This is a genomic window from Thioclava sp. NS-SX20 (genome assembly GCF_057380695.1).
This window is the reverse complement of sequence record NZ_CM170816.1, coordinates 1831297-1888144: the sequence shown is the minus strand read 5'-3', so window position 1 is coordinate 1888144 and position 56848 is coordinate 1831297. Positions and strand designations below refer to the sequence as shown.

At 61.7% G+C, this 56848-nt stretch carries 52 protein-coding genes (2 of these 52 running past the window's edge); 26 read left to right on the top strand and 26 right to left on the bottom strand.

What is annotated here, in order from left to right:
• The 3 genes from AC2ISB_RS09110 to AC2ISB_RS09100 form a co-directional block, all read left to right on the top strand.
• Positions 1-2120 carry the 3' portion of a TonB-dependent receptor domain-containing protein gene (locus AC2ISB_RS09110; RefSeq protein WP_486574768.1) on the top strand. The gene continues 70 nt to the left of window position 1, outside the view, so 2120 of the gene's 2190 nt are visible here — the last part of the coding sequence; its start codon lies off the left edge, out of view; the stop codon is at positions 2118-2120.
• 228 nt (positions 2121-2348) lie between these two features.
• On the top strand, positions 2349-2870 hold the full coding sequence (locus AC2ISB_RS09105; protein WP_406721135.1) for an RNA polymerase sigma factor: 522 nt from the start codon (positions 2349-2351) through the stop codon (positions 2868-2870).
• 9 nt (positions 2871-2879) lie between these two features.
• Positions 2880-3815 carry a FecR family protein gene (locus tag AC2ISB_RS09100; protein ID WP_406721134.1) on the top strand — a complete coding sequence of 312 codons (936 nt, stop codon included), beginning with the start codon at positions 2880-2882 and terminating at the stop codon, positions 3813-3815.
• Positions 3816-3854: 39 nt separating this feature from the next.
• Here the strand turns inward: AC2ISB_RS09100 and AC2ISB_RS09095 are convergent, their stop codons facing one another.
• The 3 genes from AC2ISB_RS09095 to AC2ISB_RS09085 all read right to left on the bottom strand — a co-directional run bounded on the left by AC2ISB_RS09095 (position 3855) and on the right by AC2ISB_RS09085 (position 8400).
• Positions 3855-6359, bottom strand: coding sequence for a cation:proton antiporter (locus AC2ISB_RS09095; protein WP_406721133.1), 2505 nt, complete (start codon positions 6357-6359; stop codon positions 3855-3857).
• A 160-nt stretch (positions 6360-6519) separates the two neighbouring features.
• Entirely contained in the window at positions 6520-7293 is a 774-nt protein-coding gene (locus AC2ISB_RS09090; RefSeq protein ID WP_339107899.1) for a Bax inhibitor-1/YccA family protein, read from the bottom strand.
• Between the two features lie 132 nt (positions 7294-7425).
• Positions 7426-8400, bottom strand: coding sequence for an NADPH:quinone oxidoreductase family protein (locus AC2ISB_RS09085; protein WP_486574767.1), 975 nt, complete (start codon positions 8398-8400; stop codon positions 7426-7428).
• Positions 8401-8730: 330 nt separating this feature from the next.
• Between AC2ISB_RS09085 and AC2ISB_RS09080 the strand changes: the two genes are divergently transcribed.
• Entirely contained in the window at positions 8731-9096 is a 366-nt protein-coding gene (locus AC2ISB_RS09080; protein WP_339107897.1) for a helix-turn-helix domain-containing protein, read from the top strand.
• Between the two features lie 146 nt (positions 9097-9242).
• On the top strand, positions 9243-10076 hold the full coding sequence (locus AC2ISB_RS09075) for an inositol monophosphatase family protein (protein WP_486574766.1): 834 nt from the start codon (positions 9243-9245) through the stop codon (positions 10074-10076).
• A 62-nt stretch (positions 10077-10138) separates the two neighbouring features.
• Here AC2ISB_RS09075 and AC2ISB_RS09070 read toward each other — a convergent pair whose 3' ends face one another.
• On the bottom strand, positions 10139-12082 hold the full coding sequence (locus AC2ISB_RS09070) for a trypsin-like peptidase domain-containing protein (protein ID WP_486574765.1): 1944 nt from the start codon (positions 12080-12082) through the stop codon (positions 10139-10141).
• A gap of 183 nt (positions 12083-12265) precedes the next feature.
• Here AC2ISB_RS09070 and AC2ISB_RS09065 point away from each other — a divergent pair, with 183 nt between their 5' ends.
• From AC2ISB_RS09065 to glmM, 8 genes are all read left to right on the top strand, one after another.
• A complete protein-coding gene (locus tag AC2ISB_RS09065) occupies positions 12266-13201 on the top strand; it encodes a glycine--tRNA ligase subunit alpha (protein ID WP_339107894.1) in 936 nt (311 codons plus the stop codon).
• Between the two features lie 2 nt (positions 13202-13203).
• Positions 13204-13641 (top strand): DUF6446 family protein, encoded by a 438-nt coding sequence (locus AC2ISB_RS09060; RefSeq protein WP_339107893.1) that lies wholly within the window; start codon positions 13204-13206, stop codon positions 13639-13641.
• 1 nt (position 13642) lies between these two features.
• Positions 13643-15703, top strand: a complete 2061-nt coding sequence (gene glyS / locus AC2ISB_RS09055) for a glycine--tRNA ligase subunit beta (RefSeq protein ID WP_486574764.1) — start codon at positions 13643-13645, stop codon at positions 15701-15703.
• Between the two features lie 131 nt (positions 15704-15834).
• Complete coding sequence (locus AC2ISB_RS09050; RefSeq protein ID WP_339107891.1) at positions 15835-18372, top strand: putative PEP-binding protein; 2538 nt, start codon at positions 15835-15837, stop codon at positions 18370-18372.
• A gap of 232 nt (positions 18373-18604) precedes the next feature.
• On the top strand, positions 18605-19276 hold the full coding sequence (locus AC2ISB_RS09045) for a cell wall hydrolase (protein ID WP_339107890.1): 672 nt from the start codon (positions 18605-18607) through the stop codon (positions 19274-19276).
• Positions 19277-19386: 110 nt separating this feature from the next.
• Positions 19387-20289: a dihydroneopterin aldolase gene (locus AC2ISB_RS09040; RefSeq protein ID WP_486574763.1), complete on the top strand. Its 903-nt coding sequence runs from the start codon at positions 19387-19389 to the stop codon at positions 20287-20289.
• A 53-nt stretch (positions 20290-20342) separates the two neighbouring features.
• Positions 20343-21365 (top strand): dihydropteroate synthase, encoded by a 1023-nt coding sequence (gene folP, locus AC2ISB_RS09035; RefSeq protein ID WP_486574762.1) that lies wholly within the window; start codon positions 20343-20345, stop codon positions 21363-21365.
• Positions 21362-22708 (top strand): phosphoglucosamine mutase, encoded by a 1347-nt coding sequence (gene glmM, locus AC2ISB_RS09030; RefSeq protein ID WP_339107887.1) that lies wholly within the window; start codon positions 21362-21364, stop codon positions 22706-22708. The genes folP and glmM overlap by 4 nt, the downstream gene beginning before the upstream one ends.
• Before the next feature lie 55 nt (positions 22709-22763).
• Here the strand turns inward: glmM and AC2ISB_RS09025 are convergent, their stop codons facing one another.
• Positions 22764-23231, bottom strand: a complete 468-nt coding sequence (locus tag AC2ISB_RS09025) for an NUDIX hydrolase (RefSeq protein ID WP_486574761.1) — start codon at positions 23229-23231, stop codon at positions 22764-22766.
• 123 nt (positions 23232-23354) lie between these two features.
• On the bottom strand, positions 23355-24230 hold the full coding sequence (locus AC2ISB_RS09020; RefSeq protein ID WP_486574760.1) for a DMT family transporter: 876 nt from the start codon (positions 24228-24230) through the stop codon (positions 23355-23357).
• A 118-nt stretch (positions 24231-24348) separates the two neighbouring features.
• On the opposite strand from AC2ISB_RS09020, the gene AC2ISB_RS09015 reads away from it, so the two are divergent.
• Positions 24349-25725 (top strand): aminotransferase-like domain-containing protein, encoded by a 1377-nt coding sequence (locus AC2ISB_RS09015; RefSeq protein WP_486574759.1) that lies wholly within the window; start codon positions 24349-24351, stop codon positions 25723-25725.
• On the opposite strand, the gene AC2ISB_RS09010 is transcribed toward AC2ISB_RS09015, so the two are convergent.
• Positions 25703-26227 carry a MarR family winged helix-turn-helix transcriptional regulator gene (locus AC2ISB_RS09010; RefSeq protein WP_339107883.1) on the bottom strand — a complete coding sequence of 175 codons (525 nt, stop codon included), beginning with the start codon at positions 26225-26227 and terminating at the stop codon, positions 25703-25705. The two genes, AC2ISB_RS09015 and AC2ISB_RS09010, sit on opposite strands and share 23 nt — an antisense overlap.
• 79 nt (positions 26228-26306) lie before the next feature.
• On the opposite strand from AC2ISB_RS09010, the gene AC2ISB_RS09005 reads away from it, so the two are divergent.
• Entirely contained in the window at positions 26307-27185 is an 879-nt protein-coding gene (locus AC2ISB_RS09005; protein WP_486574758.1) for an EamA family transporter, read from the top strand.
• 109 nt (positions 27186-27294) lie between these two features.
• On the opposite strand, the gene AC2ISB_RS09000 is transcribed toward AC2ISB_RS09005, so the two are convergent.
• The 6 genes from AC2ISB_RS09000 to mgtE all read right to left on the bottom strand — a co-directional run bounded on the left by AC2ISB_RS09000 (position 27295) and on the right by mgtE (position 33259).
• Positions 27295-28035: a YebC/PmpR family DNA-binding transcriptional regulator gene (locus AC2ISB_RS09000; RefSeq protein ID WP_486574757.1), complete on the bottom strand. Its 741-nt coding sequence runs from the start codon at positions 28033-28035 to the stop codon at positions 27295-27297.
• A gap of 88 nt (positions 28036-28123) precedes the next feature.
• The gene (locus AC2ISB_RS08995; protein ID WP_339107880.1) at positions 28124-28489 is read right to left on the bottom strand and encodes a hypothetical protein; all 366 of its coding nucleotides are present in this window, start codon (positions 28487-28489) and stop codon (positions 28124-28126) included.
• Positions 28490-28510: 21 nt separating this feature from the next.
• Entirely contained in the window at positions 28511-30289 is a 1779-nt protein-coding gene (locus tag AC2ISB_RS08990) for an SLC13 family permease (protein ID WP_339109532.1), read from the bottom strand.
• A gap of 124 nt (positions 30290-30413) precedes the next feature.
• Positions 30414-31229, bottom strand: coding sequence for a TIGR00282 family metallophosphoesterase (locus AC2ISB_RS08985; protein ID WP_339107879.1), 816 nt, complete (start codon positions 31227-31229; stop codon positions 30414-30416).
• 69 nt (positions 31230-31298) lie between these two features.
• Positions 31299-31877, bottom strand: coding sequence for a 5-formyltetrahydrofolate cyclo-ligase (locus AC2ISB_RS08980; RefSeq protein ID WP_486574756.1), 579 nt, complete (start codon positions 31875-31877; stop codon positions 31299-31301).
• Positions 31874-33259, bottom strand: a complete 1386-nt coding sequence (mgtE, locus tag AC2ISB_RS08975) for a magnesium transporter (RefSeq protein ID WP_339107877.1) — start codon at positions 33257-33259, stop codon at positions 31874-31876. The genes AC2ISB_RS08980 and mgtE overlap by 4 nt, the downstream gene beginning before the upstream one ends.
• Positions 33260-33395: 136 nt before the next feature.
• On the opposite strand from mgtE, the gene guaD reads away from it, so the two are divergent.
• Entirely contained in the window at positions 33396-34676 is a 1281-nt protein-coding gene (guaD, locus tag AC2ISB_RS08970) for a guanine deaminase (protein ID WP_486574755.1), read from the top strand.
• Between the two features lie 472 nt (positions 34677-35148).
• Here the strand turns inward: guaD and AC2ISB_RS08965 are convergent, their stop codons facing one another.
• The 8 genes from AC2ISB_RS08965 to AC2ISB_RS08930 form a co-directional block, all read right to left on the bottom strand.
• Complete coding sequence (locus AC2ISB_RS08965; protein WP_486574754.1) at positions 35149-35760, bottom strand: LysE family translocator; 612 nt, start codon at positions 35758-35760, stop codon at positions 35149-35151.
• Positions 35761-35763: 3 nt separating this feature from the next.
• Complete coding sequence (locus AC2ISB_RS08960; RefSeq protein WP_486574753.1) at positions 35764-36471, bottom strand: B3/B4 domain-containing protein; 708 nt, start codon at positions 36469-36471, stop codon at positions 35764-35766.
• Between the two features lie 77 nt (positions 36472-36548).
• On the bottom strand, positions 36549-37349 hold the full coding sequence (locus AC2ISB_RS08955; protein ID WP_486574752.1) for a helix-turn-helix domain-containing protein: 801 nt from the start codon (positions 37347-37349) through the stop codon (positions 36549-36551).
• A 219-nt stretch (positions 37350-37568) separates the two neighbouring features.
• The gene (locus AC2ISB_RS08950) at positions 37569-38345 is read right to left on the bottom strand and encodes an alpha/beta hydrolase family protein (protein WP_486574751.1); all 777 of its coding nucleotides are present in this window, start codon (positions 38343-38345) and stop codon (positions 37569-37571) included.
• Positions 38346-38861: 516 nt separating this feature from the next.
• The gene (locus AC2ISB_RS08945; RefSeq protein WP_330646859.1) at positions 38862-39359 is read right to left on the bottom strand and encodes a helix-turn-helix transcriptional regulator; all 498 of its coding nucleotides are present in this window, start codon (positions 39357-39359) and stop codon (positions 38862-38864) included.
• Positions 39356-40033 (bottom strand): cytochrome b/b6 domain-containing protein, encoded by a 678-nt coding sequence (locus tag AC2ISB_RS08940; protein ID WP_486574750.1) that lies wholly within the window; start codon positions 40031-40033, stop codon positions 39356-39358. Before AC2ISB_RS08940 ends, AC2ISB_RS08945 begins: the two co-directional genes overlap by 4 nt.
• Positions 40033-40293 carry a PepSY domain-containing protein gene (locus tag AC2ISB_RS08935; protein WP_486574749.1) on the bottom strand — a complete coding sequence of 87 codons (261 nt, stop codon included), beginning with the start codon at positions 40291-40293 and terminating at the stop codon, positions 40033-40035. The genes AC2ISB_RS08940 and AC2ISB_RS08935 overlap by 1 nt, the downstream gene beginning before the upstream one ends.
• 190 nt (positions 40294-40483) lie before the next feature.
• Complete coding sequence (locus AC2ISB_RS08930) at positions 40484-40867, bottom strand: PepSY domain-containing protein (RefSeq protein WP_486574748.1); 384 nt, start codon at positions 40865-40867, stop codon at positions 40484-40486.
• 201 nt (positions 40868-41068) lie between these two features.
• Between AC2ISB_RS08930 and AC2ISB_RS08925 the strand changes: the two genes are divergently transcribed.
• Positions 41069-41689 carry a hypothetical protein gene (locus AC2ISB_RS08925; protein WP_486574747.1) on the top strand — a complete coding sequence of 207 codons (621 nt, stop codon included), beginning with the start codon at positions 41069-41071 and terminating at the stop codon, positions 41687-41689.
• On the top strand, positions 41686-42459 hold the full coding sequence (locus AC2ISB_RS08920; protein WP_486574746.1) for a COG4705 family protein: 774 nt from the start codon (positions 41686-41688) through the stop codon (positions 42457-42459). The genes AC2ISB_RS08925 and AC2ISB_RS08920 overlap by 4 nt, the downstream gene beginning before the upstream one ends.
• Before the next feature lie 35 nt (positions 42460-42494).
• Here AC2ISB_RS08920 and AC2ISB_RS08915 read toward each other — a convergent pair whose 3' ends face one another.
• The 5 genes from AC2ISB_RS08915 to AC2ISB_RS08895 form a co-directional block, all read right to left on the bottom strand.
• Positions 42495-42968 carry a DUF2127 domain-containing protein gene (locus AC2ISB_RS08915; protein ID WP_486574745.1) on the bottom strand — a complete coding sequence of 158 codons (474 nt, stop codon included), beginning with the start codon at positions 42966-42968 and terminating at the stop codon, positions 42495-42497.
• Between the two features lie 21 nt (positions 42969-42989).
• Positions 42990-44336 (bottom strand): sensor histidine kinase, encoded by a 1347-nt coding sequence (locus AC2ISB_RS08910; protein WP_486574744.1) that lies wholly within the window; start codon positions 44334-44336, stop codon positions 42990-42992.
• The gene (locus AC2ISB_RS08905) at positions 44333-45007 is read right to left on the bottom strand and encodes a response regulator transcription factor (protein WP_330646851.1); all 675 of its coding nucleotides are present in this window, start codon (positions 45005-45007) and stop codon (positions 44333-44335) included. The genes AC2ISB_RS08910 and AC2ISB_RS08905 overlap by 4 nt, the downstream gene beginning before the upstream one ends.
• A gap of 79 nt (positions 45008-45086) precedes the next feature.
• A complete protein-coding gene (locus tag AC2ISB_RS08900; protein WP_486574743.1) occupies positions 45087-45875 on the bottom strand; it encodes a COG4705 family protein in 789 nt (262 codons plus the stop codon).
• Positions 45876-46051: 176 nt separating this feature from the next.
• Complete coding sequence (locus tag AC2ISB_RS08895) at positions 46052-46267, bottom strand: hypothetical protein (RefSeq protein WP_486574742.1); 216 nt, start codon at positions 46265-46267, stop codon at positions 46052-46054.
• Between the two features lie 209 nt (positions 46268-46476).
• On the opposite strand from AC2ISB_RS08895, the gene mprF reads away from it, so the two are divergent.
• From mprF to AC2ISB_RS08855, 8 genes are all read left to right on the top strand, one after another.
• Positions 46477-49032, top strand: coding sequence for a bifunctional lysylphosphatidylglycerol flippase/synthetase MprF (gene mprF / locus AC2ISB_RS08890; protein WP_486574741.1), 2556 nt, complete (start codon positions 46477-46479; stop codon positions 49030-49032).
• A 123-nt stretch (positions 49033-49155) separates the two neighbouring features.
• Complete coding sequence (locus AC2ISB_RS08885; protein WP_330646847.1) at positions 49156-51120, top strand: bifunctional DedA family/phosphatase PAP2 family protein; 1965 nt, start codon at positions 49156-49158, stop codon at positions 51118-51120.
• A 1129-nt stretch (positions 51121-52249) separates the two neighbouring features.
• Positions 52250-52981, top strand: coding sequence for a sulfite exporter TauE/SafE family protein (locus AC2ISB_RS08880; RefSeq protein WP_486574740.1), 732 nt, complete (start codon positions 52250-52252; stop codon positions 52979-52981).
• Between the two features lie 82 nt (positions 52982-53063).
• Entirely contained in the window at positions 53064-53945 is an 882-nt protein-coding gene (locus tag AC2ISB_RS08875; RefSeq protein WP_339107874.1) for a TIGR01459 family HAD-type hydrolase, read from the top strand.
• A gap of 224 nt (positions 53946-54169) precedes the next feature.
• Positions 54170-54616, top strand: coding sequence for a MaoC family dehydratase (locus tag AC2ISB_RS08870; protein ID WP_486576782.1), 447 nt, complete (start codon positions 54170-54172; stop codon positions 54614-54616).
• A 41-nt stretch (positions 54617-54657) separates the two neighbouring features.
• Positions 54658-55578 carry a bifunctional riboflavin kinase/FAD synthetase gene (locus AC2ISB_RS08865; protein WP_486574739.1) on the top strand — a complete coding sequence of 307 codons (921 nt, stop codon included), beginning with the start codon at positions 54658-54660 and terminating at the stop codon, positions 55576-55578.
• Positions 55579-55625: 47 nt separating this feature from the next.
• Positions 55626-56075 carry a YcgN family cysteine cluster protein gene (locus tag AC2ISB_RS08860; RefSeq protein WP_339107872.1) on the top strand — a complete coding sequence of 150 codons (450 nt, stop codon included), beginning with the start codon at positions 55626-55628 and terminating at the stop codon, positions 56073-56075.
• Positions 56072-56848, top strand: partial view of a threonine aldolase family protein gene (locus AC2ISB_RS08855; protein ID WP_486574738.1) — the 5' portion only. The gene runs 363 nt beyond the window's last position; 777 of the gene's 1140 nt are visible here — the first part of the coding sequence; the start codon lies at positions 56072-56074; its stop codon lies off the right edge, out of view. The genes AC2ISB_RS08860 and AC2ISB_RS08855 overlap by 4 nt, the downstream gene beginning before the upstream one ends.

Here is a 56848-nt window from a genome sequence, read left to right as displayed (position 1 = left end):
TGACGCAATTCGGTCAGGCATCGGGGCTACAGATTTTCTATCCGGCGGATCTCGTTCGCGGGAAACGGTCATCGGGGGTTTCGGGGGCGCTGTCGGTGGATGCCGCTCTGGCAACTGTCCTGTCAGGGACGGGCCTTGTGTTCCAGTATACCAGCGAGAGCACCGTGACGCTTGTCGGAAATACGGGGGCGGGCACTCTCGGGGACGATGGGGCGGTGGCGCTTGATCCGATTCTGGTCGAGGGGGGCGGTCTTGCGCCTGCAACGCCGAATTCCGCGCTGATGTCGGATGATCCGCGTCTTCAGGCGGGTACAAAAACCGTTGTGACGGCAGAAGATCTGGCAAATGGCGGCAATACGAATGTGGCCGAGGCGATGAAAAGCGTGCCGGGCGTATTTGTGACAAATAACCAGATCAGCATCGGGGGGGCGGGCACCGATTACACCAAGATCATGATTGATGGTGTGCCGGTCACCACAGAGGAACTCAAGCAGAAGGGCGCATCCTATAAAGGCGATCTGGAATGGGTGCCGATGGATGCGATCGCGCGGATCGAGGTCATTCAGGGGCCGGGGGCTGCGCTTTACGGGTCCGGCGGTATCGGGGGGGTGGTCAATATCATCACCAAGAAGGACGATCAGGAGCGGCTGAAAGGCGCGCTTACGGCAGAATATTACGCCGCAACCGGTGATGAGACGGGATCGACCAAACGTGTCAGCGGCTCTGTCTCGGCACCTCTGGTCAAAGGCGCTCTGAGCATGTCTTTATGGGGTGATTTTACCCGCCATGATGACGATGAAGATGGCGGGCAGCGCGAAAGCAAGGATCTCAAGGCACGGGTCCACTGGCGCCCTGATGATGCGCAGGATCTGACATTCGAAATCGGCCATTCCGACCAGAGCTATATGAAAGATACCGCAGAGGATGACGGTCTTAACGGGGTTGTCCGTGATACGCTGTCCCTGCGCCATAGCGGACAATGGAGCTTTGGCGAGGAGGCCCTGAGCCTGTTCTGGGAGAAATCGACAACGGATCTGGCGGTCAGCAATACCGATACCGTCACCACCTTGCAGCAGTCGGAAGACTATCGGACCTATGGTCTGGAAGGCACGCTGACCGATACCTACACGCTGGGCGGCATCGACCATGCGGTGGTCTATGGTCTTGAGGCGTCGCATGCGCGGCTGGCAGATGGCGGGCAGGGGAGCCTTTATTACAGCCCCGATGGCAGTGTTGCCGGCGGGGGAAGCACCTCGGATATGACCAAGCTCGGCCTTTATGCCAAAGACCAGATGTCGATCACCGACCGCTTCCGCATCGATACCGCATTGCGCTATGACTATAACAGCATCTACGGCGACCATCTCTCGCCGGTGGTGAATGCGGCCTATGACATCACTGATGCGCTGACCTTCAAAGCGGGGATTGGCAAGAGCTTCAAGGCACCCAATCTGCGCCAGTCGAATGAAGACTACCTCTATGCCGAATATAAGGCCAATCGCGGCATCATGACCTACTGGCTGGGAAATGACGATCTCAAGCCGGAACTGGCCACCAATTACATGGCCGGTTTCTATTATGATCAGGGGCCGATCACCGGCAGCGTCAGCGGTTTCCTCAATAACATTACCAACCGCATTCAGGGCAACGAGATCGGCACGTTCAATGGTGTGCGGGTCAAACAATATGTCAATGTCAACGAAGCCCGCACGAGCGGGATACAGGGCAATCTGAACTATGCGCTGAGCGACAGGCTGCAATGGAATACCACATTCTCGAAACTGCTTGAATCCAAAGACCTTGCAAGCGGGTCGGTGCTTTCGGAAGAGCCCGATATCAAGATCCATACGGAACTGTCATGGCAGGCGACGGACCGGCTGATGCTGACCGGCTCGATTGACCATTATGGCAAGCAGGTTGAAGTGACCGGCGAGGATAGCAGCGGTGAAGAACGTATTCCGGCCTATACCGTGGCCAATGTTCTGGCCAAATACACCCTGACGGACCATGCCTCGCTGAAAGCAGGGGTCAATAATATCTTTGATGAACAGCCCGACACCGATGCAGATTACACCGAGGATTCCCGCACCTACTTTATCTCGGCATCGCTTGATTTCTGACCGGAATACCGGGGCATGGCAGAGTGCCTGTCAGAGTGTTTTTGTCGGGAATTTCGGTCGAAAATCTTGCAAACAGGCTTATGATAAGATAGCACATAGAAACCGGAGGAGCCTGACGCCACTTCAAACATTCGGGTGTTCTGGTGTCCAGCTTCCTTGCATCTTCAGGCAGGTCCGTGTCGGGTGTCGTGTCCCTTTCTCAGGGGGGCGCGTCAGGGCGATTGTGCCATGCCGGATGATCTCTCCCGTCGAAAGATACTCGGGGTTTTTCTGTCCAACTATCGGGCGATAACGCGGCGGGTGGCGGCAAGGTTGGGCAGTCCTGCGGATGCGGAAGATGTCCTTCAGGAAAGCTGGTTCAAGCTCCAGCGGCTAGGGGACGCCTCGCATGTCGCGCATCCGGCTTCCTTCGTCCATAGCGTGGTCAATAACGTCGCGAATGACTTCCTGCGGGCGCATAGCACGCGGGTGCGATACGAAACCGCACCGGAGATGGAGACCCAAAGCCGCCACGTGCCCTCGACGGAACAGGTCTATGATTACGCGCAAAGGCTGCGCAGGCTGCAAAGGGTGATCGCGTCCCTGCCACCGCGGCAAAGGCAGGCGTTCACGCTCCATAAGTTCGACGGGTTGTCGCATTCGGAGGTGGCTGCGGAAATGGGGATCAGCCGCAGCGCCGTCGAGAAACTGGTGATGAAATCCTTGCAGCGATGCCGTGACGAATTGGCAGGCGATCTACAGGAAGATTAGGACACGGATGTGACGCATGTCATGAAGGAAGAGAACGCTGTGAAATCCGAGGCCCTTCATTGGTTCGTGACGCTCCATTCCAAAGAGGCGACAGAACAGGACCGGCAGGCTGCGGCGCATTGGTTGGCCCAAGATCCTGCGCATCGTGCCGAGTTCGAGGCCCTTGGGGATGTCTGGCGGGCTCTGGATGATGTGAAGGATCTTCCGGCTCCGGTGTTCCGAAGGCCGGTCAGCGCCAGTCGACGGGCCTTTCTTTCGTCAGGTCTGGCGGCAGGGTTTGCGGCGGCAGGGCTGGGCTATGTGCACCACCGAATGGCCGCGCCGGTCCTGCAGGAGACCGGAATCGGGGAAATCCGTTCGGCGCAGCTCAGCGGTGGCACCGCAGTGGATCTGGATGCCGGAACAGCGCTTGCCGCCGAAGATCACGGCGGCGGCTGGCTGCGTCTGCGTCAGGGCCGCGCGCGGTTCCGCGTGGCCGAGAACGCGTCGCCGCTGCATCTGAAAGCCGGGCATGTCAGTCTGCAGGCGGGGGCAGGGGCGTATCAGCTGCATCTTTGGAAACATGCGCTGGCCGTAAGTGTGCAGGAGGGCGAGGCCCGTCTGGCGCATCCCCATGCGGGCGATCTGAAGATTGGCAGGCACCAGCAGGTGCTGCTGGAGGGCCATCACTGGGGCGCATGCCAACAATGGAGCCCGCAGACCGGAAATGCCTGGATGTCGGGGCGGTTCATTTTCGAGGATCAGCCTTTGGGCAGGGTTCTGGACGACCTTGGCCGCTATCGGCATGGCAAGGTGATCGTGATGGAACAGGCGCTGTTGCAGCTGCCTGTCAGCGGCGTCTTTGCCACACATCGCCCCGAGGACGTGCTCGCCGCCATCGAGGCAACCCTCCCCGTCAGACGCTACGCGCTGACCGACTATCTTGTTGTCTTGCGCGCGGCCTGAGGGCGGCGGGCATGTGTCCGGCACATCCCCGCTGCGCCCTCAGCTTGTTTCCTCCAGCAGCGCGTCGATAGAGACCCCGCGTTTGGCGGCCGCAATCTTTGCCGCTTCGCGGATCGCGGGACTGCGGCGCATCAGTTTACGGAAGCGTTTCTCGTCGAGTTCCAGAATGGTCGAGGGCGTGATCGCGCGCACATCGGTGCGGCGCGGCTTGCCTGTCAGCAGGGCCAGTTCGCCGAACATGTCGCCACGGCCCAGACGCGAGATCTGCCCCGCGGTTTCAAGCTCGACCGCGCCGGAGGCGATAAAGAAGACGCTGCGGGCATGGCTTTCCTTGCGCATGATCTTGTCGCCCGGGTCGAAATAGCGCGTGCGCAGGCTGCGGCCCAGAGGTTTGCGCACCGCGTCGTCGAGATCCTCGAACAGTCGCATCCGGCGCAGGATATCGGCCCGCTGCACCTGTAGATCCAGCATCGGGCGCTCTTCGGCCTGAAGCCTGCGCGCCGAGATATCCTGTATCAGCGAAATGAAGACTTCCTCGCTGATCAGGCCGTCCTCATGCATGATGTTATATTCGCGCTCTTCCATCCGCAGCGCGGTGCGGCGGATCAGGCGGCGCTCCAGTTCCTCGGCATAGCCGGGATATTGCAGCCTCAGGCCGAAGAGGGCGGTTTCGATATTTTCCACCCGACGGCCCAGCAATTCGCGCAGAAGGTCGGCCACGCGACGCCCGTGGATCCGGCGGATGCGGGCGTCGATGAAGGTATCCAGATCACGCAGGATCATCCGTTCCGAGATCAGGCGTTCGAAACGGTCGGCGGTCAGCAGGGCCAGCGGGGCGGAGAAATGCGCGCGGTTATGCAGGAAGCTTGCGATGCGGAAGGCGCGCCCGTAAGACACCGCGCGTCGGGCGGCACGTTGATAGCCGGTCCGGCCATGCGTGCGGGCGCCCTCGATCAGATGGTCGGTCTGGCTCAGCGCGGCCTCGCCGATGCGCGCGGAAATCGAGCGGTCGCGCAGGCGGATCAGTACCTGTTCGCGCTCGAACCCCGCCAAGGCGATCAGACCCAGCGTGATGCGGTCACGGTCAAGGATATTGGCACCGGCCTCGGCCGAGCGCACGACCTCGTCCAGCCGCTCGCCGAAGCGCTTGGCCTCGGCCCGCACGATCTCGTGGTTCAGCTTGTAGTTGTCGCTGGATTTGGCGACATCTTCCCGCACGGTTTGCAGCGACACGGCGATCACCTGATTGGCCAGCGCCTGATCCAGCGGGGACAGCTTGTCCAGCCCCAGCCGCCCGATCACGCTGCGCAGGGTTGTCCCTTGCACGATCAGGGTGAAAAGGGTGAAGCCGGTGGCCAGAATGCCGACCACGCGCTTGATCTCGACAGGGACCAGCGCGTTTTCGGTGACCGCCAGCGCCAGCGCCAATGTGACCGCGCCGCGCAGCCCGCCCCACAGGATCGCCACCCGATAGGGGCGTTCCACGACCGGCGAAAGGCGCAGCAGGGTCAGCACCGGCAGCAGGCCGAACAGGATCACCGCACGCGCCAGAATGGCGGCAAGCACCACGACCCCGATCAGCAGGAAGTCGGTGACTGTCGTGCCTTCAAGCAGCCGCGGGATCAGCAGCGCGGCGAGAATGAAGATCAGCGCCCCTGCCCAATGCGCCACCAGATCCCATGTCTCGCGCATATTGGTCCATGTCGTCGGCTCGATCCGGCGCGGGCCCGCCAGATTGAGCGTCAGCCCGGCGGCGACAACCGCAATCACCCCCGAGGCCCCGACAAGCTGTTCGGCGATGATATAGGCCAGATAGGGCAGCGCGACCGAAATCGACATCTGGGCCTGTTCATAGCGCGGAAACAGGCCCATGATCCGCAGGCCGATCTGCGACAGGATCCAGCCCGTCATGACGCCTCCTGCGATCAGCATCGGAAAGCGGCCAAGCGCCTCGCCCAGTTTGGGGTCCGGTACTCCCAGCATGACATAGCTGACAAACAGCCCGAAAAGCGCGATGGCGGCGGCATCGTTCAGCAGGCTCTCGCCTTCGATGATCCGCGCCAAGCGTTGCGGGGCCGAAAGCGAGCGGAAGATGCTGACCACAGCCGAAGGGTCCGTGGTCGAGACAATGGCACCGACCAGAAGGCAGGCGGCCAGCGGCAGACTGGAGGTATAGGACAGCGCATAGCCCACCGAGAGTGTCGCCACCACCACCGCCACCACGGCCATGACCAGAATGGGCACCCAGTCATCTAGCATCCGGCGCAGGTTCATGCCCAGCGTGACCTGAAACAGCAAGAGCGGCAGGAAAATATAGAGGAAGACATTCGCTCTGATCGGCAAATTCAGGATCGCCTCGGCCAGCGGGTTCAGCGCGTCGGTCAGGGTGGTCTGCAAAAAGAAGATGGCAGCGCTGCCGATCAGGATACCCAGCAGCGCGATGATCACGGAATAGGGCAGGCGCAAACGCGCGGCCAGAGGTTCGGCAATGCCGATCACAAAGAAAAGCGATGCGATGACCGCGACGATGATAACGATTTCCATGACCCGAATGATAGCGGCTGACAATGGCCCTTTGAAGGCGGTTTCGCAGGGCCTTCTGGCAGGCAGGGGAAAGGGGGAGGGGTGGCTAGATATGAAAGCAGCCGCCGAAGATCGGCGGCTGCGCTATTGGCTTTCCGGCCGAGACAGGCAGGTAGGCGCCTTAGTCGCGGTTCCCCATGAGCTGCAAGAGCATCATGAACAGGTTGAGGAAGTCCAGATAGAGGCTCAGCGCCCCCATGATGGCCGCTTTGCCAAGGAAGTCCTCGCCCGAATGGGCCATTTCGATATAGGTCGCTTTGATCTTCTGGGTGTCATAGGCGGTGAGGCCCGCGAAGATCAGCACGCCCAGCACGGACACCGCAAAGGCAAGCGCCGAGCTGGCGATGAAGATGTTGACGATCGAGGCAACGATGAGGCCGATCAGACCCATCATCAGGAACGAACCCATAGCCGACAGGTTACGTTTGGTGGTGTAGCCATAAAGCGAGAGCGACGCGAAGGCGATGGCCGTCACGAGGAAGGTCTGCGCAATGGAAACGCCGGTGAAGACAAGGAAGATCGACGAGATCGAGGCACCGACAAGGGCGGCATAGACCCAGAACACCAGCTGCGCCGCACCAACCGACATGCGGTGGATCGTGGCCGAGAACAGGAAGACCACGGCCAGCGGGGCCAGCATCACCACCCATTTCAGCGGCGAGGTGTAAAGCAGCGCGCCGAACTGGGTCAGCATGGTGCCATTGCGCATGGTGCCGACGGCCATCGAGGGATCATTGGTCATTGCAAGACCGGCCAACGCCCATGCCACGACCCCGGTGATCAGCATCGCTGCCGACATCAGCCCGTAGACCTTGTTCATATGAGCGCGCAGACCTTCGTCGATCAGCGCCTGACGCGTACCGGCATTGGTGCGCATCGTGTTAAAACCAGCCATCAAATCCCTCCATGAAGCGGCGCGCGCCTCGTGTGGCACGCTTGTCGTCTGCCGATATTGGCAGGCTTGCTGATCATTTCAAGAGAGAGTCGCTGCGGTTTTGGCCGGAAAAGAGGTTAACCGGAGAGTTTTTCACGCGGATGTGGAAGGTGCCATCCGGATGACCAGCTTTCCGGTCGAGCGGCGGCTGCGCAGCATTTCAAAGGCCTCCTCGATCTGGGCAAGATCGAAGACATGCGAGATATGCGGGGTCAGCAGCCCCTTGGCGTGATCTTGCATCACGGCTTCGACAGAGCTGCGGAACATCTCCGGATCAATCTGCCGCATTCCGCCCCAATAAAGGCCGAGAATGGAGATGTTCTTGACCAGCGCGTGATTCAGCGGCAATTCGGGCGGAGTGCCGCCCGCAAAGCCGATCAGCAGAAAGCGTCCGCCCGGTTTGAGCGCGCGAAACGCGGCCTCGCCCAGCGCGCCGCCCACGGCATCATACACAACATCCACACCGCCCAGTTCTTTCAGGCGGGCTTTCAGGTCGGCGCTTTCGCTATCCAGCGTGATCGCCGCGCCTGCTGTGCGCGCCACCGCGCATTTTTCTGCCCCGCGGGCCACGGCAATGACCTTTGCGCCAAGCCTTGCGCCGATTTCCACGGCGGTCAGCCCGACCCCGCCAGCCGCTCCGATGACGGCCAGCGTCTCGCCGCTACGCAAGCCCGCCTTCCGGTCCAGCGCGAGATGCGAGGTGCCATGCGCGATCAGCAGGCCCGCGGCCTCCAGATAGGATGTGCCCTGCGCAAGCGGAATGCAGCTTTCTTCGGGGAAGCAGCCATAGTCCGCCAGCCCCCCTTGACCGGCATAGATCACAACGCGCGTGCCCAGCGGGGTCGATGTGCCTTCGCCGCAGCCTACGACCTCGCCCGCGCATTCCAGCCCCAAGGTGAAGGGCGGGGCGGGGGTGTCCTGATAACGCCCCTGCATCATCAGCAGATCGGCGAAATTCAGACCACAGGCATGGATGCGGATTTTCAACTCTCCTGCGGCGGGAACCGGATCAGGCAGGGAGCGGACCTGCGGCGCCGCAGAAAAGTCGTGAATTTGATAGGCTTTCATAGGGCTCTTCCGTCGCATTCGGGATCGGGCAAGCCTATAATCTGAGTCGCGCAGCGCAAGCGGTTTAGAATGATTCGTATTGGAATTACGTATAACCAAAATTTTGACACATTTGCATTTTGCGATGCAAATTGCGAAACACGCTGGGGGAGAGGGGGGTAAATTAGGCTCGCTTTAAGCTTCGCGACGATAAAATTTAAGAAAGCGACGCAAAGATTAACTTTGTTTAGGCTTTTTATACCAGTTTTGACGACCATTTGTGAGGAAATGCCGCCCTATGCGTGTGCGTACGTGCTAGGTTCCTTTTTGTAGTGTTGTAAGGACGATTGAATGAAACACCCAGTTGATGCCCATGTGGGCAAACGTATTCGCCATCGTCGCTGGATGATTGGCGTTACGCAGCAACAACTTGCTGACAAGGTTGGAATCAAATTTCAACAGATCCAGAAATACGAGACCGGCATGAACCGTGTTTCGGCATCGCGTCTTTGGGACATCTCGGAAGCGCTGGATGTGCCGATTTCCTTCTTCTTCGAAGGGCTGGAAGGCCGTGTCGAGAAGAAAGAGGTCGAAGGCGATATCTTGGCGGATAAGGAAGCACTGGCTCTGGTGCGCTCCTATTACGCGATTCCGGAAGAGCAGCGCCGCCGCCTGTTCGATCTGGCCAAGGTTCTCTCGGCGTCTTCTGCCGCGTGATCTTGCGATCCTGCGCGTTATGTCGTCCGGCCTGTCTGGGCCGGGCTAGGGCGTGGGGTGGCACGTCTTACGAGGCGCGGCATCATGCCTTGCCTTGACCTCCTGAAGGTGGCTCTGTACCGCTTGAACAAAAGCGGGAGTGCGCGATGAAAAAGCCTTTGGATATCACATCTCTTGAAGCCGATGCCTTGCTTGATCTTGCGCAGCGGCTTGCGGATGCGGCGCGTGTGGAAACATTGGCGCGGTTTCGTCCGCTTGGTGGCATTGCTGCGGCCAATAAGGATGCGGGCGGCTTCGATCCGGTGACAGAAGCGGATCGCGCGGCAGAAGCCGCGATGCGCGCCATTCTGGCAAAAGAACGTCCGAATGATGGTATTTACGGGGAAGAGCAGGGGCAATCGCTTGGCACAAGCGGTTATGTCTGGGTGCTTGACCCGATTGACGGCACGCGTGGTTTTATGTCGGGCACACCCACTTGGGGCGTGCTGATCGGTTTGGCGCAGGTGGTTGACGGTGCCTTGGGCGCGCCGTTCCTTGGGGTCGTGGACCAACCCTATATTGGCGAGCGGTTTATCGGCGGTCTGGGGCAGGCGCGGCTGATCGGGCCGCATGGAGAATTTCCGCTCAAGACGCGCGCAGCGGCTCCGCAGGTGCTGGCCGATGCGGTGCTGTTCACGACGTTCCCCGAAGTGGGCACGGCCGCAGAAGGCGCGGCTTTCCGGCAGGTATCACAAGCGGCCAAGCTGACCCGTTACGGGATGGACTGCTATGCCTATGCGCTTCTGGCGGCAGGGCAGATCGACCTGGTGATTGAGGCCCAGCTGCATCCATACGACATTCAGGGGCCGATGGCCGTGGTCGAGGCAGCAGGCGGTCTGGTGACCGACTGGCAGGGCGGTCCGGCGCATCTGGGCGGGCAGGTGATTGCTGCGGCAAACCCCGAGGTTCATGCCGCAGCGCTGGCGCTTCTGAACGCCTGATCTCTTCGCCCTGCACGCTTTCCCCTGCAAATGTGCAAACGGCACTTGCAGGGGGGGCTCCCTTATTTCCAGCAGCTTACATGAACAACCAGACCCTGCGCCGCCCGCGTGAGGTCTTCGGTGGCAATGGCCCCATGAGGCTCTGCGGCGTTCGGGGCTGTGCCCATGCGGGCCATCGCATCGGCCATTGGCTGGGCTTGTAGGGCCACCGACAGATCTTCGGGCAGGATCTTGTCGTCTACGGTGGTCTTGGGCAGCACCATGCCGATCACCGCGCCCGAGCTGTCCAGCACGGGGCCGCCGACATCGCCAGGCAGGCTGCGCAGGGCCAGACGTGCCTGCTGGGGTTCGTTCTCCAACCCCTTGAGCGCCGTGAGCGTTCCGAAGCTGAGCACCGGTGCCGAAAGCGCCTCGGGATAGGAGAACCCTGCCACGGCGATATCGGCCCCCGGCGCGGTTTGTGCCGTCTGGAATTTGGCAACCTGACGGGGCGATAGCGGTTTTTCCGGCGTCAGCAGGGCCAGCCCCAGATCCTTGTCCTGTGCCGTCAGCTTGGCCTTGCCATCCTCGATGGTCAGGCGCGTGCAACTGTCGATACCGGCGGCGGCGGTGGCGACCGTTCCGTGGCTGTCCACATAAAAGCCTGACCGCGCAAAGGCCGGTTTGCGGATGTCGAGCCCGCTGGTCAGGTCTTCGCGGCTAACGGTCATCGGCTTGCCCAAGGTCGGGTCCAGTGCCTGATTGCCGAAGGGCTGGAAGTTCTGCTGCATGGCGTTCAGCACGCGCGCGCGCTGTGCCATATCGCCATTTGCGGGCCAGACCAGCGTAAAGCCCTTGATCAGACCGCCTGATAGAGCCGCCTGTGTATAAGAGACAATCCTGTCGTTTCGTCCCTCGATATGGAACGCGGTCGCGGTCCGGGCGCGCGGCCCTTCCATCGGGACCATTTCCAGACGCTGCATCACATCATATAGCGCGCCGAGGTTCTTGGCGTCGCCCTGACGCGAGATCAGCAGCACCGACACCCCCGACCCGTCCTTCGGGCCATAGGTCACGAACGGCGCGTCATAGCCTTTGAACGCCACCAGACCGGTGGGCAGGGCAATACGGATGCCGGCATCGTTATTCTCGACGATCTCCAGCCCGAGTTCGGCGCGTTCCTTTTCGACTTGGGCCAGAAGGGCGGCCTGCTGGGCGGATGTCAGCACGCCTGTCGGCTCTTCGCCCCGTGCGCTCTGCCAAGCGGCAATCGAGCTGCGCGTGCCCGGACCGAAAGACGCATCCAGTCGACCAGTATAGACGCCCTGCCACGAGAGCGCATCCTGAATGGCCATCTTCTCGTCGCGCGTCAGAAGGGATTCGCGCTGACGGGACTGGGCCAGCGTTTCGACCGGCGGGGCCTCTTGTGCCACAGCAGGATCGGGCTGTGCGGGGGACGGCTGGACAAGAGCGGGCGTTTCAGACGGGCTTTGCGCGGGCGCGGGCTCTGTGCCCGTTTCGGTGGCCGGTGTGGTGGCCGGTGTGGTGGGTGTCGCAGGCTGCGATGCCGCGGCCTCGGGAAGGGCGGTCATCTCGCCCACGGGGGCAATCGGATCGCCCGCGCTAACGGGTGCATCCTGCGGGGTCTGTGGGGCCGTGGCCTGAGACGTTGGAACTTGCTGGAAGCGCGCGCCGACCGGCCAGAACTGCTGGCGGTAATTGGCCCCGTCGGTGACATAGGAATCAGAGGGGATCAGCCCCTCGCGTTGCAGTAGGCGGCGGCGGTCATTGGCGGCCTCGCGTGTGTCGAACGGACCGACGGAAATGGCATACCATCCGGTGGTCATCGCAAAGCCCGCCAGATCGGGCAGGCTGGACCAACCGCGTGCCGATTGTTCGGCCTGTGCCAGCGAGGGCTGGGCTTCGATCTGCAGCCACAGGGGGGCCGCCCATGCTGCGCCTGCCCAGACCATTCCCGTCAGGCTGGCCCCGACCATCATCGACACAGCTTTGCGCATAACCCTCATTATAATTCCTGCCCTGTTCAAAATTGCAAAGTCGGCGCAAATTAGCAGGGTTTTGGCCCGCGTCATCCCTTAAAGCCGGTGCGGTTGTCCAAGGCTGCGTGTTGTTGCACGTTGACCCCGCTTGCGGGCTTGCCTATCAGGCATAGGCAAGTTTCGATGACAGATCCGTCTGGGAGAGTTCGCATGTCAGATGCCACCGCCACCAAACCCGCCGCGCCGCGGTCGTTTCAGGAGATTATCCTGCGGCTGCAAGCCTATTGGGCGGGCAAGGGCTGCGCGATCATGCAGCCCTATGACATGGAAGTAGGGGCGGGCACCTTCCACCCTGCGACCACGCTGCGTTCGCTTGGCTCCAAGCCTTGGGCCGCCGCCTATGTGCAGCCCTCGCGCCGTCCGACCGATGGCCGTTACGGGGAAAACCCCAACCGCCTGCAGCATTACTACCAGTATCAGGTGCTGATCAAACCCAGCCCGCCGGATCTGCAAGAGCTCTATCTGGGCTCGCTGCGCGCGATCGGGATCGATATCGACCTGCATGACATCCGTTTTGTGGAAGACGACTGGGAATCCCCGACGCTGGGCGCTTGGGGGCTGGGCTGGGAAGTCTGGTGCGACGGCATGGAAGTGTCGCAGTTCACCTATTTCCAGCAGGTCGGCGGCCATGACTGCCACCCCGTTTCGGGCGAGCTGACCTATGGTCTGGAGCGTCTGGCGATGTATGTGCTGGGCATCGACCATGTGATGGATATGCCCTTCAACGACCCCGACGCGCCGATCGCGCTGAAATATGGCGATGTCTTCAAGCAGACCGAGCAGGAATATTCCCGCTGGAACTTCGATGTGGCCGATACCGATATGCTCTTGCAGCACTTCAAGGATGCCGAAGCCGAATGCGAGCGTATTCTGGCCCAAGCCGATGAAGACAGCGCCGAGCGCCGGATCATCATGGCCCATCCCGCCTATGATCAATGCATCAAGGCCAGCCACCTCTTCAACCTGCTGGATGCGCGCGGTGTGATCTCGGTCACCGAGCGTCAGGCCTATATCGGGCGGGTGCGGGCGCTTGCCAAGCAATGCGCCGATGCCTTTGTGCGCACGCCCGCAGGCGGCGCGGCCTGATCATGGCGGCTTGGCACAGGATACTGGCCCTTGTGGCTCTGGCGGGGGGAACCGCCTCTCTCGCGCTTGCGGCGACCCCGCAGGCGCAGGAGATCCGTCTTGTGTCGATTTCGTCAGGCCAGCCCGAGCCGATCCTGACGGACGGTCTCAAAACCACGCAGGATGCCTTGGCCGCGGATTATCGGGGCTGTTTCACCACGCCCCTCAGCCTTGGCATGCTGACCGAAACTTTCACCGTAGACCCTCTGGCCAAGCCCGAGCCGGACACCCGTGGGCTGTCCTGCTATGATCCGGCCCGCCTGACCGAGGATCTGCGCACAGGCGAGGCTGTGGCCTTCCTGTCCGAACCCGACATCACCCCCGGTATGGACCGGGTGGTGGCCATTTATTCCGATGGCCGGGCCTATGCCTGGCATCAGCGACACGCCGCGGAGAATTGACATGCCCGATCTTCTAATCGAACTCTTTTCCGAGGAAATTCCCGCGCGGATGCAGGGCCGCGCGCGCGAGGACCTCAAGAAGCTTGTGACCGACGGGCTGGTCGAGGCGGGCCTCACCTATGCCTCGGCGGGGGCGTTTTCCACCCCGCGTCGCCTTGTGCTGACGCTGGAGGGCCTGTCGAAAGAGAGCCCGACCCTGCGCGAGGAACGCAAAGGCCCCAAGGTCGGCGCGCCCGAGAAAGCGGTTGAGGGCTTCCTGCGCTCGACCGGTCTGACGCTGGACCAGCTGGAGATCCGCGACGAGAAAAAGGGGCAGGTCTATTTTGCCGTCGTCGAGAAAGAGGGCCGTCCGGCGCCTGCGATCATTGCCGAGGTGCTGGAAAAGACCATCCGCAATTTCCCTTGGCCGAAGTCGATGCGCTGGGGGGCTGGGTCCTTGCGTTGGGTGCGCCCGCTGCATTCGATCCTGTGCCTCTTGTCCGATGAAAGCGGCGCCGAAGTGGTTGATCTGGATATCGATGGCATCAAATCCGGCAATACGACCGAAGGCCACCGCTTTATGGCGCCGGGCCGTTTTGCTGTGACGGGCTTTGAGGATTACTGCGCCAAGCTGGCGGCGGCATCCGTCGTGCTGGACAGTGCCGAGCGTGAACAGACCATCTGGCATGACGCCGAGCAGATGGCCTTCGCCCGCGGGCTTGAACTTGTGGCCGACCGTGGCCTGCTGACCGAGGTGGCGGGGCTGGTCGAATGCCCCGTGGCGCTGATGGGCGAGATTGATGCGGAATTCCTCGAACTGCCGCCCGAGGTGCTGCAGACCTCGATGAAAGAGCACCAGAAGTTCTTCTCGGTGAAAAACCCGAAGACCGGTCGGATCGAGGGCTTTGTCACCGTGGCCAACCGCCAGACGGCGGATCATGGCGCGACCATCCTGAAGGGCAACCAGAAGGTGCTTTCGGCGCGTCTGTCGGATGCCAAATTCTTCTGGGAAAACGACAACCGTCTGGTGAAAACCGAAGGCCTGTCGGGCATGGGCGCGGGTCTGGCCGATGTGACCTTCCATAACGCGCTTGGCTCTCAGGCCGACCGCATCGCGCGGATCGCGGCACTGGCCGGTGAGATTGCGGATAAGGTCGGCGCGTCGCCCGATCTAGCCCGCGAGGCCGCCCAAGTCGCCAAGGTCGATCTGCGCTCGGAAATGGTCTATGAATTCCCCGAACTGCAGGGGATCATGGGGCGCTATTATGCGCAGCGTGCGGGTCTGCCCGAGGCCGTGGCCGATGCCTGCCGCGACCATTACTCGCCGCTGGGTCCGTCCGATGATGTGCCCACCGCGCCGGTGACGGTGGCCGTGGCTTTGGCCGATAAGATCGACACGCTGACGGGCTTCTGGGCGATTGACGAAAAGCCCACTGGTTCCAAAGACCCCTTTGCGCTGCGCCGTGCGGCTTTGGGGGTGATCCGCCTGATCCTGACCAATGAGCTGCGTCTGAACCTGCTGGAGGTCTTTGCCAAAGGCTATGAGGGCGCGGACGGGGGCGATCTTCTGTCCTTCTTCCATGACCGTCTGAAGGTCTATCTGAAGGATCAGGGCATCCGCCATGATGTGATCGATGCGGTTCTGGCGATGCCCGGAAATGATGACCTGACGCTGCTGGTCAACCGTGCCGAGGCGCTGTCGGGCTTCCTGAAAACCGATGATGGCGAGAACCTGATCCAGGGCTATAAGCGCGCCAATAACATTCTGGCGCAGGCCGAAGAGAAGGATGGCGTTGAATACAGCTTCGGCGCGGATGTGAAATTTGCCGAAGGCCCCGAGGAGAAGGCGCTGTTTGCCGCCCTTGATAAGGCCGAGGCCGAGATCACGCCCGCGATGAAAGCCGAAGAATTCGCAAGCGCGATGGGGGCGATGGCCCAGCTTCGCGCGCCGATCGATGCGTTCTTCACCGCCGTGCAGATCAATTCCGACAACCAGATCGTGCGCCGGAACCGTCTGAACCTGCTCTCGCGTATTCGTCAGATCTGTCTCTCGGTGGCCGATCTGAACCGAATCGAGGGCTAAGTGCTTTATCTGCCTGCTATTTTTCAAGCGGGTTGGTTTGGTAAAAAGTTGTTCATGCGAAACCGGCGGCACATGCTTTGCGTGCCTCCGGTTTTCATGTATGCTGCACCTGCAAAATAGGGCGTGCTGCGATGCAGAAATTCTATGATTTTCCCGAATTCGTCGAGTTGACCCCGACGGCCAGAGTTGAGAAATCGCGGCACGGCTGGCGGGCAAAATGCCTGCAGCGCCTGATCCGGCTTGATCTGCCGGTGCCGCCGACGGTTGCGCTGCCGGTTGAAACGGTGAAGGCGATTGCCACGGGGCAGATGCCCGATCTGGCGCCTTTGACCAATGTTTTCGGGCAGGATTTCCTGATTTCCGTGCGCTCCAGCCCCGAAAACCCCGAATGGGGCGGGCCGGGGACGGTGCTGAATGTGGGCATGAATGACGCCATGCATCAGCGTCTTTGCGCCAGCCACGGGCAGGAGGCGGCGGATGCGCTCTATCTGAATTTCGTGCAAGGCTATGCGATCCATGTCGCGCGGCTTGACCCCGACATGTTCTCGGCCGAGGCGGGCGACGGGGCGCTGGAACAGGCGCTTGCCGCATTTGCCGAAGAAATGGATGACGATTTCCCGCAAGATCCGTTGCTGCAACTGCGCGAGGTTCTGCGCTCTATGGCGCGGGCGTGGGAGGGCACAACGGCGCGGCTTCTGCGGCAGGCCAAAGGCGCGCCCGCCGAGGCGACGCTGGGGCTTGTACTGCAGGAGATGGCACTGGGCATCGGTCCCGGCCTGTCGGGGTCGGGGACAATCCAGTTTGTTGAAAGTGTCACCGGTCAACCGCAGATTACGGGGCGGTTCCGTGGCCAGTCGCAGGGGCGGACCAATGCGGTGGACACCCATTATCTGACCAGCGACCCGCGTGGCGCGGCACTGGAGGATGTGGCCCCCGATGTGTTTGCCCAGCTTTGCAGCTATAGCCCCGTCTGCCGGACCCGCCTGCGCGAGGAGATGCAGATCGAGTTCACCATCGAAAGCGGGCGGATCGCGGTGATTGATGCGGTGCGGGTGCAACGTTCGGCCCGCGCGGCGGTGCGGATCGCCGTGGCTTTGGCCGAAGACGGGGTGATCCCGCGCGACGAGGCGCTGTTGCGGGTGGAACCGCGTGCCCTGACCGAGCTCTTGCACTATCAGGTGGACCCGCGCGCGCCCCGCGATGTGATCGCTAGGGGAATCGCGGCCTCGCCGGGGGCGGCGACGGGCAAGATCGTGTTCTCGGCCTCGGCGGCGCAGGCGGCGGCGGCGCGGGACGAACCTTGCATTCTGGTGCGCCGCGAGACCCAGCCCGAGGATATCCGCGGCATGCATGCGGCCAATGCGGTGCTGACCGAACGGGGCGGCATGACCAGCCATGCGGCGGTGATTGCGCGCGGTCTGGGGCTGCCGTGCATCGTGGGCTGCAATTCCATCACGCTCAATTCGCGCGATCGTAGCTTCACCGGCCCCAAGGGGCGGGTGTTCCGCGAGGGCGATATCATCACGGTCGATGGCTCCAGCGGTGAAGTGCTGCTGGGCGAGGCCGAGATGCTGGAACCCGCGCTGGATGACGGGTTCCGCACACTTCTGCGTTGGGCGGATAATGTGCGCGACATCGGTATCCGCGCCAATGCCGACACGCCCGATGATGCCCGCACGGCGCGTAACTTCGAGGCGGACGGGATCGGGCTGTGCCGGACCGAACATATGTTCTTCGATGAAGACCGGCTGACCGTGATGCGCGAGATGATTTTCGTGGACAGCCCCGAGGATCGCGCGGCCGTGCTGGAACGTCTGCTGCCGATGCAGCGCAACGATTTCATCGCGCTGTTCGACATTATGGCGGGGGCGCCGGTCTGTATCCGGCTGTTCGACCCGCCTTTGCATGAATTCCTGCCGCATGACCGCGAAGGTCTGCGCGAACTGGCCGAGGCCGTGGGGCGTCCGCTTTCGGAGGTCACGCGGCGCTGCGAGGCGCTGAACGAGTTTAATCCGATGCTTGGCATGCGGGGGGTGCGCCTTGGGGTGACCCTGCCCGAAATCTACGACATGCAGGCCCGCGCCATTTTCGAGGCGGTGATCGAGGCGGGGCGGCGCGGGTCGGTTATCGTGCCCGAGATCATGATCCCGCTGGTTTCGGCCTCGCGCGAGGTCGAGCTGGTGAAGACGCGGATCGATGCGGTGGCAGCGGCTGTCCGCACCCAGCAGAAGGCGCAGTTTTCCTACCGTCTGGGCGTTATGATGGAGACCCCGCGTGCGGCGCTGCGCGCGGGCGAGATTGCCGAACATGCCGAGTTCATGTCCTTCGGGACGAACGACCTGACCCAGATGACCTATGGCTTGTCGCGCGATGATGCGGGGCGCTTCATGTCGACCTATGTCAATCAGCGCGTCTTTGCCGAGGACCCGTTCCATATTCTCGACATCGAAGGGGTGGGCGAGCTGCTGCTGATCGGGGCAGGGCGGGGGCGTGCGACGCGGCGCGATATCACGATTTCGGTCTGTGGCGAACATGGCGGAAACCCCGAATCGATTGCCTTCTGTCGGGCTGCGGGCTTCGATTATGTGTCCTGTTCACCATTTCGTGTGCCGGTGGCGCGGCTTGCTGCGGCGCATTTTGCGCTCTTGGCTCCGAAACAGCAACAATGATGGCTCTCCGTTTCGTGACCTTAAAACTTGATGTAAATCAGTCAGTTTTCAGGATTCTGCGAAACTTGATAACGTCAAGGTTACGTTAAGGTAGGCGGATTTTCGCCATTTGTTTGACGGAAATTCTGGGAAAATCATCTGGTTGTAGATTTTTAACGATTTAGGATGTACCTCCGCCGGGTCGTGATGGGCCCGGGTCCGTCAGGGCGTGTAACCACTGCGAGACGGACTCATGACGAAACTGGTCGGTAAGATTGTTGCGATTTTTGCCCTGACGCTTTGTGCTGGCTTGGGCTCTGCGCAGGCGGAAGTGACCGTCAGTGGTTCCAATGATCCGACAATCGATATCGACGCGCCGCTGGCCTCGATGCTCTCGGGCGAGCGCGACACTCTGGGCAGGTTCTCGGCCTCGCAGATTTCCAAGATGCTCACCCCGCCGGAAGGTGCGACCCCGCCCGAGCTGACCGCCGCATGGCTGGCGGCACAGCCGGTTGCCAAAGGGGGCGACCAGTTCGACTGTCTGGCGCAGGTGATCTATCATGAAGCGCGGGGCGAAAGTCTGGCGGGGCAGCAGGCCGTGGCCGAGGTCGTGCTCAACCGTGTCGATGACCCCGCCTTCCCGAATACCGTTTGTGGCGTGGTGCATCAGGGCGGCAAGCGCTCGTGCCAGTTCAGCTGGACCTGCGATGGCAAGACGGATGCCATTGCCAACCGCGCCAGCTATGCCCGCGTGGCAAAGGTGGCCCGTGCGATGATGGATGGTGCGCCGCGCAGCCTTACCCAAGGGGCGACCTATTTCCACACCCCCGCCGTGCGCCCGTCCTGGTCGAAGCGTTTTGTGAAAACCACGCGTGTCGGGGCGCATATTTTCTACCGCAAGCCGGTGCGCACCGCATCGAACTGAGGCATAAGCGCGTGATGGTGTCGTTTCTCGCCGGCATCTGACGTTTCGGGGTGGGCAAGGGCCCGCCCTTTTTCTATTTTCCGCGCCATCCGCAGCCTGAAAGAACCGACATGTCCAGCGATATCGCCCAAGCTTTTGCTCACCCCGAAGAGCGTTCTATCGCCTCGGCTCCGGCGGATCCCCGCGACCGGATCAGCCTGCGCGACCATATCGTGACAGCCGATATCGGGGCGTTCCAGCAGGAGCGCGGGCATGGTCAGCGGCTGCAGTTCAACATCGTGGTCGAGGTGCGGCCGGTGACGGCGCCGCTGGAGGATGATGTGGACCGCATCCTGTCTTACGACCGGATCACCGAGGCCGTGGCCGCCGAGCTTGCCGCCGAGCGTCTGAACCTGCTGGAAACGCTGGCCGAGCGCGTGGCCGAGCGTATTCTGACCGCCCCTCAGGCGATGCGGGTCTTCGTGCGGATCGAGAAGCTTGACCGTGGTCCGGGGGCTCTGGGCGTGGAAATCGTCCGCTCGCGGGCGTCGGTGCCGGTGCAGGCGGAAGGCGAGGCCGTGCATCCCGTGCTGGCCTATCTGTCCAATGACGTCATTCAGGCCCCCGATCTTGCCGCACGGCTTGATGCGCTGGAGGCGGGGGCAAGGGCTGTGGTTCTAGTGGTTGGTCTGCCCGAAGCCACGCCGCCCCAATCGGCGCAAAAGCCCACCCAGCGCCGGATTGACCTGCTGGCCATCGAGCAGAACGCCTGGGTTCTGGCGGGGCGCGATGCGCGCTGTGTGGTTGTGTCGTCGCGCACCGAGCTTGATTGGGCGATGAAACACGGCAAGACGGTCGTCTGGGCGCCCTCGAAGATTGTGCTGGATGCGGTGGACGGGCCCAAGGGGGCTGCGCATGATGCGGTGGCGCTTGCCGTCTGGCTGGCCGAACAGCTGGTGGCCGAGCGGTTGGAACTTCACGGAAATATTGCAGCGCCGGCAGGTTCCCGCGTGAAGGTTCTGACCCACGCCTGAGCGCCGCGCAAAGACGGCTTGCCAAATCGCGGCACATGCGGTGAATGGAGGCTATGGAAAAGCTCTATTATCGCCCGATCCCGCGCACGGATCTTGCCCGCCCCGACACCGCCCTCCGGCTTGCCGGTGGCTGGTGCTGGTTTGATGAAGTCGAGGTTCTGCGCCGTGGCCTGCCGCCCGAGGTGATCCCCGCGCAGCATTGCCCCGAAGAGGTGCTGGAACGGCTGACCGCCAAGCGCCGGATGATCGGGTCGATGAACCTCGAGGTGCCGCGGGTGATGGGCATCCTGAATGCCACGCCCGACAGTTTCTCGGATGGCGGCGATTATTTCGATATGCATGCGGCGATGGAACGTGCCGAAGCGATGGTCGAAGAGGGTGTCGATATCTTTGACATCGGCGGCGAAAGCACCCGTCCGGGCGCCGAGACCGTGCCCGAGGACGAAGAGATCGAGCGCACCGTGCCGCTGATTCAGGAGCTGCGCGATATGTTCGACCTGCCGATCTCGATCGATACCCGCAAGGCGCTGGTGGCGGATGCGGCGGTCGAGGCGGGCGCCGATATGATCAACGATGTCTCGGCGATGGAATATGATCCGGGCATGGCGGAACTGGCGATGGTGTCGGGCCTGCCGATCTGTCTGATGCATGCCCAAGGCGACCCCGAGACCATGCAGGACAAGCCCGAATATGATGACGTGCTGCTGGATGTCTATGACCACCTCGAAGAACGAATTGCGCTGGCCGAGGCCGAGGGGATCGACCGCGCGGCGATCATCTCGGATGTGGGGATCGGCTTTGGCAAGACGGTCGAACATAATCTGACACTTCTGCGCGGGCTGTCGCTGTTCCACAGCCTTGGCTGCCCGATCCTGCTGGGCGTCTCGCGCAAGCGCTTCATCGGCACCATCGCGGGGGTCGATGCCGCCAAAGACCGCATGCCCGGTACTCTGGCTGTGACCCTTGCGGGCATCGCGCAGGGCGTGCAGATCCACCGCGTGCATGATGTGGCGGAAATCAAACAGGGGGTAAACCTCTGGGCGGCCCTGACCCTGGGCTGGGAGGAAGAGAAATGAGTAGAAAACTTTTTGGCACCGATGGCGTGCGTGGCGAGGCCAATCAGGGCCATATGACCGCCGAGATGGCTTTGCGTCTGGGGGCGGCGGCGGGGCGCTATTTCCGCCGTGCAGGCACCAATGGCCATCGCGTGGTCATCGGCAAGGACACCCGCCTGTCGGGCTATATGTTTGAAAACGCGCTGACGGCCGGTCTGACCTCGACGGGGATGAATGTGCTTCTGCTGGGGCCGGTGCCGACGCCGGCTGTGGGCTATCTGACGCGGTCCATGCGCGCCGATCTGGGGATCATGATCTCGGCCAGCCATAACCCCGCCAAGGATAACGGGATCAAATTCTTCGGGCCGGACGGGTTCAAACTGTCCGATGAGGCCGAGATGGAGATCGAGGCCATGCTGGAGGGCGAGATCCGTCTGGCGGTGCCCGATAATATCGGTCGTGCCAAGCGCATCGACGACGGTCTTGGGCGCTATGTCGAATATGCCAAGACGACCTTTCCTGCGCGCGACCGTATGTCGGGGCTGAAGGTTGTGGTCGATTGCGCGAATGGCGCCGCCTATAAGGCCGCGCCGCAGGTGCTGTGGGAGCTGGGCTGCGAGGTGATCCCCGTGGGTGTCTCGCCCAATGGCTATAACATCAACGATAGGGTCGGCTCGACCCATACCGAGACCTGCGCCGAAGCGGTGGTGGCCCATGGCGCCGATCTGGGCATCTCGCTGGATGGGGACGCCGATCGCGTGATGATCATCGACGAGACGGGCCGCGTGGCCGATGGCGATCAGATCATGGCGCTTTTTGCCCATCGCTGGGCCGAAAAGGGCATTCTGCGCGGCGGGGCCTTGGTGGCCACGGTGATGTCGAACCTCGGTCTCGAGCGTTTCCTGCAAGGGCATGGCATCGGGCTTGAGCGGACCAAAGTGGGCGACCGCTATGTGGTCGAACGTATGCGCGCGGGTGGTTTCAACTTGGGGGGCGAGCAATCGGGCCATATCGTGATGACCGATTACGCCACCACCGGCGACGGGCTGATGGCGGGGCTGCAATTCCTGCTGGCGATGGCCGAGACGGGCAAGCGCGCTTCGGATCTGGTGCGCCAGTTCGACACGGTGCCGCAGCTTCTGAAGAATGTGCGCTATCAGGCAGGGCAGGAGCCCTTGAATGACGCTCGGGTGCAGAAGGTGATTGCCGAGGCCGAATCCCGTCTGGCGGGGCAGGGGCGGCTGCTGATCCGTAAATCGGGGACCGAACCTCTGATCCGCGTGATGGCGGAATGCGAGGATGACAAGGTGCTGGAGGCCTGCGTGGATGCGGTGGTCGAGGCCGTGACAGTGGCCGCAGGCTGAGGGCAGGAAAAGCTACGGGCGGCTTGCGGGCCGCCCTTCGGCATGAAGGCCGGTTTCAGACGGCCTGCGTCTGGGCGGATTGCAGGCGCGCTTTCAGCCCTGCCGGATAGAGCGAAGGCTGGTTCGGGCCATCCAGCCCGTCCAGCGCGAACCAATCGGCGTGACAGGCTGTGCCGCAGTCTTCGTAAAAGGTAAAGCCGCCCGTTGCGGGCAATCTCTCTACGGGCAGATCCACCGGAAACAGGATCAACAGCTCGTGGCCCTGCATCCCTTCGTGGTGATAGAGATTTTCCATGAAAAGCGGCGGCCCGATAATTGTTGCGGTCACACCCAGCTCTTCGCGAAACTCGCGCATCAACGCGCTCTCGGCGGTTTCGCCAAATTCGACGGTGCCCCCCAACGGGCGCACCCCCTTTAGCGTCCCATCATCGTTGAAGACACAGGCCGCCAGAAGCCGCCCCTCGCGCCAATGCAGGCCAAGGGCCTTTATGCGGATGGTCTGGGCAGGGCGCCAATATGTCATACGGGCAGAGTATCAACGATGTCCGGGCGGGGCAATGCGCGCAGAACGGGCGGGCGTCCTCACTGTCTGCTTATGGCAGTGGTGACCAAAGGCCCTGCCGCGCCTGAGGCGGTTTTCATGCGCTCAGGCAAAGCGGCGGGCACCGGCGACGCAGAGCACGGTCAGGCCCGTGCAGGCCAGCATCGGCCAGACAACCGGTTCCCGCAGGAAGAGCGCCGCCAGCAGGAGGCCGAAGAAAGGTTGCAGAAGCTGTAGCTGCCCGACGCGGGCAATCCCTCCGAGAGCCAATCCGCGATACCAGAAGACAAACCCCACCAGCATGCTGAATATGGCCACATAGCCCAACCCTGCCCATGCCGCAGGCGAGACCCCGCGCAATCCGGCGGCAGGCCATGTGGCGGTGGCCAGCAGGCCCGTCACGGGGGCGGCCAGCACCAGCGCCCATGAGATGACCTGCCAGCCGCCCAGACGGCGCGACAGGCTTGCCCCCTTGGCATAGCCCAGTCCGCAGATCAGGATTGCCGCGCACATCAGCAGATCGCCGCGCAGGGCACCGCTTGCGCTATGTGTCAGGGCAAAGCCGGACACGCTTGCCGCCCCTGCCAGCGAAAACAGCCAGAAACGGGCGCGCGGGCGCTCGCCTTCCAGCAGCACGGCAAAAAGCGCGGTGGCCAGTGGTAAAAGCCCGATGAATACCGCTGATCTGGCAGCGGTGATCGATTGCAACGCCAAGGCCGATAGCAGGGGAAACCCCACGACAACCCCGAGGGCCACCACGGCCAGCCCTACCAGATCGCGTGCCGCAGGGCGTTGCTGGCGCAGGACCGTCAGGCAGACAAGGGCCAGCGCCGCCGCGATCAACGCACGGATTGCCGTCAGGAAAAGCGGCGAGAAATCCGCCACGGCCAGTCGTGTGGCCGGTAGCGAGCCGCTAAAGATCAGCATGCCCAGACAGCCGCTGCCCCACCCTTTGTTCCAGCCCCGAAGTCTTTGATCCATAGCTTGGTCTCCTTTTGGGCTGGGTAATGCCTGTCCGGCGATATAGACAGGCACAGTCCAGTACAATTCTGTCAAACTGTACTGGATCAGCGGGGCATACAGTTTGAAGGAGCATCCTATGGCGGGCACCAAGACCGAGCGCCTTATCGAGGCCCTGCGCGACAGGATCGCGGCGCGTGCCTTGGGGCCGGGGGACCGTATGCCCTCGATCCGCCGGTTTGCCGAACAGATGAAGGTCTCGCCGTCAACCGTGGTCGAGGCCTATGACCGTCTCGCGGCAGAAGGGGTGATCCGTGCTCGGCGCGGGGCGGGGTTTTACGTGGCCGAAAGCCCGCCCGCACTGAGGACGCTGGGCACGGCCACAACGCCCAAGGCGCGCGCTGTCGATCCGTTCTGGGTGTCGCGCCAGTCGATGGATGCGCGGGCCGGCAGCTTGCAACCGGGCTGTGGCTGGTTGCCCGAGGACTGGATGCCGCATGAGGCGCTGCGGCGGGGCTTGCGCCAGCTTGCCAAGGCCGAGACGACGGTGCTGACCAATTACGCTACTGCGCGCGGCTCTCCGGCATTACGGCGCTGCCTGCTGGGCCGATTTGCGGCAGAGAACCTGCAGGCGACGCCGGATCAACTGATGCTGACGGGATCGGCGTCGCAGGCTATGGACCTGATCTGCCGGTTGCTGCTGCGTCCGGGGGATACGGTGCTGGTGGATGATCCGGGATATTTCAACTTCCGTGCCCTTTTGCGGGCCCATCAGGTGGAGGTGCTCGGCGTGCCCTATACGCGGGACGGGCCCGACCTTGTGGCTTTCGAGGCGGCGCTGGCCCATGCGCCGCGCCTGTATCTGACCAATTCCGCGCTGCATAATCCTACAGGGGCCACGCTTGCCCCGACGGTGGCCCATCGCGTGCTGGGGCTGGCTGCGGCGCATGATCTGACCATCGTCGAGGACGACACCTTTGTGGATCTTGATCCCGACCCGACACCGCGCCTTGCCGTTCTGGACGGGCTGGAGCGGGTGCTGAGGATTGGCGGCTTTTCCAAGACGCTTTCGGCCTCGATGCGCTGCGGCTATATCGCGGGGCGCGCGGACTGGATCGAGGCGTTGGTCGATTTGCAGGTGGCCACCAGCTTTGGCGGGCCAAGCCCTGTGACCACAGAGCTGCTGTCCAGCGTGCTGGCAGGGGGCGGGTATCGCAGATATATTGCCGATCTGCATCACCGCCTGAATGGGGCCCGTAAAACCGCTGTATCGCGGCTGGCCGGATTGGGGATCACCCCTTGGGTTCTGCCGCGCGGCGGGTTCTACCTGTGGTGCCGTTTTCCCGACGGCATCGATACGGGCGATTTTGCCCAAGGCGCGATGCAGAAAAACCTGATGCTGGCACCGGGCAATGTGTTCAGCCCATCACATTCGGCCAGCCGTTTCATGCGGTTCAATGTGACGCAGATGCAGGACCCGCAGATCTACGAGGTCATGCGGGAGGTGCTGGGGTGACGGGGGGCTCGCCTTTGGGGGGATCGATCCGGGCCAGCCATGCGCGCAGCGCCTCGTCCATCGCAGCCCGCAGGGGCGGCGGGAGATCGTTGATCAGGCGGTGCTGGTTGGCCACATGCTCGGTCACCACCTGATCGATCAGCCGGAAGCCCGTATCGGTCAGCGCCACAACCGAGCCGCGCCCGTCCTCGGGGTTGCTGCGCCGCTCGATCAGCCCGCCGGCTTCCAGCCGGTCCAGCCGGTTGGTCATCGTGCCCGAGGTCACCATCGTCCAGGAAATCAATGCCGAAGGGCTCAGCGCATAGGGCGGCCCCGCGCGGCGCAATGTTGCCAGAACATCAAAGCTCGCCGCCGTCAGGTCATGCTGTCTGAACAGCTGTGCCATCTCTTGGGACAGGTGATCGGTCAGCCGTTTGAGCCTGCCGAAGATCCCCATCGGCCCGACATCAAGATCGGGGCGCTCTTGGTGCCACTGGGCGAGAATAGTGTCGACTTGATCCATAAAACAGCGGATAGGCGGTTTTTATCTTGACGTCAAGTTTCTCTCATTTATCTCGACATCAAGATAGATGGAGAAACCAATGTCCGCCAAGACCGATATGCTGCTGACCGCCCTTGCACCGGTGATCTGGGGCAGCACCTATATTGTCACCACCGGGCTTTTGCCCGCAGGCTATCCGCTCACCGATGCCGCCTTGCGAGCGCTGCCTGCGGGGCTTTTGCTGATGGCGCTGACCCGGCAATGGCCCCCAAGGCGCTGGCTCGGGCGCCTGCTGATCTTGGGGGCGTTGAACTTTGCGCTGTTCTGGGGCGCGCTGTTTGTGGCGGCCTATCGCCTGCCGGGCGGGGTGGCCGCCACATTGGGGGCGGTGCAGCCGTTGATCGTGCTGGTTCTGGCCCGCTTTATCCTGCAGGTTCCGCTCTCGCAGCGCGGAATTCTTGCCGCGCTGACAGGATTGGGGGGCGTGGGCCTTCTGGTGCTGGGGCCGGGGGCGGATTTCGATCCGGTCGGAATGGGCGCGGCCTTGCTGGGAGCTGTCTCTATGGCCGCGGGGGTGGTGCTGACGCGCAAATGGCACCCCGACGTGTCGGCGCTGACCTTCACCGCGTGGCAACTGACGGCCGGGGGGATATTGCTGCTGCCCTTCGCCCTTCTGGCCGAGCCCGCGCTTCCCGCGCTCGGGGCGGGGGCGATTGCGGGCTTTCTCTGGTTGAGCCTTGCAGGGGCGGCGCTAAGCTACTTTTTCTGGTTTCGCGGGATCGAACGCCTGGGGCCTGCGGCGGTAACGGGGCTGGGCTTTCTCAGCCCGCTCACGGCGGTCTTGCTGGGTTGGCAGCTGCGGCAGGAAACGCTGTCAGCGGCACAATGGGCGGGGGCGTGTGTGGTGCTGCTCAGCGTCTGGTTGGGAACCCGCCCTGCGACAGGGGCACGGCGTGGCGCGGGTCTGTCCCGTTCCTGAACGGCACAGAGGCGTGGCAGGCGTCATGCCGCGTCTTCCCTGCTTCAAAAAACAAACGGCTACCGGAAGCAATCCGGTAGCCGTTGGAATTCAGGCGGAAGGGCCTCATTTACAGTTGGGCGGCCACGTCTTCCGGCACATCGAAATTGGCGGTGACGTTTTGCACGTCATCATCGTCTTCCAGCGTGTCGATCAGCTTCATCAGCTTCTGCGCGGTCTCGAGATTGACCTCGGTGCGGTTTTGCGGCTTCCAGATCAGCTTGGCTTCTTTTGCCTCGCCCAGTTCCTTTTCCAGCGCGTCGGTCACCATGGACAGATCTTCCATCGGGCAGTAGATCCAGTGGCCTTCCTCATCGGATTCCACATCTTCCGCACCCGCTTCGATGGCCGCCATCATGACGGTATCGGCATCGCCTACGGAGGCGTCATAGATGATCTCGCCGAGGCGGTCGAACATGAAGCTCACCGAGCCGCTGGTGCCGAGATTGCCGCCGCATTTGGTGAAGGTCGAACGCACGTTCGAGGCGGTGCGGTTGAGGTTGTCGGTCAACGCCTCGACGATCACCGCGATCCCCTCGGGGCCGTAGCCTTCATAGCGGATCTCGGTATATTCATCGCCGTCACCCACCTGCGATTTCTTGATCGCGCGGTCGATCACGTCCTTCGGCATCGATTGCGACTTGGCCGCTTTTACCGCCAGACGCAGACGCGGGTTTTTCTCGGGATCAGGGTCGCCCATCTTTGCGGCCACGGTGATCTCTTTCGAAAGCTTCGAAAACATTTTCGAGCGGATGGCATCCTGCTTGCCTTTACGGTGCTGGATGTTTGCCCATTTTGAATGGCCTGCCATGAGCCGTCTTCTCCGTCAGATGTTCATATAATTTGGCGCTGATATAGGACAGACAGCGCCCAATCTGCAAGATGCCGCGCGAAAACGCTTAGTGCAGCGCCATTGGCGGGTCGACATTGTCGCCTGTGGTGTCGCGCAGCGAGGGGGTGTGGAAGGTCCAGGTGCGGCCCGCGCCATTGGACAGGACCACCGTGGATTGCGTCTGCAAGATCGCCGAGGCTGCGGGCACAAGCGGGTGGCTCTCGATCCGGACCTCGTAGTGCAACGGGTTGGAACAGTTGGACAATGTTCCCGAATGCGCGCCACCCATAGTCACGCGGCACACCTCGCCGTTGAAAAAGCTTACCGCAAGCTGTTCGCCATGCAGCGTGACGCCTTGCGGGTTGGCCTTCCAGCCGGTTTGGGCACAGGCGGCGAGGCCGAGAGCCAGCCCCAGACCAATCAGATATTTCATGGGACGTTCTCCCGAAGTGAATCAAAGCGGCCAGATCAAAGGAATGATCAGGCAAGCGGTCAGGCCGGTGACAATATCCAGCGGAATCCCCAGACGCAGGAAGTCGTTGAAACGGTAGCCACCCGGCCCGTAGACCATCATATGGGTCTGATAGCCGATCGGCGTCGCAAAAGCCACCGATGCCGAAAACATTACCGCGATGGCGAAGGGGCGGGGGTCATAGCCCAAAGAATGGGCCAAGCTGATGGCGATCGGGGCATAGATCACGGCCACGGCGTTGTTGGACAGGAATTCCGTCATCACCAGCCCGATGAAATACACCGCCATCAGGGTGGCGAAGGGCGGCAGATGGGTCAGCCAGGGCGAGATATAATCGACCAGCAGTTTCACCGATCCCGAAGCCTCAAGCGCGTCACCCACGATCAGCATCGAGAAGATCATGGCCAGAAGGCGCCCGTCGACAAAGGTGAAGGCTTCATCGGCATCAATGCATTTGCTGACCAGAATGATGGCCACGGCCACGCCCGCCAGCACCAGAATCGGGGCGATGTCAAAGGCGGCCAGCCCGACAACGCCCAGCAGCGCCCCGATCGCCAGCGGCATATGGCTGCGGCGATAGGCTTTGGCGGTGGGCTTGGAGACATCCACCAGATCCATATCCGAGGCCAGACGCGCAATGTCTTCCGGCGCGCCTTCCAGAAGCAGCGTGTCGCCCACGACAACCACCAGATCATCCAGCTGGCGCCCGATATTCTGGTTGCGGCGGTGGGCGGCCAGAACATAGACCCCGTAGCGGCGGCGCAGGCGCAGCTCGCCCAAGGACCGCCCGATCATCCGGCAACCGGGCGAAATCAGCACCTCGACGGTTTCGGTCTGTACCGAACTCAGCTTGTCGATCATCCGCAGATCGGGGTTTTTCTGCATGCCCAGCAGCTCGGTCATCTCGGTGCGCAAGACCACGCGGTCGCCCTGTTCCAGAACGGCATTGGGCAGATCGCGGCGCAGCGAGGCATCGCCGCGCAGCACATCCACCACGCGCACGCCCTCGCGTTTGAAGGCATCCACCTCCAGAACCGGCGTGCCCAGAAGCGAGCTGTCCTCGGGGATGGCCACCTCGGTGAAATATTTCATCTTCGGGCGCTGGCCCAGCAGGAAGGCCATCGACTGGCGCTCGGGCAGCAGGAATCTGGTGGTCAGCGCCATGAAGAGCGAGCCTGCCACAAGCACCGCGATCCCGACCGGCAGGATCTCCAGCACGCCGAAAGGCTCCAGTCCGCTGCGCCGCGCGACCCCGTCAACGAGGATGTTTGTCGAGGTGCCCAGAAGCGTCAGCATGCCGCCCATGACGGTGAAGTAACTGAGCGGCAACAGGAATTTCGAGGGCGACTTGCCCAGTTTGCGCGCCACCTGAATGAAGACGGGGATCATCACCGCCACGACGGGGGTGTTGTTCATCACCCCGGATGCGACGGCGGTGATGGCAAACATCAGCCCGACCGTGAAGACGGGGCGCTTCGAGATATGGGTCTCGGCATAGCGAGTCATCGCATCCAGCGCGCCTGTGCGCACCAGCGCGCCCATGATCAGGAACATGAAGGCAATGGTCCAAGGTGCCGAGTTTGACAGGCTTTCGGTGGCCTGTTTCACGGGCTCGAAGCCAAAGATGACCATCAGCGCCGCACCCGCAATCGCGATCACCTCGGGCGGGCGCGTTTCGCGGATGAACATGACGAACATCCAGACCACGATCAGTAGCGGCAAAATGGCCCGCACCGTATCGGAAAGCGGCAGATCGATCATCATGACCCCAAGAATTTTTCAAGCGTCTTCGGGCGGATACTAATCAGCACGGGACGCGGCACAAGCAGAGTTTGAAAATCAGGAGCCTTTCCGCCGCAACGGAGCAAAAGGCAACCGGATCCGCTCAAATCGGCGTCTGTTCGGGAAGACGTCCGCCCACCCGCACCGGCTGGCAGCGTTTGGCCAGCCCCGTGCGGTCATCGGTTTCGACGAAGAACCCCGAAAGGGAGGCCTCGCCCTTGGCAGGGGTGAATCGGTCCCGTGCCATGCCGGTGATGAAGCGGCGCATGGGCTCGGCTTTTTCCATGCCGATCACCGAGTTGTAATCGCCGCACATACCCGCATCGGTCAGATAGGCGGTGCCTGCGGGCAGGATCATGGCATCGGCGGTGGGCACATGGGTATGGGTGCCCACAACCATGCTGGCCTTGCCATCGCAGAAATGCCCCATCGCCATCTTCTCCGAGGTCGCCTCGCAATGGACATCCAGCAAGATCGCCTGTGCCTGACCGCCCAGAGGATAGGATTTCAGCACCTTTTCGACAGCGGAGAAGGGGTCGTCGAAGGGGCGCTTCATGAAGACCTGTCCCAGCACCTGCGCCACAAGGATCTTGCGGCCACGACGATCCTCAAACAGCCGCGCTCCTGCACCGGGGGCATCCTTGGCGAAATTGAGCGGGCGGATCACCCGTTTTTCCTGCGCGATGAACGGCATCATGTCCTTCTGGTCGAAGGCATGATCGCCCAGCGTCACCACATCGGCACCCGCATTCAGCAAAAGCTTGGCATGATCCGCCGAGAGCCCCATCCCGTTCGAGGAGTTCTCGCCGTTGACCACGACAAAATCCAGCTTCCACGCCTCGCGCAGACCCGCAAGACGCTCGCTGATTGCCGTGCGCCCCGCGCGGCCCATTACATCGCCAAGAAAGAGTATTTTCATGGGGTCCTGCCTTAGGGGGTCGGGCGTGAAAGGGCAAATGTTTTCACCCGTTTCCCCCGATTTTTGGCGTTACGGCGCCTCGGAGCGGGTGGGGAAAGGACCGAAAACGCCGGTTTCGGTCACCATCAGGTCCAGCGGCTGGTCGGTGGTCTCGATGGGAACCCGCGCCATTTCCTGCGCGGCAAAGGCGAAACCGATCGCCGTGACGGGGCCGCGCTGGCGCAAGCCCTCAAGGGTACGGTCGTAAAACCCGCCGCCATACCCCAGCCGGAAGCCGCGGCGGTCGAAAGCCAGAAGCGGCACCACGACCACCTGCGGGCAGACCGTCGCCGTAGCGGCGGGAATGGCCGCGCCGAATGCGCCGGGGATCATCTCGGCTTCCGCCGACCACGGTCGGAAGGACAGCGGTCGGGCCTCGGCTTCGACCACGGGCAGGCAGAGAGGGCCGTCATGGCGCAGCAGGGCAGGGCGGGGGTCAAGCTCGGTGCGGATCGGCATGTATCCCGCCACGATCTGACCCGCATAGCGGCGCAGGACCTCGCTCAGGCGGGCATTGGCCTGCAGCGCCAGCCCCTGCGTGGCGAAGGCGGCCTTGCGGGCGGCGAAGGCGGCTTTGCGCGCGGCCTGCTTGTCCTCGCCCGAGCTCATAAAAGCATAGTCCCCGCAAGGCCCAGAAAGGCGAAAAACCCCACGACATCGGTGACGGTCGTCACGAAGGTCCCCGAGGCCAGTGCAGGGTCGGCTCCGAGTTTCTCCAGCGCCAGCGGCACCAGAATGCCGGCAACCGCCGCCACCACCAGATTGATGACCATCGCAATGGCAATCACCGCGCCAAGCGTGGCCCCGTCAAACCAGACCCATGCGACGATCCCCATGACAAGTGCGAAGGCCAGCCCGTTGAGCAACCCCACAATAGTTTCCCGCCTGACCACACGCCAGACGTTGCTATCGGTCAGGCTTTTGGTTGCCAGCGCCCGCACGGCCACGGTCAGTGTCTGCGTGCCCGCATTGCCCCCCATTGAAGCGACAATCGGCATCAGCACCGCCAAGGCGACGATTTTCTGGATCGTGCCTTCAAAGACCGAGATCACCAGCGAGGCCAGAATGGCGGTCAGCAGGTTCACCATCAGCCACGGCAACCGCTGGCGCAGGGTTTCCAGAACGGTGTCGGAAAGCGAGGATTCATCCCCCACACCCGCCAGACGCAGGATGTCTTCCTCGTGTTCCTCATCCAGCACGGACATGGCGTCGTCGATGGTGATCACGCCGACAAGGCGGTCATTCTCGTCGACCACGGGACAGGAGATCAGGTGGTACTGGTTGAAGGCATAGGCCACATCCCCTTCCTCCTGATAGACGGAGATCGTGCGGAACTCTTCCTCGGCTATATCCCTGAGGCCGGAATCGCGCGGCGCCGACAGAATGCGCCCCAGCGTGACATTGGCCAGCGGGTGATGTGCGGGGTCCACCAGAATGACGTGGTAGAACTGGTCCGGCAACCATTCCGACGAGCGCAGATAGTCGATGGTCTCGCCCACGGTCCAATGCTCGGGGGCGGTGACCACCTCGCGCTGCATCAGACGACCGGCAGAATATTCGGGATAGGTCAGCGATTTCTCGACCGCGATCCGGTCACGGTCATCGAGGATGTCGAGAATCGCTTCCTGCTGCGGTTCTTCGAGATCCTCGATCAGGTCGACCACGTCATCGGAATCAAGCTCGCGGACTGCCTCGGCCAGAACCTCGGGCTCGAGGCTCGACAGCACTTCCTCGCGGATCGATTCGTCGATCTCGGTCAGGATCTCCCCGTCGATCTCGCGGCCCCAGAGGCGCAGGATCCCGCGGCGTTCATTCCCCGAGATCTGTTCGAGAAGGTCAGCGATATCTGCGGCGTGCAAAGGCTCCAGTAGGCGTTTGAGCGCCTCTGCGTCCTCGTCTTCCACGGCCTGCAGGATCGTCTCGACCAGCTCGCCATCCAGCCGGTAATCCTGCTCTTCGCGCTCTTGGTCCTCGATCAGATCTTCTGCCATCCGGCCCCCTTGGATTTTATTGGCCCGCAACTCGGTATTCAAACTAGCCTATCCGCTGGGCGGGCAGAAGAGGCTGGTATCCCGTTTTCGCTCATGCCTAAGATGGTGCGTCTTTTGCGAGCGGAAAGGAATGGTGATGGTCGATCTTCTGTTGGGACAGGTGATCCGTTTTTGTGACATCCCCATGACAGATCAGGCGTTCGGGATGGAGCATTTGACCCAAGGTGCCGTCGTTGTAAAGGACGGTCGGATCGCGGCAGTCGGCCCTGCCGAAGATGTGAAGCGCGCCTGGCCGCAGGCGCGCCTGCACGACTACGGGGACAAACTGATTTCGGCAGGGTTCATCGACGCCCATGTGCATTTTCCGCAAACCGCGATCATTGCCAGCTGGGGAAAGCGGCTGATCGACTGGCTCAACGCCTATACCTTTCCGGAGGAAATGCGACTGGCCGATCCGCTCTATGCCAAGACGATTGCCGAGACCTATATGGATCTGGCGCTGGCCAATGGCACGACAAGCATGTGCAGCTTCTGTACCGTCCATCCGGCAAGCGTCGACGCTTTTTTCACGGCGGCACAAAGGCGTGGTCTGCGCGCGATGGGCGGCAAGACCTGTATGGACCGCAACGCCCCCGAGGGGCTGCGCGACAGCGCCCAATCGGCCTATGATGACAGCAAGGCGCTTTTGCGCAAATGGCATGGGGTGGACCGGCTGTCTTATGTGATCACCCCGCGGTTCTCGCCCACATCCACGCCAGACCAGCTGCGCGCTCTGGGGGATCTATGGGCCGAACATCCCGACTGCCTGATGCAGACCCATCTTTCCGAGCAGACCGACGAGATCGCCTGGGTCAGATCGCTTTTCCCGCAAGCCCGCGATTATCTCGACACTTACGAGGCCTTTGGGCTATTGGGCGAAAACGGTCTCTATGGCCATGCGATCCATCTGGAGCCGCGCGAGATCGACAGGTTGTCCGAGCTGAATGCCGGGATCGCCCATTGCCCGACCTCGAATACCTTCATCGGCTCGGGGCTGTTCGATATGGCGGGCATGGTGGGCCGCACCCGCGTAGGTCTTGCGACCGACACGGGCGGCGGGTCGAGCTTTTCCATGCTACGCACGATGGCTGCAGCCTACGAGATCGGTCAACTGCGGGGAACGCCGCTGCATCCGGCATTCCTGTGGTGGCTGGCGACCCATGGCTCCGCGCGCAGTTTGAAGATCGATGATCGTGTGGGGAATATCGCTGTTGGGCTGGAGGCGGACCTGATCGTGGTGGATCTGGCCTCCACCCCCGCCATCCGTCAACGCATGTCCCGCGCGGACAGCTTCACGGAAGCCCTTTTCGCCACCATCATGATGGGCGACGACCGCGCCATCGCATCTGTCTGGGTGAACGGGGAAAAGCACCACTAACGCCGTTTAGTGTGTGTAATTTGAAGCATATGAGTGCGAATTTAAAGCATATCCTTACCAGACAAAAATACTTTATCCATATAATTCAGAAATTTATTAGCACGCAATTACAATCAAAGCTTCACCTCGCCTACGTGCTTCAGATCCTCTGAAGCTCGTAGGCGTTAAATGCGACAAGGTCGTTTTCGTCCCTCTCATAATGTCCGCAAGGCTGGCCATCACTGCGTCGCAGCTTGACCGAGCCGAAGGTTCTCTTGTCGCGCGGTATTCTTGATGGATGAAGGTCGGCAATGCGGACGAAGCTGCCGTTCATCCCGCCGAGTCAAATGACCGCTCCACCATCGCTTCCTGATGTTCGTTTCGGCCCGGCGCTGCCGCAGCCTCTTGGAAAACGAAGGCAGAGCACGCCAGGTTAGCGCCAAGGTGCCAGGGGCATTGCCCTTTTTCTTTCGATTATGCCAAAGCTTGGAGATCAGGTCCGGGCGAGGGCAAGGCGGGCGGCAAGAAGGACGAATGCCCCGGCAAAGCCGCGTCGCAGCCAGGCTGTCACGGCGGGGCGCCCGACCACGTGGCGTCGGACCTGTGCGGCCAGCACGCCATAGCCCACGAAGACGACGAAGGTCATGGCCATGAAGACCGCGCTGAGCCCGAGCATCCGGGCCAGTGGGGCAGTGGCCCCGGCGGGCAGGAATTGCGGCAGGAAGGCGAGGAAGAAGATCGCGAGCTTGGGGTTGAGGATATTTATCGCGAACCCTGCGAGCGCCACGCGCGGCAGGGATTTCGCGCCGTGGTCCGGCGCGATCTCGAGCGCGCCTTTCTCTCGCAGCACGGCCCAGGCCATCCAGAGCAGGTAAAAGGCGCCGAGAATTTTGAAGATTTCGAAAGCCGTTGCGCTGGTCTGTAACAGCGCTGCAAGGCCAAAAATCGCGGCGAGCATTGCGGGCAGGATCCCGAACGTACAACCTATGGCGGCGGCAGCGCTTGCCCGCACGCCCTGCGAGAGTCCGATGGCGAGGGTGTAGAGAACGCCTGTGCCCGGTACGAGCACTACGATCAGCGAGGTCACAAGAAAGGCGAGGTTCATGGCTCAGGCTTCCTCTTCCAGCAACAGCTCGAAGATGGCATCGGGCCGATCGAGCACCGAGCTCTGTGTCACGGTCGCGACGAGCGGCAGCGCCACCGTCAACGCGTCCGAGAGGCATCGCAGATCGCGGGCCGCCCCGTCGTGCAGCGCCTCGGCGACGATCAACGCGCGGCGCGTGGCGGGGCGGACGGCGGACATCCGGCTCTGCCGGTTTGCCCAGCGTCGGGCATGGGCTTCGCCTGCGTCGTCGACGAAGATGACCTCGCCAGCTTCAGGGTGTTCGGTTTCTCCGGAGAAGGCCAGATATCTCTCAGCCCCCCCCGCCGCCTGCACGGTCAGATTGCCGGTGACCTGATCGAGGTCGAAGACCGCCACGGGCGAGGCAAAGGCGAGCGAGGCGGCGTTGCACAGGTCGATGAGTGGATGAATTGCAGGCAGGCTCCCCTCCTTGCGGAACCGCCGCAAGAGCGCCTCGGCGGCGCAGCGATATTTCGTGGGTTTCAGCCCCATCGCCGCATAGGCGGCGCGCCAGGCCTTGATCTCGGGGAAGTCCGCCTCGGTTGCGCCGGTTAACCTTGCGGCTGCGTCGCGCCGAAATTTCGCGACTGCCGGCGTGACATCGGCGTCAAGGCTGACCGCGTGCAGCGCAATCACTGCCGTCGCGCGTGTGGGAAAGGTCGTCTGCAAGTGAGAGGAATAGGAAAAGCGCATCGCGTCCTCGCCGTGAGTTCCGGAATGCGTGCAGGATAGTCCGTCGTGGCACGCGCTGGCTTGAAGGATATTGCCCTTCAGGCCTTGACCGCGGCGCGAAAGCGGCCCGGCGGCAGACCGAACTGGCGCGCGAATGCGCGAGTGAGGTGGCTTTGGTCGGCGAACCCTGCCGCCAGCGCAGCCTCGGCGATCGGAAGGCCCGCGGCGATCCCCTCTCGCGCACGTTTCACCCGATGTTGGGTAAGATAGGCATACGGCGTGGTGCCGACCTCGCGGGCGAAGCGGCGCAGAAAGGCATAGCGGCTCATCCTCGCTTCGACGGCGAAATCGCTCAGCGACAAAGGCGCCGCCCAGTCCTGCGCGATCAGGTCGAGCACTCGTGCAACCGGTCCAATCGACACCCGCTTGGTCGGACCGCCGCTGACCTCCGGTGGCTCGCCGAGTAGAGCGCGGATCGCGAAAAGCAGTGCCTCTTCGATCTGCGCAGGATCGGGCCGGTCCTCCACCACTGCCGCGAAGGCACGCACCACGGCGGCCTGGGTCGCTGGGTGCGAGAGAACCGGATTGTGCCATTCCACGTCCCCGACTGCCAGATCACTGAGGCGTGCAAGCGCGGCAGGCGTCAGGAACAGCATCCGCCAGTGGCGCGGTGCGCCGGGATAGCCGCGTCCATCATGGATCTCGGCCGGGTTGACAGTGATGACGTCACCGGATGCGGCCTCAACCAGCCCGCGCCCGCTCCAGCTTTCCTGACCACCCGCGACAAGATAGCCGAAGCCAAACTCGTCATGGCTGTGGCGAGGAAAGCTTCGATCCGAGCAGAGCGCTAGGGCTTCGATGCCGTCAGAGGAGATTTGGTGGTGCAGTACGTTGTGCATTTTCTCAACATAGCTGTCCTGAATTGCTTGAACAGGGGGCGAAGGCCCGCCAACGGGGGATGTATCGATCGCTCATAGCAATCGATTTGGAATTGTCTACTAGCCTGTTGCATTCCGCCGTTCAGACAAAGTGCAGCATCGGTCAAACGGTAGCTATGCGGACAAAGTGTGCTTTCGTCGCGGATACGTCAGCGCCTGCTCTTCGACGACCTTGTGATGCTACTGCCCCAAAGATCGTTGCAAAAAAGACAACAGCAGTTCGTGGTGGTGATTCTCACCTTCACTCCCGGGAACATGTCCCTCGTGCTCATAGTAGTGTGCTTCAACAGGTAAGCCATTGGCTTCTCTTCGTTTATGCAGTCTTTTTGTCATTTCCGGGGACCAAGTCAGATCTTTTAGCCCAACTGATAGGAAAAGCGGGCGAGCGTAGCACTCTATTTTAATCCGCTCCGACGGTAAGAGTTTGTCAGACGATCCGTTCCATGTCCAAGCGCGCCGAGACGGGTCCCACGCCTGCCAGCCCGGATCGCCGCTATCTCGAAAACCGCGCGCATCGAACGCGCCACAGATAACGTCCGGAGCGGCCAAGCACGCCACGGCATCGGGCTGGCCTAGCATATCTTCCTCGCCCATCAAGCTGGCCAAGAGCAAAGCATGTTCTGCTCCGCGTGATACGCCATAAACGGCAACTTTCCCGTTGCATGCCTCGAAGTTTCTAAGAGCTGAAAGAGCACTGACGGTTTCGGTAAGTTCTACGTCTTCGATGTGGCCTGCATTCCATGCGTTGCCGCCTTTTGAGTAACTGTGCGGGTAGCATAAAAAACCGTCCGCTGCGAGCATTGCAGCCGTTCGATGAGACCATCCTGAAACACCGCCTTCGGAGCCATGAAGGATCAAGAGGCCCGGAAATTTGCCCTCTCCTGAGGGGCCGTAGGTGGTTCCCCACTTTGGCAGAAAACGTCGCTTAATATTTGGGTGCATGCGGTCCTGTTCCAAAAATCAGTCTGTTAGGAGCTTGGTTAACAGACATTCACTTCGTGCGCAGCATCAATCAGTCCGGGCTCAAACCGGTCATGCGGCGGTGCGGCAGCCCGATACGAGGGCCGCGATACGCTGTCGACGCGTTCGGCCCTCTCCGGACCTTCGCCAAGCTGTCTCTGCTGCAGCGCAGCTTCCCCAAACCGGCCATCCGTGGCATCGTGCAGCAAGGCTTGGCACGCTAAGGTCAGCAATGCGGACTTTCCTGCCGTTCGCTGCGACGGTACGATCTGCGTTACGATTGTGCGAGTCTTTGCTGCGAGGATAGACTCCGGACTTCGCTGTAGCGAGCACCGTTCGATCAAAGGGAAACAGAAGCCGACATTCGGAACTGGACCAGATCGAGATGTGTTCTACGCTGATGCAAGTTTGAGCGGCCTCCTTCTCACAATACGCCGGCCAGGCAGCCTCTTACAGCTCCATAGAGCACCACTAATCTTGGCGTGGTTCTGATCCGACTTGCGGAGCGGGCCCCTAAGCGTCAGGCACAGGCTCCGTGAGAAGATCCTCGACAAAGAAGGCCGCGAGTTGTGCGCGGTTGGAGACGCCAGCTTTGGCGTAAATGCGGGTCAGTTGGGCGCGCACCGTTCCATTGGCCGCCCCTCTCAGGCCGGCAATTTCTGCAGCATCCAGACCCTTGAGCGCAAAAAGCGCGACCTCCCGTTCGGCAGGTGTCAGCGCCCAATCCTCAAACTGCCGCTCGACCACCCGCGAGAAATGGCCGCGGGCGATGTCCAGCGCGCGGTTCTTTTCAGCCAGATCGCCCATTAGCGCCCGTAGTTGGATGATCCCCATGTACAGTCCAACGACCAGCATTACGGCCACGAAAAGCTCCATCGCCGTCTCGACGAAGGCTGATCCGGAGACCGCATCGGCCAAGGCATCGGACGCGAAGAACAGCACGGCCACCCCCTGCAACAGGATAACGATCGCCAGCACAGCCTGCCGGTTCTTGGGCGAAAGATCTTTCATTCCTTGCGTGATCCAAACAGCATCGGTTTTATCAGGTTCCGTCTCATCACACGCCCCTCCACGATCACGCCCGCCACATGCACGAGCGAAAGGATCAGGATCAGATTGGCGGCGAGCCCATGCACCTGACCGGACCAGTGTTTGAGCCCCGCCATCCATGCAGTTTCCGCGCCCGAGGAGGCTTTGGCAAGGGCAGACCAGTCGCCCGCCGCAACGGCGGCATTCTGGGCGGCTACCTGTATCGGCGTCTGAGCGCCCGTCATGATAAGGCCTGTCACGATCACCAGCGTTAAAAGCCCCCAAAGTGCATAGACCATGATCGCACCTGCCGGATTATGCGAGGGATGGGCGCGGGGTGTCTGGCCACGCAAGACCTGCCAGAGATGGCCGGTGGCGGCCTTCGGGTCGGGCGGAAAGCTGGTAAACCGCGCTTCGGGGGGGCCCATGAGCCCCCAGACCAGCCGGACCGCCAGAACTGCCAAAACGATCCAGCCGATCCAGACATGCAGTGTCTTGCCAGGCTCGCTGATCAGCCCGTTGACGATCACCGCCACGGCCACGGTCCAGTGCGTCAGCCGCACCAGCGGGTCCCAGAGCGAGGGCGACGCGATGTCGCCCCCCGTCTGGTGCAAGTTTTTCTGGTTCTGGGGTGCCAAGGGACGATGCCGCGGCATCAGTCGTTTTCCTTGATCTTGACGACATCGCCCGAGGTCGGGTCGATATAGACTTCCCAATGGGCTTTGTTGGCATCATCGCATTTGGCCTCGATCATCCCGTCTTCAGCACCGAATTTCGTGACGGTGCAGCCTGCAGCATCCAGCGCGGCGGTGGCCGTCTCCGGCGTGTTACCGACATGGTCGCCGATGGCGGGCATGGCGGAAGCAAACATGGGCGCTGCGATAAGGGCGGTGGCAAGCAGGATCGTTTTGGTCATCAGGGTAGTCCTCCAAAAACTCCGGTCAGTCCGGATAGCTTGGACATGCCCCACGCCAGATGCCCCGTCGATTGCACAGACGCTGATCTAACGGCCCGTAAGCAGATGCTTATGGGCATAAGCACCCACCCTAAAAGAAAAACCCGGACATCGGCGGATGTCCGGGTTGCAAAATCGGCAGGGGTCTGGATCAGCCGTCCTGCTCCTCGCCATCCTCTTCCTCGCCATCGGCGCTTTCATGGTCATCAGCCTCGGCAGCCATCTTCTTCACCTGACCGTCGGCGGCATTCACAAACCAGTTCTCGACCTGACCGGAAGTGCCGGCGATCTCGACCTCATAGCCCCAGCCGCCTGTTGCATCATCCTGCTCCCACGCGGCGGACATCACATTGCCAGAGGTCTGCGACGACACCGTGCCGATGGCCTGAGTGATCGACATGGCGCTTCGATCAAGAGCCTGGATCTCGGCGGTATCGGGCGCATCGGCGGCTTGCGGCCCCGCGGCCCAGACAGCACCGGCAAAACCGCCCACGAAGGTCAGCGGCACGAGGGTCATGGTCAGAATACGTTTCATCTTGGGTCCTTTCGGTTCGGGTCAGGCGGTCTTGCCTGCCATGACCTCAATCTGGGGAGGGGGTTTGACCTTAGCCTGACCGCGATCTTACCATTCTGTAATCGGGGAATTTCACGCCTTACAAATTCGTAAGAAGCCGGACAGGCGGGGGCCAAACCCGCCCCCTACACAGAGCCTATCGAGAAAACGGAAAGCTCTGACATGAAACAGCTCCTTCTTGCCACCGCCCTGATTGCCGCGCCTGTCGCCGTGTTCTCGGGCGTCGAGCATTATCTGACGGCGCCCGCAGCCCAGACCGCGGGCCTTGGCGATCTGTCGCCCTATGCGACCATCGTGGCCGACACCCAGACCATCGCCGCCAGTGGCGATCTGGCCAAGGCCGAGACCCGCATCACAGATCTGGAAACCGCATGGGACAAGGCCGAGCCGACCTTACGCCCGCAGGCCCCTGCCGAATGGGCGGCGGTTGACGATGCGGCTGATGCGGCCTTCACCGCGCTGCGTGCCAAAACCCCCGACCGTGTTACGGTCAGCATGGCGCTGGCCTCCCTGCAGGATACTCTGGCTAATCCGCAGCCGGTGGCGGCGACAGGCACCCAGACGCAAGGCGGGATCGCGGTGACCGATGCCACCGGACACCCGATTGCCTGCGAGGTCATGTTGCAAGAGCTCTCGACCGCATTGACGGGCTCCGCCCTTGCTCCCGATGCCAGCGCCCAGATCCGCGATCTGCAAGCCCGCGCCATAGAGCGCTGCAATGCCGATGACGACCGCCGCGCCGATGCCTTTTCCGCCCACGCCCTTGCAATGGTGAACCGATGACCACGATGCCCTTCACACCCGCGCACCAAACGCCCGTCAATCCCGCCAATAAGGTGCCCGAGATCACCCCCGCCTTCTGGCTGATCAAGCTGATGGCGGTCACCATGGGCGAGACGGCGGCCGATTATCTCAATGTCAATCTGGGGCTCGGACTTACGCCGACCTCGATTTTGATGAGCGCAATCCTGATCGGCACCCTGGCGATCCAGTTCACCAGATCGACCTATATTCCTTGGGCCTATTGGCTAAATGTCGTGCTGATCTCGGTGGTGGGCACGCTTCTGACCGATAATCTGGTCGATAATCTGGGCGTCAGCCTGATCACCTGCACAATCGCCTTCTCTGGGCTTCTGGGCCTGACCTTCTGGGCATGGTTCCGGCGCGAGGGGACGCTGTCGATCCATGCGGTCGATACCAAGCCGCGCGAAGCCTTCTACTGGCTGGCGATCCTGTTCACCTTCGCGCTTGGCACAGCGGCGGGCGATCTGGTGGCCGAACAATTCGCGCTTGGCTATCTGGCCAGCGGGGTGCTGTTCGGGTCGGTCATCCTCAGCCTGTTTGCCGGTTGGCTGATGCTTGGGCTGGATGCGATTTTGGCCTTCTGGCTCGTTTATATCCTGACCCGCCCGCTGGGCGCGAGCTTTGGCGATCTTCTGTCGCAGCCGGTCGATTATGGCGGGATGGGCTTCGGGACGATCCTGACCAGCCTGATGTTCCTGTCGGTGATCGTGCTGACAGTAGTCATTATGACCCTGCGACGTGAACACTAATGGGTAGGGAGGCCACTGGCCTTCCTTTTCCGCCTTCAGCCCCGCATTTGCCGCGCCCGTGTCCGCCATTCATGCCAGACAAGCCCGCAGACCAGAAGATCGAACACTGTCAGCGCAAGAAGCGCTGTCGAATGTGTGTAGCTATAGCGGTAAAGCTGATAGGCCATGAAGCCGCCAAGCGCGATGAGCGATAGCGGAAAGGCGATCCATTTTTCCTTCAGAAGGCCGATGACCAACGCCAGTTTAATTGCGCCGTGGCTGGCAAGATAGAAGGCGTAGAAAGCTTCGGTCGAGCCGGTAAACCCCTGTGCGGCATGCATGATATGGCTCGCCACAAAATCCCGCGGGTCCTCGCGCAGCTCGTCCTGCGTCAGGAAGTTCATCCAGCGCAGGATCGTGTCGGATTTCACGACGTAGAAGAATAGCCCTGCCAAAATCTCGATCAGCGCATGAATGCCCTTGAGCGCAACGCTGATCTCGAAGGCCTGATGCAACCGTTTCTCTTGCAAGCCCTGTCTCCTCTTTCGGCTTTACTGCACTAAGGCGATACGCGCCTGCAAGCCCGGATGCAGGTTTGCCAGCTCCAGTCGCGCACCATGCAAGCTGGCAATCGCCTCGACAAGGCTGAGCCCCAACCCCGAGCCTTGCGTATTGCGCGCACGGTCAAGCCGCACGAAACGTTCGCGCACGCGGGGCAGATCGGGTTCGGGGATGCCGGGGCCGGTATCGGACACGGTGATCTCCCCCTGCGTGGCGGCCAGTGTAATCACAGCGCCCGTCGGGCAATGGCGGGTGGCATTGTCGATCAGGTTGACGATGGCCTGCGTCAGAAGTTCGCGATCCGCCTGTATCACCAGCCCCTCGGGCATTTCCAGCGCCAACCGATGGCCCAGATCTTCGGCGATCGGTTCCATCATCTCGTGGATCTGGGCGCAAAGGGCTGACAGATCCACCGGTTGCAGGGCAATCTCGACCATCCCCGCCTGCATTCGCGCAAGCCGCAGGATTGCATCGAAAGTCTCGGACACCTGATCGAGGTCGCTCAGTGCTCGCCCGATCTCCTGCCGCACAGGCATCGGCGCCTGATCATCCAGCGCCACAGGCTCCAGTCGCAGCCTGAGCCGCGCAAGGGGCGCGCGCAGGTCATGGGCGATATCGGTCGAGACCTGCCGGATCACCGAAATCCCATCCTCAAGCTGATCCAAGGTCCGGTCCACGCTTTGCGCCAGCCGCGCGATATCATCGCGGCCGGTATCGGCGATGCGCAGACCGTGTTCGCCATGGCCCACCTCGGTCAGCGTGTCTTCCATCCGCTGCACGCGGCGTTCGCTGCGCCGCGCGATCACCACCGCCACGCCGGTCGAAAGCAGCAGCGCGATCCCGAGACCCCAGCCGAAACTGCCCAGCATCATCTCGGCCTGCGCCCGCAGCCATTCATCATCGCGCCCTGTGACGATCAGCCCTTCGGGAATGCGGATCGCATAGGCCACATAGCCCTCGGGCGTGTCGGCCAGCGCCGCGCGCAGCTGCATATCGATCCCGACCTTCAGATGCCGCGCGCCGGTAAATGCAGGCAGCACAGAGGCATTGCCCAGAATCGCCCCGCCATCCTGCGGGATAAAGGCAATCAGGTTCGAGGCGTTGCGCATGACCGCCATCTGGGCATCGATCTGCTCGGTCAGATCATCCATATCGCCATTTTGCGCCACCAAGGCCAAGGCCTCGGTCGTGGCCTCAACATCGGCCTCAAGTCTATGCGCGGTCTCGCCCGATTGCAGGTAATAAGAGACCCCGCCCGCCGAGACCGCTGCCAGCGCGAAAACGCCCGAGATCATCGCCGCAAAGCGCATGGACCAGCTTAAGGGGCGCAGCCTCATGGGGCCTCGAACACATAGCCGATGCCGTGGATCGTGGTCAGGCAGGGCTTGGCAAACGGCTTGTCGATCTTGCCGCGCAGGCGCGAGATATGGGTTTCAACCACGCTGCTTTTGGGGTCGAAATGGATGTCCCAGACTGCTTCCAGAAGAATGGTCTTGGTCTGCACCCGACCGGGGCGCTCCATGAAATGCCGCAGCAGCATGAATTCGCGCGGCTGCAGGTCGATCTTTTCGCCCGCCCGCCAGACCTCGCGCGCCAGAAGATCAAGCCGGATCTCGCCGGCGATCAGTTCTGTCACCTCGGGCTTCAGGTTTGGACGGCGGGCGATCGTATCCATCCGCGCCAGAAGTTCGACAAAGGCGAAGGGCTTGACCATATAATCATCGGCCCCTGCCTTCAGTCCCGCCACACGGTCCTCGACGCTGCCCATCGCGGTCAGAAGGATCACGGGCGTGGCGATCTGCGCCGCCCGCAGCGCCTTAAGGAGCGCCAGACCATCGAGCCCCGGCATCATCCGGTCGAAGATGAACAGGTCATACTCCTGCGCGGTGGCCTGGATCAGCGCCTCGCGGCCATTGGCGATCAGATCGGCGCTATGACCTTCGGCCAGAAGCCCTTTTTGCAGATAGGCTCCGGTTTCGGCATCATCTTCGGCGATCAGGATCTTCATCGGTCTTCCTTTGGGGATGTAGTCACGGCATAGCATAAAACGCGAAATCCGGGCCAGTTTTCTGGCCCGGATCGGGGAATTAAAGCGCGGGGATCGCTTTTGTCTTCATCCGGCGGGTCTCAATGAATACCAGCCCCGCCATCAGCACCAGACAGACCGCCGAGGCATTATAGGTGCCCAGATCCAGCCCGCCCTTTTCCAGCGGTTTCGTCAGGAAATCGCCAAAGGTCGCACCGAAGGGGCGGGTGAAGATGAAGGCCAGCCAGAAAAGCGCGATTTCATTCATGACACGGCCCCGATGGGCCAGATAGACAAGCCCGATGACGCCGGTGCAGATTGCGGCCGAGACCATATAGCCAAGGCCCAGATTATCCACGAGGAAATCACCAAAGGCGGTGCCGAGGCTGTTCGAGAACAGAACGGCCACCCAGAAGGCCAGTTCGGTATCGCGGCGCGTGACCGGATCGACCGACAGCGTGCCATCGCGGCGGTGCCAGACCCAGAGTGTGGCCAGAAGGCCCAAAGTCAGCACGACCGAGCCGGACATATAGCCAAGCCCCAGCGAGCGGTCCATGAAATCCGAGATTTCGGTGCCTGCGGTGGTGGTGCCGACGATGGCGGCCCAGAACAGCGCGGGGTGGAAGCTTTGCGCACGGATCTGCACCGCCAGCAGCACGACCAGCGCCGCACCGGTGATCCCGAGACCCGCCAGATAACCAAGGCCCAAGGTCTGGGCGATCAGATCGCCCGTGGTTTCGCCCAGAGTGGTGGCGAGGATCTTCAGCACCCAGAAGACCAGCGTGACTTCCGCGATTTTGTTGACAATGAATTCCGGCGAGGACACCGGAGAAAGGCTTGGCTGCGTCATCAGATAGCTCCGAAGGGAGGGATAGGGGGAACGCAAAGCCCATCTTGGCCGCGTCGGGCCTTTCATAGGGGGCGGATTGGCGGAAGTTCTGACGCCGATCTTACATTTCTGTAAGAAGGACCCGCGTGGAAAAAGCCGGAGCGGAGGCTCCGGCTGGTATCAGAAAACGGGGCGCCTCAGTTCGGAACATGGTCCCAGATCACCGGCGCGCCCTGCGCCTGCATGCGGCGCTCCATCCGCTTGACGATCACCGGCGCGGCCACCCGCGCGGCCAGCAGGGTCACGGCGCCAACCACGCCCACGAACAGCAGCGCCATCAGGCCGAAGCCCAAGCCTGCAACAGCCACGGCCCCCATGAGGATGGCCGCAAATGCCATTTTGATCCGTTCCATATCAGGGTCTCCTTTGTCCCGTAATCGGTTCATAAGGTTAATATGGGGATCTGGTCGGGGTTTTACCTGTCTGTCGCCTTACAAATTTGTAAAGCCGCTAAGCCATCGATTGTCTTCACAATTCGGGCCGAAACAGGAATAATCCTCACGAAACCTTGAGCGGCCCACGCCGTTCCGCCGCACCTCGACCCGACTATGGAGAGGCCTCTATGACCGACCCCAAAGCCCGCCTCCGGCTGCTACTGCCCTATCTTGTCACCGCCGCACTTTTTGCAGCCGGCGGCTATGCGCTGTATCATCTGCTAAAGGGCGTCCATCTGCGCGATGTCATGACCTTGGTGCGGGCAACGCCTGTCACCACGCTTTTTGCGGCGCTTCTTTGCACGGCGGGCGGCTATGCGGCGTTGGTCGGTTATGATTGGTCCGCGCTGCGCTATATCGGTCAGCGCCTGCCGTTTTCGGTGACCATGATCGGGTCGTTTCTGGGCTACGGGATCGGCAATACGGTGGGCGCGGCCGCCGTAACAGGCGGGGCGGTGCGCTACCGGATCTATTCGGCGCTCGGGCTTTCGGCCCTTGATATTGCGGGGATCTCGGTCTTTTCGGCGGTGTCCTTCGGCATCGGCTCGACGCTTGTGGGGGTCATGGCGCTGGCATGGCATCCAGAAGCCTTGGGCGGCCTGATCCCGTGGCCGCCCGAAATCATCCGCTGGGGGGCTATGGGGCTGAGCGCGCTGGCACTTATCGTGTTGGCGGGGCTTGCCACACGGCGCGGAACGCTGACCATCCGTGGGATCACCCTTGCCGCGCCCTCCAAGGGCATCATCGCAGGGCAATTCGTCTTTGTCGCGGTGGAAACCCTTATGGCCGCGCTTGCCCTCTATATCCTGCTCCCCTCCGAGGGGATCGGCTTTGGCAGCTTTCTGGCGATCTATGCCATCGCGGTGATGGCGGGCGTTCTCAGCCATGTGCCGGGCGGGGTTGGTATTTTCGAGACGATCATCATTGCCGCGCTGCCCAGCGGGGCGCCGGTGACCGAGATCGCGGCGGGGCTCTTGCTGTTCCGTCTGGTCTATTACCTTGTGCCCTTCGTGCTGGCGCTCTGCCTCATGGCACTGGGCGAGGCGCGCTTTGTCAGCCGCCGGATCAGCCCCACCTTGGTGCCGGTGCAAAAGGCGATTTCGGCGCTGATGCCGCTCGCCATGTCGGCAATGGTCTTTGCCTCGGGGGCGGTGATGATGCTGGCCTCGCTTCTGCCCGCCACCAGCGACTGGGCGGAAGAGCTGGAGCTTCTGGTGCCGCTCAGCATGGTTGAGGGCGGTGCGCTTTTGTCCAGCGCGCTGGGGGCGTTTCTTCTGCTTGTCGCGCATGGGCTTTTGCGGCGGGTCGAGGGCGCATGGTGGCTGGCCATGGGCGTGCTGGCGGCGGGGGCGGCGGTCAGCCTGTTCAACGGGATCGATTATGACCGCGCAATCCTTCTGAGCCTTGCGGCGCTGATCCTCTATCCGGCGCGCTCCGAATTCTACCGTGCCACTCGTCTGACCCGTAATGTGATGAGCCTGCGTTGGGCGTTGATGATCGTCTGTCTGGCGGGGGCGCTCGCGGGGGTGTTCTTCTTTGCGCATAAGGCCGTGCCCTACGAGACGAGCCTCTGGTGGCAGTTCGCCTCCGATCATAGCGCGCCGCGTTCCATGCGGGCGGGGCTGGTCGGGCTTGTGGTGCTGGGGCTTTCGGTGCTGTTTTATGCGCTGCGTCCGGACAGGGTGGCCGAAGCGCTGCCCGACACCGAGACGCTGGATCAGGCTGCCAAGGTGATCGCCGCTCAATCCCGCCCTGAGGCTGCCGTGGCGTTGACGGGCGACAAGGCGCTGATGTTCTCGCCCTCGGGCGAAAGCTTCCTGATGTATCGTACGCAAGGCCGTAGCTGGATCGCGCTACATGATCCAATCGGGCGGGCGGACGAGCTACAGGCGCTGGTCTGGGAGTTCCATGATGCGGCCTATGCCGCCAATGCACGCCCCGTTTTCTATTCGGTCTCGGCAGGCTCTGCCACGACATGGATCGATATGGGCATGGTCGCGCATAAATTCGGCGAAGAGGCGGTGGTCGATCTGCGCAGTTTCAGCCTTGACGGCCCCGAGCGCAAGAAGATCCGCGCGGCTTATGCCCGCGCACAGCGAGACCAGATGAGCTTCGAGCTGGTGGACGGCCCGCATGATCCCGCGCTTCTGGCCGAGCTGAAGATCATTTCCGACATATGGCTCCGCTCCAAGATCGGTGAGGAAAAGGGGTTTTCGGTCGGCAGTTTCGATCCTGCCTATCTCGACCGCACCCCCATCGCCCTTGTCCGCCATGAAGGGCGTATCGTGGCCTTTGCCAATCTCTGGGTGACCGAGCGCAAACAACGCGCCGCCATCGACCTCATGCGCCACCGCGATGATATTCCGAACGGCGTGATGGATTTTCTGTTCACGGCGCTGCTTCTTGAGTTCAAGGAGAATGGCCATGCCGAGTTCTCGCTTGGCAATGCACCGCTCTCGGGGCTCGAGGCGCGGCGCGGTGTGCGGCTGAGCACGCATCTTGGCGCCTTCCTCTATCGACACGGGCGCCAGTTCTACAATTTCGAGGGGCTGCGCACGTTCAAGCAGAAATTCGCGCCCAGATGGGAGCCGGTCTATATCGCAGTGCCGCCTCGGGCAAATCTTGTTGCGGTCGGCCGCGATCTTGTTGCGGTCATCAGCCGGACCGTGCCGCCCAAAGCATAGTTGGACGGGGCAATTCTTACATTTTTGTAAGAACTTGGTCAGCCCACCGATGATCTGGCAAAGCTAAAAGAGGGACGTGAGGGCAAGATCCTCGCGCCCTCCTGCCGATCAAAAGAGCCTTCCATGACATCCATCTCGCAGCTTCTCCCCTCCATCGCCGCCCTCGGGATGATCGGCTATTGGGTCATCGGGTCCGCCGCCGCCCTTGAGGCCTTCTTCCTCACAGGGATCTTCCTTCCGGGCACGCTGGTCGTGAATGCGGGGGGTGTTCTGGTGCAACAGGGCGTGCTCGATTTCTTCGATCTGGTCTGGTTCGTGGCCATCGGATCGGTTTTAGGCGGAGAGGCCACCTACTGGCTGGGCCGTCATGCACGGCGCGGGATGCTCGGGCGCTGGAATGTGCAGGAGATGCCGGTCTTCAAACGCGCCGAAGCCCTGTTTCACAGACGGGGCGGGATGGCGCTGGTGATCGGGCGCTTCCTCGGCCCCGTTGCCGCTTTCGTGCCCTTCGCTGCCGCCATGGCCGGTATGGAGCGGCGCAAATTCAGCCTGTGGAACCTGATCAGCGGCGTTCCCTACGCCTTTGTCCATGTGGGCATCGGTTATGCGATTGGCGCGGGTCTAACCAAGCTCAATCCGGTTCTGACCCGTGACGCGGCTTTTGCAGGCGGCGCGATTGTTCTGATAGCCGCGCTATGGTGGACCTTACGGCGGCTCGACCGTGCCTTGCCCTATCTGATGTCGATGGCCGGTGGCTGGATGGATATGCTCGGCCAGCATCCGGTTCTGAACAGCTGGGCACAGCGCCATCCCCGCTTTGCGCGCTTTATCCAACAGCGTCTGGATCGCAGCCATTTCGGTGGCCTGCCATCAAGCATTCTGGCAATGATAGCACTCTATCTCTTGTCCCTCGGCATCGGCCTCGCCTTCGATTTTATCCATGCCGCCCCGATCGTGCAGATCGACGCACGGCTTGCGCAACTGATGCAGCTGTTCTGGACACCGGGACTGATCCGCTTTTTCACGCTCTTTACCGCTCTCGGCGACAAGCTCGTTGTGGGGCTGTTCCTTGCGATCGCCCTTCTCTGGCTGGTTGTTCTACGCCGCGGGGCGCTGATTGCGGGGCTGTTTACAGCCCTTGGCAGCGATCTGGTGAGTGTGATCTTGCTGAAATCGTCCTTCGCACGACCGCGCTCGGCCTTGGGATATTTCACCGAGACTTCTGGCAGCTTCCCATCCGGCCATGCCACGCTGTCTGTGGCATTTTACGGGATGCTCTTTTACCTGCTCTGGCGGCTCGGGCGCATGGGAGCCTTCACCGCCATGTTCGGCGCGGCGCTCATCGCCCTTCTGATTGGCGGTAGTCGGTTGTTTCTGGTCGAGCATTATCTCAGCGATGTGCTGGCAGGCTGGACGCTGGGCGGGTTGTGCCTGATCCTCGGGGTTACGATCGCCGAATGGCTCCAGCGCGCGCCTGCACCTGCGATGGCGTCCCTGTCGGGCGGTCTCCGCGCCGTTGCGTTGGGGCTGACAGTGCTTCTGGCGCTGAGCGCTGGTCTACGGGACTGGACCTATGCCAAGACACAAAATCCGCGCCCAGTGCCTGCCTCCACGATTGAAGTCTCTTCTGTTCAGGACGCATTGGCACAGCTCGGACAGCCGCAATTTGCCGAGACACTGGACGGAGATCACCGCTTTGCTATGACGCTTGCCTTTGTCGCGCCGGATCTCGGAACGCTCGAGCAGAACCTTGCCCAAACCGGATGGAGGGCGGCAAAACCGGTGACCGTTGCGGGACTGGTGAAAACGGGATGGGGTGTATTGCGCGATGCAGGCCAGCCGCAAAGCCTCGCACCCTTGTTCTGGAAAGCCATGCCCAATGATATATCCTTCTTCCGCGCCTCGGAGACCGACAGCGAAGTCGCCGACCACCTCCGTCTATGGCAAAGTCCCTACACGACATCCTCGGGTGACCGGATCTGGGTAGGCACGCTCACGCATGATAACGGGCTGGATCTTGAGAAGGCGGTTCTGGCAAAGGAAGGCGCGAAATTTCTATCGGGTATATCCACCAGTATTGGGAAGTGACTGCAGATTTTGGTTCATTTGCTTTCCGGAGCCCGTCCGCAAGCGATGTCAGACCCCTCATGTTCTGCCCTTTCGCACCCACCTCCGCAATTCTCTAAAATCCACCTAACGGGTAGCGCGTGATTGGTTCTGCCTTGATTTTTATGGTTTTCTCTACTTAGACAGGCCACCTCGCGATGATATTCCAGATAGCGCCTTTAACGAAAATGGTAGAGGATACCACAGGGCCAATCCCGGCCCTTCATAATGCTGCGGACTAAATGAATGACCGGTTCGGGAAAGCTGCGCTGCGGCTATAGTGATCGCGTTTAGCCCCGCTTCGGGCCGCGATAACCGAGACCGCCTTCTGCACCAGCGAAATGCTGCGGGGCGGCATGTTGCAGTATGGGCTCGAAGCGGTCATGCGGCGGTGCGGCAGGTTGTTTTCGAGGGTCGCGCAACGGTATCGACGTGTTCGGCCCTGAGGCGACCTTCACCGAGTGAAGTGATGCTGCGGTGCAGCTTCATCAAAGCAGACATTGCCCATTGAGCCTAATCGTTATCGCCCGCTCCTACTTCGACCATATTTCTGCGCTTGACTGTATTTCTCCAATGTTTCGGGATTTAGCTGAGTGAAATCCTCATCGACCCAAAATTTCGCAAAACTCTGGGGATTAGTGGTCCGCCTTCCGAAGACAGTCGGGACGCCATTGAATTTCACTCCAACAGCGTGGCCGAAGCCGCGTTGATCAAGCTTTACAAGTTGTGGATGACCTCCCGTCATGAAGGATTTTGAGGGGATGCCATTGACTAGATCACAGAGGGACCAAAAGCAGGTCCGAGCCACGTCGCCTTGATCACCTTTGGCAATCCATTTTTGCCGGTCCTTGTTCGCGCAACCACCTAGGCCCGAACTATAGACATACGCGGACTTTTTGCTGCTCAGCTCATTCTCACCAATCTGGTTCACGCTCCAACTTGAATTCGCGCGCCCGGCATGATGCAAGCGATACAGTTGAAAATCTGAAGGCCCTTCGGCATCGCAGCGCGCGCCGTATAGGATTTCAAGCTCACAAATCGGCCCCTTCCGAGGGGTAGCGCAAGGCAATTTACAAAATTCTTCAGCCCGGCCTCGGGTCCCGGGCGAAGATTGGATCACAGCACGCTGAATTTCTTTCAGGAGCTGGCATCGGCTGCGGCGATCGCTGTGCCTTTGCTGGCTTTGTTCATGAACCCCGTGACCGCCGCTGCGACGCTTCTGCCGGTCTATATCGTGACCGACTGGATCGGGGTCTGGCTGTTCCGGAAAGAGTTTTCGGGTCGCAACCTGCTGATCTTCACGCCTGCCCTGCTGTTCGGGGTGGGGGTGGCAACCTTTATCACCCCATATACGCCCGAGCCTGTCCTGCTGCTGTTTACCGGAGGCATCGGGCTTTGGTTCTGTTTGCGCGCATGGTGCGGGCGCGGTGGCACAAAGGTCACGCAGCCTGCGCTTTTGCCCGGGCTTTTCTGGGGCACTCTGACAGGGATCGCAAGCTTCATCACCCATTCCGGTTCGCCGCCCGCGCAGGCCTATCTTTTGCCCCAGCGCCTGCCAAAGCTGAAATTTGCGGGCACCATCGCGATTTCCTTCGCGATTGGCAATCTGGCGAAGCTTCCGGCCTATTTTGCGATCGGACAGCTTGACGGGCTGAACTGGGGCCTGATTGCCGCATTGGCCGCCACCGGTATTCTGGGGACGTTTATCGGGCGCTGGCTGACGGTCAAACTGTCGGATACGCATTATGTCCGGGTGATACAGGGGATGCTGTTCCTGCTTTCGGTTATTTTGCTGGCGAAAGGCATAATGACGCTGATCGGCGGTCAGGCCTTGCTTTCGTAACTGTTACAGACATGTCATAGAGCAGCCCTAAGAGAGCCCTGCGCACGTGACGCGCCACAGACTTACTGCCCGAAAGGTTGCTATGACCCGTATCGTCCAATCGCTTGCCGAGATTTCTGCCTCCTATGATGCGCTGTTCTGCGATCTGTGGGGGTGTTTGCATAATGGCGTGACGGCCTATCCTGCGGCTGTCGCAGCCCTGCAGGCGTTTCGTGCCAAAGGCGGACGGGTTGTCTTGCTGACCAATGCGCCGCGTCCGGCGGAATTCGTGAAAGAACGCTTTGCCAGGATGGCGATCCCCGACGATGCGTGGGATCTGATTGTCAGCTCGGGGGATGCCGCGCAGGATGCGATGTTTGCCGGTGCCGTAGGGCGCAAGATCTGGCATCTGGGGCCGGAGAAAGACAACGGGTTCTTCACGTCCATTCCCGCCGAATGGGAAGGCCGTGCCAAGATCGAACGCGTGTCTTTCGAAGAAGCCGAGGGCATTGTGTGTACGGGGCCTTTCGACGAAGAGACCGAAACCCCCGAGGATTACCGCGCGACGTTTCTGGCCGCCAAGACCCGCGGGCTGAAGATGCTTTGCGCCAATCCCGATCTGGTGGTGGATATGGGCGACAAGCGGATTTACTGCGCGGGTGCGCTGGCCGAGCTTTATGAGGACATGGGGGGCGATGCGATCTATTGCGGCAAGCCCCATCCGCCGATCTACGATCTGGCCCGCCGCAAGCTGAGCGCGTCCTTCGGTCTGCCGGAGGATGGCCGCATTCTGGCAATCGGGGACGGGATCCTGACCGATGTCGCGGGGGCGGCGGGCGAGGGGCTTGATTGCCTTTTCGTGACCGGTGGTCTGGCCGCCGAGGCTTTCGGGCCGGATGTGGAGGCCCCCGATTCCGACAAGCTGGAGCCGTGGCTGGATGACCAGCAGCAGGCACCGCTTTATGCGATTGGAAGACTTCGCTAACCAGTTGAATCGAATTTTAGTGATTTGAGCGCCCCTTGGAACGTAGTGTTTCAGGGGGCGTTTTGCTATGCGGAGTTCGGATTGAAACAATCTTTCGAACAAGAATATTATCATTTGGTAGTAGTTGGTAATATATTATTGCTATGGCGATTGATATTGGCGCGGGGATGCGCTATGCTGCGATGCAACATAACCAGTTTGGAAAGGCCACGCGGATGACGCTGATGAAGGAAATCGAAGGCTCCACGATCTTCATCGAAGATCTTCAGGAAGGCATGTCGCGCCAGCTGGTGAAGGCGGTGACCGACCGTGACATCGAGCTTTTTGCCGAAGTTTCGACGGACCGGAACCCTGTGCATGTCGATGACGATTACGCCCGTACCACGATGTTCAAGGGCCGGATCGCCCACGGCATCCTGTCCGCTGGTCTGATTTCGGCCGTGATTGGCGAACAGCTTCCGGGGCATGGTGCGATCTATCTTAAACAATCGCTGACTTTCATGGCGCCGGTGCGTCCGGGGGATGAAGTTTGTGCAACTGTCCGCGTGGCGGCGATTGATCGGGTTAAGCGGCGTGTCACACTTGCAACCCAATGCACGGTGGGCGATACGGTTGTTCTGAAGGGCGAGGCCGTGGTGCTGGCTCCGTCGCGGGATATCTCGCGCGGCTGAGGCAGACCCGTTCTCGCGGGAATGCGGGAACGGACGGCTTTATGCGAGTTTACGACCACTGGCAGATTCCTCCGGAGGCGCGCGGCGCCTCCATTGCCATGGGCAATTTCGATGGTGTGCATCTGGGGCACCGCTCTGTGATCGATCTGGCGCGTCGTGACGGCGTGTCTTTGGGGGTCGTGACGTTCGAACCCCACCCGCGCGAGTTTTTCCGCCCCGAAGATCCGCCTTTCCGTCTGATGAATGCCGAAGCCCGCCGCAACCGGCTGGAAAAGCTGGGCGTCGACAGTCTTTATGCGCTTCCGTTCGATGCGCTGCTGGCGTCGATGGAGCCGGAACCCTTTGCCCGCGATGTGCTGGCAGAGGGGCTTGGCGTGTCCAATGTGACGGTCGGGCGCGATTTCCGCTTTGGCCGCAAGCGGGCAGGCGGGGTAGAGGAGCTGGCGCTCTTTGGCCAGAGATTCGGGTTTGACGTGACTGTGGCGCCGCTTCTGGAAGTGGAGGGGGTGCATGTGTCCTCCACCGCGATCCGCAATGCGCTGTCCGAGGGCCAGCCGGAACTTGCAGCCGCCATGCTGGGCCACCTGCACCGGATCGAAGGGGCGGTCATTCATGGCGAGAAACGCGGGCGCGAGTTAGGCTTTCCCACGGCCAACATGTCGGTGGACGGGCTGCATCTGCCGAAACTCGGCGTCTATGCGGTGAAGGTCGATGTGATGACCGGTCCGCAGAAGGGCAGCTATATGGGCGCGGCCAGCCTTGGGGTGCGACCGATGTTCGGGGTCAATACGCCCAATCTTGAAACCTATCTGCTGGATTTCAAAGGCGATCTTTACGGCCAGCATCTATCGATCGCGCTGGTCGAGTATCTGCGCCCCGAACTGGCCTTTACCGGCATCCCCGACCTGATCACGCAGATGGATCGTGATGTCGAACGCACCCGCGAGATCTTGACCGCCTGAGCCAAGAGACGCATTGCCTTTCCCAGCCAAATGATGAGTCTCCTTCTATGTCCAAGCTACGCAAGAAATTCTGGGAACTGCCGCTCGGGGATCTGAATGCCTCGGAATGGGAGGCGCTGTGCGACGGGTGCGGCAAGTGCTGCCTCAACAAGCTGGAATTCGTTGATACCAACGAAGTCGAGTTTACCCGCGTTGCCTGCCGTCTGCTGGATGGGCAGACCTGCCGCTGTGCGCAATACGAGATCCGGCACCATTTCGTGCCCGAATGCGTGCGTCTGACACCGGAGTCGATCGAGCAGATCGCCTACTGGATGCCGCGCACCTGCGCCTATCGGTTGCGGTTTGAAGACAAGCCGCTGGAAAGCTGGCACTATCTTCTTTCCGGATCGAAAGAGACGGTGCATGAGGCGGGCCAGTCCGTGCGTGGCTGGACCGTGCCGGAATACGAGGTGCCGGAAGAAGACTGGGAAGATTATGTGATCGAGGATCTTTCATGAATTTCGGCTCCGACAACACTTCGGCGGTGGCTCCTCGCATTATGGAGGCCATTCAGGCCGCCAATGAAGGCCATGCGCGCCCCTATGGCGGCGATGCCCTGACGCCGGTTGTCGAAGCCCGTATCCGCGATATTTTCGAGGCCCTCGAGGCGCGTGTTTTTCTGGTGACCTCCGGCACGGCGGCCAATGCCCTGTCCTGCGCGCTTCTGACCCGACCGTGGGAGGCGATTTTCTGCCATCGCAACGCCCATATCGAGGAAGACGAATGCGGCGCACCGGAGTTTTTCACCGATGGGGCCAAGCTGGTTCTGGTGGAGGGCGAGGATGCCAAGATGGAACCGCAGGCGCTTCGGGACAAGATCCGCCATACGGGGGCGGCAATCCATAATATCAAGCGCGGTATGGTCTCGATCACCAATGCGACCGAATTCGGCACTGTTTACACGGTGGACGAGGTCAAGGCGCTGTGTGATGTGGCCCGCGAATTCGATCTGCCGGTGCATATGGATGGGGCGCGCTTTGCCAATGCGGTGGTGCGTCTGGGCTGTAGCCCTGCCGATCTGACATGGAAGGCGGGGGTGGATGTGCTCTCGTTCGGTGGCACCAAGAACGGCTGTATGGGGGTCGAGGCGGTGGTGGTTTTCGACCCCGCCCGGGCGCAGGAATTCGAGATCCGGCGCAAGCGTTCGGGGCAGTTGATGTCCAAACACCGCTATCTGGCGGCGCAGATGATGGCCTATCTTTACGGCGATCTGTGGCTGTTGCTGGCACGT

Excerpts from the sequence above, each read along its gene's own strand:
- AC2ISB_RS09105 (WP_406721135.1), top strand. The coding sequence starts at position 2,349 with ATGCCGGATGATCTCTCCCGTCGAAAGATACTCGGGGTTTTTCTGTCC.
- AC2ISB_RS09095 (WP_406721133.1), bottom strand. The coding sequence starts at position 6,359 with ATGGAAATCGTTATCATCGTCGCGGTCATCGCATCGCTTTTCTTTGTG.
- AC2ISB_RS09090 (WP_339107899.1), bottom strand. The coding sequence starts at position 7,293 with ATGGCTGGTTTTAACACGATGCGCACCAATGCCGGTACGCGTCAGGCG.
- AC2ISB_RS09085 (WP_486574767.1), bottom strand. The coding sequence starts at position 8,400 with ATGAAAGCCTATCAAATTCACGACTTTTCTGCGGCGCCGCAGGTCCGC.
- AC2ISB_RS09080 (WP_339107897.1), top strand. The coding sequence starts at position 8,731 with ATGAAACACCCAGTTGATGCCCATGTGGGCAAACGTATTCGCCATCGT.
- AC2ISB_RS09075 (WP_486574766.1), top strand. The coding sequence starts at position 9,243 with ATGAAAAAGCCTTTGGATATCACATCTCTTGAAGCCGATGCCTTGCTT.
- AC2ISB_RS09070 (WP_486574765.1), bottom strand. The coding sequence starts at position 12,082 with ATGAGGGTTATGCGCAAAGCTGTGTCGATGATGGTCGGGGCCAGCCTG.
- AC2ISB_RS09065 (WP_339107894.1), top strand. The coding sequence starts at position 12,266 with ATGTCAGATGCCACCGCCACCAAACCCGCCGCGCCGCGGTCGTTTCAG.
- AC2ISB_RS09060 (WP_339107893.1), top strand. The coding sequence starts at position 13,204 with ATGGCGGCTTGGCACAGGATACTGGCCCTTGTGGCTCTGGCGGGGGGA.
- glyS (WP_486574764.1), top strand. The coding sequence starts at position 13,643 with ATGCCCGATCTTCTAATCGAACTCTTTTCCGAGGAAATTCCCGCGCGG.
- AC2ISB_RS09050 (WP_339107891.1), top strand. The coding sequence starts at position 15,835 with ATGCAGAAATTCTATGATTTTCCCGAATTCGTCGAGTTGACCCCGACG.
- AC2ISB_RS09045 (WP_339107890.1), top strand. The coding sequence starts at position 18,605 with ATGACGAAACTGGTCGGTAAGATTGTTGCGATTTTTGCCCTGACGCTT.
- AC2ISB_RS09040 (WP_486574763.1), top strand. The coding sequence starts at position 19,387 with ATGTCCAGCGATATCGCCCAAGCTTTTGCTCACCCCGAAGAGCGTTCT.
- folP (WP_486574762.1), top strand. The coding sequence starts at position 20,343 with ATGGAAAAGCTCTATTATCGCCCGATCCCGCGCACGGATCTTGCCCGC.
- glmM (WP_339107887.1), top strand. The coding sequence starts at position 21,362 with ATGAGTAGAAAACTTTTTGGCACCGATGGCGTGCGTGGCGAGGCCAAT.
- AC2ISB_RS09025 (WP_486574761.1), bottom strand. The coding sequence starts at position 23,231 with ATGACATATTGGCGCCCTGCCCAGACCATCCGCATAAAGGCCCTTGGC.
- AC2ISB_RS09020 (WP_486574760.1), bottom strand. The coding sequence starts at position 24,230 with ATGGATCAAAGACTTCGGGGCTGGAACAAAGGGTGGGGCAGCGGCTGT.
- AC2ISB_RS09015 (WP_486574759.1), top strand. The coding sequence starts at position 24,349 with ATGGCGGGCACCAAGACCGAGCGCCTTATCGAGGCCCTGCGCGACAGG.
- AC2ISB_RS09010 (WP_339107883.1), bottom strand. The coding sequence starts at position 26,227 with ATGGATCAAGTCGACACTATTCTCGCCCAGTGGCACCAAGAGCGCCCC.
- AC2ISB_RS09005 (WP_486574758.1), top strand. The coding sequence starts at position 26,307 with ATGTCCGCCAAGACCGATATGCTGCTGACCGCCCTTGCACCGGTGATC.
- AC2ISB_RS09000 (WP_486574757.1), bottom strand. The coding sequence starts at position 28,035 with ATGGCAGGCCATTCAAAATGGGCAAACATCCAGCACCGTAAAGGCAAG.
- AC2ISB_RS08995 (WP_339107880.1), bottom strand. The coding sequence starts at position 28,489 with ATGAAATATCTGATTGGTCTGGGGCTGGCTCTCGGCCTCGCCGCCTGT.
- AC2ISB_RS08990 (WP_339109532.1), bottom strand. The coding sequence starts at position 30,289 with ATGATCGATCTGCCGCTTTCCGATACGGTGCGGGCCATTTTGCCGCTA.
- AC2ISB_RS08985 (WP_339107879.1), bottom strand. The coding sequence starts at position 31,229 with ATGAAAATACTCTTTCTTGGCGATGTAATGGGCCGCGCGGGGCGCACG.
- AC2ISB_RS08980 (WP_486574756.1), bottom strand. The coding sequence starts at position 31,877 with ATGAGCTCGGGCGAGGACAAGCAGGCCGCGCGCAAAGCCGCCTTCGCC.
- mgtE (WP_339107877.1), bottom strand. The coding sequence starts at position 33,259 with ATGGCAGAAGATCTGATCGAGGACCAAGAGCGCGAAGAGCAGGATTAC.
- guaD (WP_486574755.1), top strand. The coding sequence starts at position 33,396 with ATGGTCGATCTTCTGTTGGGACAGGTGATCCGTTTTTGTGACATCCCC.
- AC2ISB_RS08965 (WP_486574754.1), bottom strand. The coding sequence starts at position 35,760 with ATGAACCTCGCCTTTCTTGTGACCTCGCTGATCGTAGTGCTCGTACCG.
- AC2ISB_RS08960 (WP_486574753.1), bottom strand. The coding sequence starts at position 36,471 with ATGCGCTTTTCCTATTCCTCTCACTTGCAGACGACCTTTCCCACACGC.
- AC2ISB_RS08955 (WP_486574752.1), bottom strand. The coding sequence starts at position 37,349 with ATGCACAACGTACTGCACCACCAAATCTCCTCTGACGGCATCGAAGCC.
- AC2ISB_RS08945 (WP_330646859.1), bottom strand. The coding sequence starts at position 39,359 with ATGAAAGATCTTTCGCCCAAGAACCGGCAGGCTGTGCTGGCGATCGTT.
- AC2ISB_RS08940 (WP_486574750.1), bottom strand. The coding sequence starts at position 40,033 with ATGCCGCGGCATCGTCCCTTGGCACCCCAGAACCAGAAAAACTTGCAC.
- AC2ISB_RS08935 (WP_486574749.1), bottom strand. The coding sequence starts at position 40,293 with ATGACCAAAACGATCCTGCTTGCCACCGCCCTTATCGCAGCGCCCATG.
- AC2ISB_RS08930 (WP_486574748.1), bottom strand. The coding sequence starts at position 40,867 with ATGAAACGTATTCTGACCATGACCCTCGTGCCGCTGACCTTCGTGGGC.
- AC2ISB_RS08925 (WP_486574747.1), top strand. The coding sequence starts at position 41,069 with ATGAAACAGCTCCTTCTTGCCACCGCCCTGATTGCCGCGCCTGTCGCC.
- AC2ISB_RS08920 (WP_486574746.1), top strand. The coding sequence starts at position 41,686 with ATGACCACGATGCCCTTCACACCCGCGCACCAAACGCCCGTCAATCCC.
- AC2ISB_RS08910 (WP_486574744.1), bottom strand. The coding sequence starts at position 44,336 with ATGAGGCTGCGCCCCTTAAGCTGGTCCATGCGCTTTGCGGCGATGATC.
- AC2ISB_RS08905 (WP_330646851.1), bottom strand. The coding sequence starts at position 45,007 with ATGAAGATCCTGATCGCCGAAGATGATGCCGAAACCGGAGCCTATCTG.
- AC2ISB_RS08900 (WP_486574743.1), bottom strand. The coding sequence starts at position 45,875 with ATGACGCAGCCAAGCCTTTCTCCGGTGTCCTCGCCGGAATTCATTGTC.
- AC2ISB_RS08895 (WP_486574742.1), bottom strand. The coding sequence starts at position 46,267 with ATGGAACGGATCAAAATGGCATTTGCGGCCATCCTCATGGGGGCCGTG.
- mprF (WP_486574741.1), top strand. The coding sequence starts at position 46,477 with ATGACCGACCCCAAAGCCCGCCTCCGGCTGCTACTGCCCTATCTTGTC.
- AC2ISB_RS08885 (WP_330646847.1), top strand. The coding sequence starts at position 49,156 with ATGACATCCATCTCGCAGCTTCTCCCCTCCATCGCCGCCCTCGGGATG.
- AC2ISB_RS08875 (WP_339107874.1), top strand. The coding sequence starts at position 53,064 with ATGACCCGTATCGTCCAATCGCTTGCCGAGATTTCTGCCTCCTATGAT.
- AC2ISB_RS08870 (WP_486576782.1), top strand. The coding sequence starts at position 54,170 with ATGAAGGAAATCGAAGGCTCCACGATCTTCATCGAAGATCTTCAGGAA.
- AC2ISB_RS08865 (WP_486574739.1), top strand. The coding sequence starts at position 54,658 with ATGCGAGTTTACGACCACTGGCAGATTCCTCCGGAGGCGCGCGGCGCC.
- AC2ISB_RS08860 (WP_339107872.1), top strand. The coding sequence starts at position 55,626 with ATGTCCAAGCTACGCAAGAAATTCTGGGAACTGCCGCTCGGGGATCTG.